Source organism: Burkholderia torrens, assembly GCF_984668525.1.
Genome location: NZ_OZ480211.1, coordinates 397,300 through 452,955 on the forward strand (window position 1 = coordinate 397,300; position 55,656 = coordinate 452,955).

Annotated in this window: 58 protein-coding genes, 1 tRNA gene and 3 pseudogenes (2 of these 62 cut by a window edge); 54 read left to right on the forward strand and 8 right to left on the reverse strand. The window is 63.0% G+C overall.

Annotation, left to right across the window (positions count from 1 at the left end; genetic code table 11):
• The 23 genes from mlaD to tatC all read left to right on the forward strand — a co-directional run.
• A protein-coding gene (mlaD, locus tag AC5LXX_RS01790) for an outer membrane lipid asymmetry maintenance protein MlaD (RefSeq protein ID WP_493410304.1) crosses the window boundary here: on the forward strand, window positions 1-92 show its 3' end. 472 nt of this gene lie to the left of the window's left edge; 92 of the gene's 564 nt are visible here — the last part of the coding sequence; its start codon lies beyond the left edge, outside the window; the stop codon is at window positions 90-92.
• A gap of 31 nt (window positions 93-123) precedes the next feature.
• Window positions 124-1,101 carry an MlaA family lipoprotein gene (locus tag AC5LXX_RS01795; protein WP_493411079.1) on the forward strand — a complete coding sequence of 326 codons (978 nt, stop codon included), beginning with the start codon at window positions 124-126 and terminating at the stop codon, window positions 1,099-1,101.
• Window positions 1,102-1,212: 111 nt separating this feature from the next.
• Window positions 1,213-1,842, forward strand: a complete 630-nt coding sequence (locus AC5LXX_RS01800; protein ID WP_059522369.1) for an MlaC/ttg2D family ABC transporter substrate-binding protein — start codon at window positions 1,213-1,215, stop codon at window positions 1,840-1,842.
• Window positions 1,839-2,114 carry an STAS domain-containing protein gene (locus AC5LXX_RS01805; protein ID WP_124453423.1) on the forward strand — a complete coding sequence of 92 codons (276 nt, stop codon included), beginning with the start codon at window positions 1,839-1,841 and terminating at the stop codon, window positions 2,112-2,114. Before AC5LXX_RS01800 ends, AC5LXX_RS01805 begins: the two co-directional genes overlap by 4 nt.
• 192 nt (window positions 2,115-2,306) lie before the next feature.
• Complete coding sequence (locus AC5LXX_RS01810; RefSeq protein ID WP_493410305.1) at window positions 2,307-3,233, forward strand: ABC transporter ATP-binding protein; 927 nt, start codon at window positions 2,307-2,309, stop codon at window positions 3,231-3,233.
• Entirely contained in the window at window positions 3,230-3,985 is a 756-nt protein-coding gene (locus tag AC5LXX_RS01815) for an ABC transporter permease (RefSeq protein WP_124453419.1), read from the forward strand. The genes AC5LXX_RS01810 and AC5LXX_RS01815 overlap by 4 nt, the downstream gene beginning before the upstream one ends.
• Before the next feature lie 56 nt (window positions 3,986-4,041).
• The gene (locus tag AC5LXX_RS01820; protein ID WP_006477131.1) at window positions 4,042-4,281 is read left to right on the forward strand and encodes a BolA family protein; all 240 of its coding nucleotides are present in this window, start codon (window positions 4,042-4,044) and stop codon (window positions 4,279-4,281) included.
• Between the two features lie 101 nt (window positions 4,282-4,382).
• The gene (gene murA, locus AC5LXX_RS01825; protein WP_264168526.1) at window positions 4,383-5,645 is read left to right on the forward strand and encodes a UDP-N-acetylglucosamine 1-carboxyvinyltransferase; all 1,263 of its coding nucleotides are present in this window, start codon (window positions 4,383-4,385) and stop codon (window positions 5,643-5,645) included.
• Window positions 5,642-6,295: an ATP phosphoribosyltransferase gene (hisG, locus tag AC5LXX_RS01830; RefSeq protein ID WP_012327780.1), complete on the forward strand. Its 654-nt coding sequence runs from the start codon at window positions 5,642-5,644 to the stop codon at window positions 6,293-6,295. Before murA ends, hisG begins: the two co-directional genes overlap by 4 nt.
• A 24-nt stretch (window positions 6,296-6,319) precedes the next feature.
• A complete protein-coding gene (gene hisD, locus AC5LXX_RS01835; protein WP_493410306.1) occupies window positions 6,320-7,636 on the forward strand; it encodes a histidinol dehydrogenase in 1,317 nt (438 codons plus the stop codon).
• 143 nt (window positions 7,637-7,779) lie between these two features.
• Window positions 7,780-8,853 (forward strand): histidinol-phosphate transaminase, encoded by a 1,074-nt coding sequence (gene hisC / locus AC5LXX_RS01840; protein ID WP_493410307.1) that lies wholly within the window; start codon window positions 7,780-7,782, stop codon window positions 8,851-8,853.
• A 65-nt stretch (window positions 8,854-8,918) separates the two neighbouring features.
• On the forward strand, window positions 8,919-9,506 hold the full coding sequence (hisB, locus tag AC5LXX_RS01845; RefSeq protein ID WP_059232569.1) for an imidazoleglycerol-phosphate dehydratase HisB: 588 nt from the start codon (window positions 8,919-8,921) through the stop codon (window positions 9,504-9,506).
• A gap of 63 nt (window positions 9,507-9,569) precedes the next feature.
• Window positions 9,570-10,190, forward strand: coding sequence for a YchE family NAAT transporter (locus AC5LXX_RS01850; RefSeq protein WP_124453411.1), 621 nt, complete (start codon window positions 9,570-9,572; stop codon window positions 10,188-10,190).
• Window positions 10,187-10,828 (forward strand): imidazole glycerol phosphate synthase subunit HisH, encoded by a 642-nt coding sequence (gene hisH / locus AC5LXX_RS01855; protein WP_124453409.1) that lies wholly within the window; start codon window positions 10,187-10,189, stop codon window positions 10,826-10,828. The genes AC5LXX_RS01850 and hisH overlap by 4 nt, the downstream gene beginning before the upstream one ends.
• Before the next feature lie 163 nt (window positions 10,829-10,991).
• Window positions 10,992-11,747 (forward strand): 1-(5-phosphoribosyl)-5-[(5-phosphoribosylamino)methylideneamino]imidazole-4-carboxamide isomerase, encoded by a 756-nt coding sequence (gene hisA, locus AC5LXX_RS01860; RefSeq protein ID WP_124453407.1) that lies wholly within the window; start codon window positions 10,992-10,994, stop codon window positions 11,745-11,747.
• Window positions 11,748-11,852: 105 nt separating this feature from the next.
• Window positions 11,853-12,626, forward strand: a complete 774-nt coding sequence (gene hisF / locus AC5LXX_RS01865; RefSeq protein ID WP_493410308.1) for an imidazole glycerol phosphate synthase subunit HisF — start codon at window positions 11,853-11,855, stop codon at window positions 12,624-12,626.
• Window positions 12,626-13,042: a phosphoribosyl-AMP cyclohydrolase gene (hisI, locus tag AC5LXX_RS01870; RefSeq protein WP_027783357.1), complete on the forward strand. Its 417-nt coding sequence runs from the start codon at window positions 12,626-12,628 to the stop codon at window positions 13,040-13,042. Before hisF ends, hisI begins: the two co-directional genes overlap by 1 nt.
• Window positions 13,039-13,404: a phosphoribosyl-ATP diphosphatase gene (locus tag AC5LXX_RS01875; protein ID WP_493410309.1), complete on the forward strand. Its 366-nt coding sequence runs from the start codon at window positions 13,039-13,041 to the stop codon at window positions 13,402-13,404. Before hisI ends, AC5LXX_RS01875 begins: the two co-directional genes overlap by 4 nt.
• 71 nt (window positions 13,405-13,475) lie before the next feature.
• On the forward strand, window positions 13,476-13,868 hold the full coding sequence (locus AC5LXX_RS01880; protein ID WP_124453405.1) for a DUF4870 family protein: 393 nt from the start codon (window positions 13,476-13,478) through the stop codon (window positions 13,866-13,868).
• Window positions 13,869-13,899: 31 nt separating this feature from the next.
• Complete coding sequence (locus AC5LXX_RS01885) at window positions 13,900-14,265, forward strand: histidine triad nucleotide-binding protein (RefSeq protein ID WP_493410310.1); 366 nt, start codon at window positions 13,900-13,902, stop codon at window positions 14,263-14,265.
• Window positions 14,266-14,358: 93 nt separating this feature from the next.
• The gene (gene tatA / locus AC5LXX_RS01890) at window positions 14,359-14,589 is read left to right on the forward strand and encodes a Sec-independent protein translocase subunit TatA (protein ID WP_059232563.1); all 231 of its coding nucleotides are present in this window, start codon (window positions 14,359-14,361) and stop codon (window positions 14,587-14,589) included.
• A gap of 26 nt (window positions 14,590-14,615) precedes the next feature.
• On the forward strand, window positions 14,616-15,146 hold the full coding sequence (tatB, locus tag AC5LXX_RS01895) for a Sec-independent protein translocase protein TatB (RefSeq protein WP_493410311.1): 531 nt from the start codon (window positions 14,616-14,618) through the stop codon (window positions 15,144-15,146).
• A 41-nt stretch (window positions 15,147-15,187) separates the two neighbouring features.
• On the forward strand, window positions 15,188-15,976 hold the full coding sequence (gene tatC / locus AC5LXX_RS01900) for a twin-arginine translocase subunit TatC (protein WP_124453399.1): 789 nt from the start codon (window positions 15,188-15,190) through the stop codon (window positions 15,974-15,976).
• A 204-nt stretch (window positions 15,977-16,180) separates the two neighbouring features.
• Here the strand turns inward: tatC and AC5LXX_RS01905 are convergent, their stop codons facing one another.
• A complete protein-coding gene (locus AC5LXX_RS01905; RefSeq protein ID WP_493410312.1) occupies window positions 16,181-17,386 on the reverse strand; it encodes a Do family serine endopeptidase in 1,206 nt (401 codons plus the stop codon).
• A 21-nt stretch (window positions 17,387-17,407) separates the two neighbouring features.
• On the opposite strand from AC5LXX_RS01905, the gene AC5LXX_RS01910 reads away from it, so the two are divergent.
• The 11 genes from AC5LXX_RS01910 to AC5LXX_RS01960 all read left to right on the forward strand — a co-directional run bounded on the left by AC5LXX_RS01910 (window position 17,408) and on the right by AC5LXX_RS01960 (window position 29,150).
• Window positions 17,408-18,154, forward strand: a complete 747-nt coding sequence (locus tag AC5LXX_RS01910) for a Nif3-like dinuclear metal center hexameric protein (protein ID WP_322083538.1) — start codon at window positions 17,408-17,410, stop codon at window positions 18,152-18,154.
• A 218-nt stretch (window positions 18,155-18,372) separates the two neighbouring features.
• Window positions 18,373-18,993: a ubiquinol-cytochrome c reductase iron-sulfur subunit gene (gene petA / locus AC5LXX_RS01915; protein WP_124522227.1), complete on the forward strand. Its 621-nt coding sequence runs from the start codon at window positions 18,373-18,375 to the stop codon at window positions 18,991-18,993.
• Complete coding sequence (locus tag AC5LXX_RS01920; protein WP_493410313.1) at window positions 18,993-20,375, forward strand: cytochrome b; 1,383 nt, start codon at window positions 18,993-18,995, stop codon at window positions 20,373-20,375. The genes petA and AC5LXX_RS01920 overlap by 1 nt, the downstream gene beginning before the upstream one ends.
• 21 nt (window positions 20,376-20,396) lie before the next feature.
• Window positions 20,397-21,155, forward strand: a complete 759-nt coding sequence (locus AC5LXX_RS01925; RefSeq protein WP_124453391.1) for a cytochrome c1 — start codon at window positions 20,397-20,399, stop codon at window positions 21,153-21,155.
• A 94-nt stretch (window positions 21,156-21,249) separates the two neighbouring features.
• Window positions 21,250-21,861: a glutathione S-transferase N-terminal domain-containing protein gene (locus tag AC5LXX_RS01930; RefSeq protein WP_006400565.1), complete on the forward strand. Its 612-nt coding sequence runs from the start codon at window positions 21,250-21,252 to the stop codon at window positions 21,859-21,861.
• A gap of 71 nt (window positions 21,862-21,932) precedes the next feature.
• Window positions 21,933-22,454, forward strand: a complete 522-nt coding sequence (locus AC5LXX_RS01935; protein ID WP_124453389.1) for a ClpXP protease specificity-enhancing factor — start codon at window positions 21,933-21,935, stop codon at window positions 22,452-22,454.
• Window positions 22,455-22,473: 19 nt separating this feature from the next.
• A tRNA-Thr gene (locus tag AC5LXX_RS01940) sits at window positions 22,474-22,549 on the forward strand.
• A 687-nt stretch (window positions 22,550-23,236) separates the two neighbouring features.
• Window positions 23,237-26,137, forward strand: coding sequence for a type VI secretion system Vgr family protein (locus tag AC5LXX_RS01945; RefSeq protein WP_493410314.1), 2,901 nt, complete (start codon window positions 23,237-23,239; stop codon window positions 26,135-26,137).
• Window positions 26,138-26,140: 3 nt separating this feature from the next.
• Window positions 26,141-26,689, forward strand: a complete 549-nt coding sequence (locus AC5LXX_RS01950; RefSeq protein ID WP_493410315.1) for a hypothetical protein — start codon at window positions 26,141-26,143, stop codon at window positions 26,687-26,689.
• A 24-nt stretch (window positions 26,690-26,713) separates the two neighbouring features.
• Window positions 26,714-28,612, forward strand: a complete 1,899-nt coding sequence (locus tag AC5LXX_RS01955; protein WP_493410316.1) for a TIGR02594 family protein — start codon at window positions 26,714-26,716, stop codon at window positions 28,610-28,612.
• The gene (locus AC5LXX_RS01960; protein ID WP_493410317.1) at window positions 28,599-29,150 is read left to right on the forward strand and encodes a hypothetical protein; all 552 of its coding nucleotides are present in this window, start codon (window positions 28,599-28,601) and stop codon (window positions 29,148-29,150) included. Before AC5LXX_RS01955 ends, AC5LXX_RS01960 begins: the two co-directional genes overlap by 14 nt.
• A 69-nt stretch (window positions 29,151-29,219) precedes the next feature.
• Here the strand turns inward: AC5LXX_RS01960 and AC5LXX_RS01965 are convergent, their stop codons facing one another.
• Window positions 29,220-29,954, reverse strand: a complete 735-nt coding sequence (locus AC5LXX_RS01965; protein WP_493410318.1) for a LytR/AlgR family response regulator transcription factor — start codon at window positions 29,952-29,954, stop codon at window positions 29,220-29,222.
• Window position 29,955: 1 nt separating this feature from the next.
• Entirely contained in the window at window positions 29,956-31,041 is a 1,086-nt protein-coding gene (locus tag AC5LXX_RS01970) for a sensor histidine kinase (RefSeq protein WP_493410319.1), read from the reverse strand.
• 330 nt (window positions 31,042-31,371) lie between these two features.
• Here AC5LXX_RS01970 and AC5LXX_RS01975 point away from each other — a divergent pair, with 330 nt between their 5' ends.
• Window positions 31,372-31,911 (forward strand): hypothetical protein, encoded by a 540-nt coding sequence (locus AC5LXX_RS01975; protein WP_493410320.1) that lies wholly within the window; start codon window positions 31,372-31,374, stop codon window positions 31,909-31,911.
• 302 nt (window positions 31,912-32,213) lie between these two features.
• The gene (locus tag AC5LXX_RS01980) at window positions 32,214-32,417 is read left to right on the forward strand and encodes a hypothetical protein (RefSeq protein WP_493410321.1); all 204 of its coding nucleotides are present in this window, start codon (window positions 32,214-32,216) and stop codon (window positions 32,415-32,417) included.
• A 59-nt stretch (window positions 32,418-32,476) separates the two neighbouring features.
• Here AC5LXX_RS01980 and AC5LXX_RS01985 read toward each other — a convergent pair whose 3' ends face one another.
• Window positions 32,477-33,277: a transporter substrate-binding domain-containing protein gene (locus AC5LXX_RS01985; RefSeq protein ID WP_493410322.1), complete on the reverse strand. Its 801-nt coding sequence runs from the start codon at window positions 33,275-33,277 to the stop codon at window positions 32,477-32,479.
• 337 nt (window positions 33,278-33,614) lie between these two features.
• Here AC5LXX_RS01985 and AC5LXX_RS01990 point away from each other — a divergent pair, with 337 nt between their 5' ends.
• The 6 genes and pseudogenes from AC5LXX_RS01990 to AC5LXX_RS02015 all read left to right on the forward strand — a co-directional run.
• Window positions 33,615-36,794 (forward strand): type VI secretion system Vgr family protein, encoded by a 3,180-nt coding sequence (locus tag AC5LXX_RS01990; protein WP_493410323.1) that lies wholly within the window; start codon window positions 33,615-33,617, stop codon window positions 36,792-36,794.
• A gap of 56 nt (window positions 36,795-36,850) precedes the next feature.
• Window positions 36,851-41,506, forward strand: coding sequence for an RHS repeat-associated core domain-containing protein (locus tag AC5LXX_RS01995; RefSeq protein WP_493410324.1), 4,656 nt, complete (start codon window positions 36,851-36,853; stop codon window positions 41,504-41,506).
• A 55-nt stretch (window positions 41,507-41,561) separates the two neighbouring features.
• Complete coding sequence (locus tag AC5LXX_RS02000) at window positions 41,562-42,092, forward strand: imm11 family protein (RefSeq protein WP_493410325.1); 531 nt, start codon at window positions 41,562-41,564, stop codon at window positions 42,090-42,092.
• A 27-nt stretch (window positions 42,093-42,119) separates the two neighbouring features.
• A pseudogene (locus tag AC5LXX_RS02005) lies at window positions 42,120-42,642 on the forward strand (RHS repeat domain-containing protein); the annotation flags it as partial.
• Window positions 42,643-42,998: 356 nt separating this feature from the next.
• Entirely contained in the window at window positions 42,999-43,223 is a 225-nt protein-coding gene (locus tag AC5LXX_RS02010) for a hypothetical protein (RefSeq protein WP_493410326.1), read from the forward strand.
• 337 nt (window positions 43,224-43,560) lie between these two features.
• Window positions 43,561-43,696: pseudogene (locus AC5LXX_RS02015) on the forward strand (RHS repeat-associated core domain-containing protein); the annotation flags it as partial.
• A gap of 23 nt (window positions 43,697-43,719) precedes the next feature.
• Here AC5LXX_RS02015 and AC5LXX_RS02020 read toward each other — a convergent pair.
• Window positions 43,720-43,865, reverse strand: a pseudogene (locus AC5LXX_RS02020) (integrase core domain-containing protein); the annotation flags it as partial.
• A 200-nt stretch (window positions 43,866-44,065) separates the two neighbouring features.
• Between AC5LXX_RS02020 and AC5LXX_RS02025 the strand changes: the two are divergent.
• The 5 genes from AC5LXX_RS02025 (at window position 44,066) to AC5LXX_RS02045 (ending at window position 46,465) form a co-directional block, all read left to right on the forward strand.
• Window positions 44,066-44,452 carry a hypothetical protein gene (locus AC5LXX_RS02025; protein ID WP_493410327.1) on the forward strand — a complete coding sequence of 129 codons (387 nt, stop codon included), beginning with the start codon at window positions 44,066-44,068 and terminating at the stop codon, window positions 44,450-44,452.
• Between the two features lie 183 nt (window positions 44,453-44,635).
• On the forward strand, window positions 44,636-44,815 hold the full coding sequence (locus AC5LXX_RS02030) for a MafI2 family immunity protein (protein WP_493411080.1): 180 nt from the start codon (window positions 44,636-44,638) through the stop codon (window positions 44,813-44,815).
• 115 nt (window positions 44,816-44,930) lie between these two features.
• On the forward strand, window positions 44,931-45,515 hold the full coding sequence (locus tag AC5LXX_RS02035; RefSeq protein WP_493410328.1) for a hypothetical protein: 585 nt from the start codon (window positions 44,931-44,933) through the stop codon (window positions 45,513-45,515).
• Window positions 45,516-45,728: 213 nt separating this feature from the next.
• Window positions 45,729-46,046 carry a DUF7716 domain-containing protein gene (locus AC5LXX_RS02040; RefSeq protein ID WP_493410329.1) on the forward strand — a complete coding sequence of 106 codons (318 nt, stop codon included), beginning with the start codon at window positions 45,729-45,731 and terminating at the stop codon, window positions 46,044-46,046.
• 14 nt (window positions 46,047-46,060) lie between these two features.
• Window positions 46,061-46,465, forward strand: a complete 405-nt coding sequence (locus AC5LXX_RS02045) for an Imm1 family immunity protein (RefSeq protein WP_493410330.1) — start codon at window positions 46,061-46,063, stop codon at window positions 46,463-46,465.
• A 148-nt stretch (window positions 46,466-46,613) separates the two neighbouring features.
• Here AC5LXX_RS02045 and icmH read toward each other — a convergent pair whose 3' ends face one another.
• From icmH to tssJ, 3 genes are all read right to left on the reverse strand, one after another.
• Window positions 46,614-47,396 (reverse strand): type IVB secretion system protein IcmH/DotU, encoded by a 783-nt coding sequence (gene icmH / locus AC5LXX_RS02050; RefSeq protein WP_493402172.1) that lies wholly within the window; start codon window positions 47,394-47,396, stop codon window positions 46,614-46,616.
• Window positions 47,393-48,739, reverse strand: coding sequence for a type VI secretion system baseplate subunit TssK (tssK, locus tag AC5LXX_RS02055; RefSeq protein WP_089466526.1), 1,347 nt, complete (start codon window positions 48,737-48,739; stop codon window positions 47,393-47,395). The genes icmH and tssK overlap by 4 nt, the downstream gene beginning before the upstream one ends.
• A 101-nt stretch (window positions 48,740-48,840) precedes the next feature.
• Entirely contained in the window at window positions 48,841-49,440 is a 600-nt protein-coding gene (gene tssJ / locus AC5LXX_RS02060; protein ID WP_493410331.1) for a type VI secretion system lipoprotein TssJ, read from the reverse strand.
• Between the two features lie 385 nt (window positions 49,441-49,825).
• Between tssJ and AC5LXX_RS02065 the strand changes: the two genes are divergently transcribed.
• The 7 genes from AC5LXX_RS02065 to tssG form a co-directional block, all read left to right on the forward strand.
• Window positions 49,826-50,455, forward strand: a complete 630-nt coding sequence (locus AC5LXX_RS02065) for a tetratricopeptide repeat protein (protein ID WP_493410332.1) — start codon at window positions 49,826-49,828, stop codon at window positions 50,453-50,455.
• Between the two features lie 46 nt (window positions 50,456-50,501).
• Window positions 50,502-51,017: a type VI secretion system contractile sheath small subunit gene (gene tssB / locus AC5LXX_RS02070; protein WP_006484395.1), complete on the forward strand. Its 516-nt coding sequence runs from the start codon at window positions 50,502-50,504 to the stop codon at window positions 51,015-51,017.
• 15 nt (window positions 51,018-51,032) lie between these two features.
• A complete protein-coding gene (gene tssC, locus AC5LXX_RS02075; RefSeq protein ID WP_124453260.1) occupies window positions 51,033-52,523 on the forward strand; it encodes a type VI secretion system contractile sheath large subunit in 1,491 nt (496 codons plus the stop codon).
• A 71-nt stretch (window positions 52,524-52,594) separates the two neighbouring features.
• Window positions 52,595-53,098 carry an Hcp family type VI secretion system effector gene (locus AC5LXX_RS02080; RefSeq protein WP_124453258.1) on the forward strand — a complete coding sequence of 168 codons (504 nt, stop codon included), beginning with the start codon at window positions 52,595-52,597 and terminating at the stop codon, window positions 53,096-53,098.
• A gap of 62 nt (window positions 53,099-53,160) precedes the next feature.
• Window positions 53,161-53,646 (forward strand): type VI secretion system baseplate subunit TssE, encoded by a 486-nt coding sequence (tssE, locus tag AC5LXX_RS02085; RefSeq protein ID WP_493410333.1) that lies wholly within the window; start codon window positions 53,161-53,163, stop codon window positions 53,644-53,646.
• A 77-nt stretch (window positions 53,647-53,723) separates the two neighbouring features.
• Complete coding sequence (gene tssF / locus AC5LXX_RS02090; RefSeq protein WP_493410334.1) at window positions 53,724-55,559, forward strand: type VI secretion system baseplate subunit TssF; 1,836 nt, start codon at window positions 53,724-53,726, stop codon at window positions 55,557-55,559.
• On the forward strand, window positions 55,523-55,656 hold the beginning of the coding sequence (gene tssG, locus AC5LXX_RS02095) for a type VI secretion system baseplate subunit TssG (protein ID WP_493410335.1). It continues 967 nt past the right edge of the window; 134 of the gene's 1,101 nt are visible here — the first part of the coding sequence; it begins with the start codon at window positions 55,523-55,525; the stop codon falls past the right edge of the window. The genes tssF and tssG overlap by 37 nt, the downstream gene beginning before the upstream one ends.

The following is a 55,656-nucleotide window of genomic DNA, read 5'->3' on the forward strand; positions in this document are numbered from 1 at the left end:
AGCCGGCATCCGGCGCATCGGCCGCTGCGCCGGCCGCGCCTGCACCGGTGGCGGTGCCGGCGTCGGCGGTGTCCGGCTCGGCAGCCCAATAACCACACGAGAGAAAACAAGAGGGTAATGACCATGCACACGATCCGCATCAGGCACGCCGCGCTGGCGCTGGCGGCAGTCGCCGCGTTGAGCGGCTGCGCGACCGTGCAGACGCCGACCAAGGGCGATCCGCTCGAAGGCTTCAACCGGACGATGTACAAGTTCAACGACACGGTCGACACGTACGCGCTGAAGCCGGTCGCGAAGGGCTACCAGTACGTGGTGCCGCAGCCGGTGCGCGACAGCGTGACGAACTTCTTCTCGAACATCGGCGACGTCTACATCGCGGCGAACAACATCGTGCAGCTGCGGATCGCGGACGGTGTCGGCGACATCATGCGTGTCGTGATCAACACGGTGTTCGGCGTCGGCGGCCTGTTCGACGTCGCGACGATCGCGAAGCTGCCGAAGCACACGGCCGACTTCGGGATCACGATGGGCCGCTACGGCATGCCGTCGGGCCCGTATCTCGTGCTGCCGCTGCTCGGCCCGAGCACGCTGCGCGACACGGCCGGCCTCGGCGTCGACTACGTCGGCAACCCGCTGACCTACGTGAAGCCGGATGGCCTGAGCTGGGGCCTGTTCGGCGTCAACCTCGTCAACACGCGTTCGAACCTGCTCGGCGCCGGCGACGTGCTCGATGCCGCGGCGCTCGACAAATATTCGTTCGTGCGCAACGCGTACCTGCAGCGCCGCCAGATGCTGATCAGCAACGCGCGCGGCGAAGCGGCCGCGACGTCGAGCAACGACGCGCTGCCGAAGTACGACCTGCCGGAAGACGGCGCGGCACCGGCGGCAGCCGGCGCGGCCGGTGCGGCGGGTGCCGCAGCGGTGGGCGGGGCCACGGCGCCCGCGCCGGCGCCGGCAGGCGCATCGGGCGCGGCGGTTGCGGCACCGGCCTCGGGCACGGTCGAATCGCCGAATCCGGCCAGCGAAACGAACGTGCCGGCCATGCAGGTGGCGCCGCCGTCGCCGGGCGGGTTCCGCTTCCCGAGCATCCGGCTGCACTGACGGATTTACATTCGTTACAGCCGGAAACGATTCAGTCGGTAGCGTATGCGAACTTGCGCGTAAGCTACCTGCTCCAACCTTTGCATCGACTCATTCATGCAGGTCACTATGATGAAAAAACTGTTCCTGATCCCTGTTTTCGCGGCGCTGTTCTCGTTCGGCAGCGCAGCTCACGCGCAAGTCGACCAGTCGAACCCGCAGGCGCTGATCAAGACTGCAACGCAGCAGGTGCTCGACGAAGTCAAGCAGCAGACGATCAAGCAAGGTGATACCAACCGCATCATCACGATCGTCAACAAGGACATCCTGCCGTACACCGATTTCCGCCGCACCACGCAGCTCGCGATGGGCCGCAACTGGCGCACGGCGACGGCCGAGCAGCAGCAGCAGGTTCAGGAGCAGTTCAAGCTGCTGCTGATCCGCACGTACTCGGGCGCGCTGGCGCAGCTGAAGCCGGACCAGCAGATCCAGTACCCGCCGTTCCGCGCCGATCCGGCCGATACCGATGTCGTGGTCAAGACGGTCGCGATGAACAACGGCCAGCCGGTCCAGATCGATTACCGCCTGTACAAGACGGCGAACGGCTGGAAGGTGTATGACCTGAACGTGCTCGGCGCGTGGCTGATCCAGACGTACCAGCAGCAGTTCAACGAGAAGATCCAGCAAAGCGGCGTCGACGGCCTGATCCAGTTCCTGACGCAGCGCAACCAGCAGCTTGCCGCCGGCAAGCAAGCGTCGTGAGCGGCTTCGAAGCCGGTTCCTCGCTGACCGTCGCGAGCGCGAAGTCCGCGCTCGCGGACGGTCTTGCGCGCATCGGCGCCGGCGCCACCGCCGTCGATTGCGCGGCGCTGACGCAGTTCGACTCGTCCGCGCTCGCCGTGCTGCTCGCATGGCAACGTGCCGCCAAGTCGCGCGGCGCGACCCTCGACATCCTCAATCTCCCTCCGAAGCTCGCCAGCCTCGCGCGCGCCTACGGCGTCGACGCGCTCATCGACGGCACCGGGCGACATTGACGCTCTCCGACCGGAGCCTGCCGCGCCAGCCGGCGCGCGCAAGCTTCAGGCCGCGCGCCTCCGGCGCCGGCTCCACCTGCCGGTTTGCCCTATAATCAAGCGTTTTGCGGGGCAGCCAATCGGCGTCCGGCCCCCATTTTCATTCGCAGCAAGCACAGAATAGGCGTCGCGGCCCTGGCGTCGCGCACAGTCATGTCAGCCATAGAAATCCGTCACGTCAAGAAGCGCTACAAGTCGCTTCAGGCGCTCAAGGGCGTCAGCCTGTCGGTCGAGGAAGGCGAGTTTTTTGGTCTGCTCGGCCCCAACGGCGCAGGCAAGACCACGCTCATCAGTATCCTCGCCGGGCTCGCCCGGGCCGACGAAGGCAGTATCTCGGTGCGCGGCCACGACGTCGTCAAGGACTTCCGTGGTGCGCGCCGTGCGCTCGGCGTCGTGCCGCAGGAACTCGTCTTTGACCCGTTCTTCACCGTGCGCGAGACGCTGCGGATCCAGTCCGGCTATTTCGGGCTGCGCCGCAACGACGACTGGATCGACGAAGTGATGGCCAATCTCGATCTCACCGAGAAGGCCGACGCGAACATGCGCGCGCTGTCGGGCGGGATGAAGCGCCGCGTGCTCGTCGCGCAGGCGCTCGTGCACCGGCCGCCCGTGATCGTGCTCGACGAGCCGACCGCCGGCGTCGACGTCGAATTGCGCCAGACGCTGTGGAAATTCATCTCGCGCCTGAACCGCGAAGGCCACACGATCGTGCTGACCACCCATTACCTCGAGGAAGCCGAGTCGCTGTGCGACCGCATTGCGATGCTGCGCCGCGGCGAAGTGGTCGCGCTCGAGCGCACCGACGCCCTGCTGCGCCGCTTCGCGGGGCTGCAGCTGTACCTGCGCTTCGCGACGGGCGCGCTGCCGGCCGAGCTGCGCGGGCTGGAGTCCGACCCGGCCGCGCGTGCGCCGGGCGAGCACCTGCTGCGCCTCGCGAGCTACGACGATGTCGAACGCATCCTCGCGCAATGCCGTGCGGCGGGCTGCACGTTCGACGAGATCGAGGTCCGCAAGGCCGACCTCGAGGATGTGTTCGTCCAGGTGATGAACGGAGCCGAGGTGATCGAGGGACTGGCATGAGCGGTTTTCAAACACTGTTCTACAAGGAACTGCTGCGTTTCTGGAAGGTGTCGTTCCAGACGGTGCTCGCACCGATCGTCACGGCGCTGCTTTACCTGACGATCTTCGGCCACGCGCTGTCGGGCCGCGTCGAGGTGTATCCGGGCGTCGAGTACGTGAGCTTTCTCGTGCCGGGCCTCGTGATGATGAGCGTGCTGCAGAACGCGTTCGCGAACAGCTCGTCGTCGCTGATCCAGTCGAAGATCACCGGCAACCTCGTGTTCATGCTGCTGCCGCCGCTGTCGTACCGCGACATCTTCGGCGCGTACGTATTCGCATCGGTCGTGCGCGGGCTCGCGGTCGGCACCGGCGTGTTCGTCGTGACGATCTGGTTTATCCCGATGCATTTCGCGGCGCCGCTGTTCATCATTGCGTTCGCGCTGCTCGGCTCGGCGATCCTCGGTACGCTCGGCCTGATCGCCGGGATCTGGGCCGAGAAGTTCGACCAGCTCGCCGCGTTCCAGAACTTCCTGATCATGCCGCTGACGTTCCTGTCCGGCGTGTTCTATTCGACGCACTCGCTGCCGCCCGTGTGGCGCGAGATCTCGCGTCTCAATCCGTTTTTCTACATGATCGACGGCTTCCGTTTCGGGTTCTTCGGCGCGTCCGACATCAACCCGCTCGCGAGCCTCGCGATCGTCACCGGTTTCTTCGTGCTGCTCGCGCTGATCGCGATGCGGCTGCTCGCGACCGGCTACAAACTGCGTCATTGATATCGACAGGCTGCGGCCGCCCCAGGGGCGGTGCGCGCCGACAGGAGCCTTACACCATGTTGCCGACTCCCGAACAGGTCAAGCAATACATCGCCGGCGGTCTCGCCTGCACGCATCTGGAAGTCGAAGGCGACGGCCAGCATTTCTTCGCGACGATCGTGTCGGCGGCCTTCGAAGGCAAGCGGCCGATCCAGCGGCACCAGCTCGTCTATGCGGCGCTCGGCGATCGCATGAAGCAGGAAATTCACGCGCTCAGCATGAAGACGCTGACGCCCGCCGAATGGCAGAACGCATAACCGGAAATCACTGAGTGCAAGTCACCGTCAACGAGCGCGACGCCGTCAAGAGCGTCGCCACGGCACACCCGGCCGCCAACGGGGAATCGCAGGGACAGGGGATGGACAAGCTCGTGATCGAAGGCGGCAAGCGCCTGTCCGGCGAGATCGTCGTGTCGGGCGCGAAGAACGCCGCACTGCCGATCCTGTGCGCGGGGCTGCTCACCGCCGACCCGGTCGACCTCGACAACGTGCCGAACCTGAAGGACGTGCGCACCACGCTGAAGGTGCTGAACCAGATGGGCGTGAAGAGCGAGACCGACGGCTGCCGCGTGCAGCTCGACGCGTCGCGCGTCGACAACCTCGTCGCGCCGTACGAGCTCGTGAAGACGATGCGTGCGTCGATCCTCGTGCTCGGGCCGCTGCTCGCGCGCTTCGGCGAGGCGAAGGTGTCGCTGCCGGGCGGCTGCGCGATCGGCGCGCGTCCGGTCGACCAGCACATCAAGGGCCTGCAGGCGATGGGCGCCGAGATCAGCATCGAGCACGGCTTCATCGAAGCGCGCGCGAAGCGCCTGAAGGGCGCGCGCATCGTGACCGACATGATTACGGTGACGGGCACGGAAAACCTGCTGATGGCCGCGACGCTGGCGGACGGCGAGACGGTGATCGAAAACGCCGCGCGTGAACCGGAAGTGAGCGATCTCGCGCACCTGCTGGTCGCGATGGGCGCGAAAATCGACGGTATCGGCACCGATCGCCTCGTGATCCAGGGCGTCGAGCGGCTGCACGGCGCGCGCCATTCGGTGATCCCCGACCGCATCGAGGCCGGCACGTTCCTGTGCGCGGTCGCGGCAGCCGGCGGCGACGTGATGCTGACGGGCGTGCGCCCGCACATCCTCGACGCGGTGATCGACAAGCTGCGCGAAGCCGGCGTGTCGATCGAGGAAGGCGACAGCTGGCTGCGCGTGAAGATGGACCGCCGGCCGTCCGCGGTGACGATCCGCACGTCGGAATACCCGGCGTTCCCGACCGACATGCAGGCGCAGTTCATGGCCCTCAATACGGTCGCGACGGGCACCGCGCAGGTCGTCGAAACCATTTTCGAGAACCGCTTCATGCACGTGCAGGAGCTGAACCGGCTCGGCGCGAACATCACGATCGACGGCAATACCGCGCTCGTGACGGGCGTCGAGAAGCTGTCGGGCGCGAACGTGATGGCGACCGACCTGCGTGCGTCCGCGAGCCTCGTGATCGCCGGGCTGCGCGCCGACGGCGAAACGCTCGTCGACCGCATCTATCACCTGGACCGCGGCTACGACCGCATGGAAGCCAAACTGACCGCCGTCGGCGCGAACGTGCGCCGCCTTTCCGGGAGCCAAGCATGACCGCGCCGCTGACCCTCGCCCTGTCGAAGGGCCGGATTTTCGAGGAAACCCTGCCGTTGCTGGCCGCGGCCGGTGTGCAGGTCACCGAGGATCCGGAAACATCGCGCAAGCTGATCCTGCCGACGACGAATCCCGACCTGCGCGTGATCATCGTGCGCGCGAGCGACGTGCCGACCTACGTCGAATACGGCGCGGCCGATTTCGGCGTGGCCGGCAAGGACGTGCTGGTCGAGCACGGCGGCTCGGGCCTGTACCAGCCGATCGATCTGAACATTGCGCGCTGCCGGATGTCGGTGGCCGTATCGGCCGGTTTCGACTATGCGAGCGCCGTGCGCCAGGGCGCGCGGCTGCGCGTCGCGACGAAGTACGTCGAAACGGCACGCGAACACTTTGCCGCGAAGGGCGTGCACGTCGATCTGATCAAGCTGTACGGTTCGATGGAGCTCGCGCCGCTGGTCGGGCTGGCCGACGCGATCGTCGACCTCGTCAGCTCGGGCGGCACGCTGAAGGCGAACAATCTGGTCGAGGTCGAGGAGATCATGGCGATCTCGTCGCGCCTCGTCGTGAACCAGGCCGCGCTGAAGTTGAAGCGCGCGGCGCTCAAGCCGATCCTCGACGCGTTCGAACGCGCGTCGCAGAATGGCGGTTGAGCGCATCACCGTAACGGAACTCCCATGTCCATCACCATCCGCAAGCTCGATTCGACGAACGAAGGCTTCGGCGCCGCGCTGCGCGCGCTGCTCGCGTTCGAGGCGAGCGAAGACGCAGCGATCGAGCAATCGGTCGCGCAGATCCTCGCCGACGTGAAGTCGCGCGGCGACGCCGCGGTGCTCGAGTACACCAACCGCTTCGACCGGCTGAGCGCGGACAGCGTCGCCGCGCTCGAACTGCCGCAGGACGCGCTGCAGACGGCGCTCGACGGTCTCGCGCCGAAGGCGCGCGCGGCGCTGGAAGCGGCCGCGGCGCGGGTCCGCGCGTACCACGAGAAGCAGAAGATCGAGTGCGGCACGCATAGCTGGCAGTACACGGAGGCGGACGGCACGGTGCTCGGCCAGAAGATCACGCCGCTCGACCGCGTCGGCCTGTACGTGCCGGGCGGCAAGGCCGCGTATCCGTCGTCGGTGCTGATGAACGCGATTCCCGCGCGGGTCGCGGGGGTCGGCGAGATCGTGATGGTCGTGCCGACGCCGGACGGCGTGAAGAACGACCTCGTGCTGGCTGCGGCCCTGCTCGGCGGCGTCGATCGCGTGTTCACGATCGGCGGCGCGCAGGCGGTCGGCGCGCTCGCGTACGGCACCGCGACGGTGCCGGCCGTCGACAAGATCTGCGGCCCGGGCAATGCGTACGTCGCATCGGCGAAACGCCGCGTGTTCGGCACGGTCGGCATCGACATGATCGCGGGCCCGTCGGAAATCCTCGTACTGTGCGACGGCACGACCGATCCGAACTGGGTCGCGATGGACCTGTTCTCGCAGGCCGAGCACGACGAGCTCGCGCAGTCGATCCTGCTGTGCCCGGACGGCGCGTTCCTCGACCGCGTCGAGAAGGCAATCGCCGAGCTGCTGCCGTCGATGCCGCGCCAGGATGTGATCCGCGCATCGCTCGAAGGGCGTGGCGCGCTGATCAAGGTGCGCGACATGGCCGAAGCGTGCCGGATCGCGAACGACATCGCGCCCGAGCACCTCGAAATCTCGGCGCTGGAACCCCAGCAATGGGGCCAGCAGATCCGCCACGCAGGCGCGATCTTCCTCGGTCGCTACACGAGCGAAAGCCTCGGCGACTACTGCGCGGGCCCGAACCACGTGCTGCCGACGTCGCGCACCGCGCGCTTCTCGTCGCCGCTCGGCGTGTACGACTTCATCAAGCGTTCGAGCCTGATCGAAGTCAGCGCGGAAGGTGCACAGACGCTCGGCGAGATCGCGTCCGAGCTCGCATACGGCGAAGGGCTGCAGGCGCATGCGAAGAGCGCCGAGTTCCGGATGAAGGGCTGACCATGCACTGCGCGGGGCCGGGCGGGCGCGGATGCGCCGCGCCGTCCAATACCGCGAACCGGGGCTGGAGACGAGTGCAGGGCGGCAGCCGCCGCCTTGCCGACCTATTTTGATGCCGGCGCGACGCACGCCGGCTTGAGACCATGACGACGCCACAAGACATCATCCGCCGCGACGTGCTCGCGATGACGAGCTATCCGGTGCCCGACGCGAGCGGGTTCGTGAAGCTCGACGCGATGGAGAATCCGTACCCGCTGCCCGAACCGCTCGCCGCGGCGCTGGGCGAGCGTCTCGCGCAGGTCGCGCTGAACCGCTATCCGGCGCCGCGCCCGGCCACGCTGCTCGACAAGCTGCGCCACGCGATGGGCGTGCCGGCCGGTTGCGACGTGCTGCTCGGCAACGGCTCCGACGAAATCATCAGCATGATCTCGGTCGCGTGCGCGCAGCCGGGCGCGAAGGTGCTCGCGCCGGTGCCGGGCTTCGTGATGTACGAGCTGTCGGCGAAGCTCGCGCAGCTCGAATTCGTCGGCGTGCCGCTGCGGGCCGACCTGACGCTCGACGTCGACGCGATGCTCGCGGCGATCGCCGAGCACCGGCCCGCGATCGTCTATCTCGCGTACCCGAACAACCCGACCGGCACGCTGTACGACGATGCCGACGTCGAACGGATCATTGCCGCCGCGCGGCACAGCCTGATCGTGATCGACGAGGCGTACCAGCCGTTCGCCGAGCGTTCGTGGCTGCCGCGCGCCGCCGAGTTCGACAACGTCGTCGTGATGCGTACGGTGTCGAAGCTCGGCCTTGCCGGCATCCGCCTCGGCTATCTCGTCGGACGGCACGCGTGGCTGACCGAATTCGACAAGGTGCGCCCGCCGTACAACATCAACGTGCTGACCCAGGCGACCGCCGATTTCCTGCTCGACCACCTCGACGTGCTCGATGGGCAGGCGGCCGAACTGCGCGCGGAACGCGCGCGCCTCGCGCAGGCCGTGGCCGCGCTGCCGGGCGCGACGGTGTTCCCGAGCGCCGGCAATTTCCTGCTGGTGCGCGTGCCGGACGCGGCTGCCGTGTTCGATGCGCTGCTCACCGAGCGGGTGCTGGTCAAAAACGTGAGTAAAATGCATCCATTACTGGCCGAATGCGTGCGGCTGACCGTCGGTTCTCCCGACGAAAACGCCCGCCTGCTGGCCGCCTTGAAACTCGCGCTGCCCGGTTGAGCCCAGGGCGCGGCGGCGCGCGACGATCAATCCCCATTTACTACAGACTCAATCAAGGAATTGCCATGCGTGTGGCGGAAGTCGTTCGCAATACCAGCGAAACGCAGATCCGTGTGAAGCTCGATCTCGACGGCACCGGCCAGCAGAAGCTGGCCACCGGCGTGCCGTTTCTCGACCATATGCTCGACCAGATCGCGCGGCACGGTCTGTTCGATCTCGAGGTCGAAGCGCACGGCGACACGCATATCGACGACCACCACACGGTCGAGGATGTCGGCATCACGCTCGGTCAAGCCGTCGCGAAGGCGATCGGCGACCGCAAGGGCATCCGCCGCTACGGCCATTCGTACGTGCCGCTCGACGAGGCGCTGTCGCGCGTCGTGATCGATTTCTCGGGCCGGCCGGGCCTCGAATTCCACGTGCCGTTCACGCGTGCGCGGATCGGCACGTTCGACGTCGACCTGTCGATCGAGTTCTTCCGCGGTTTCGTGAACCACGCGGGCGTCACGCTGCACATCGACAACCTGCGCGGGATCAACGCGCACCATCAGCTCGAAACCGTGTTCAAGGCCTTCGGCCGTGCGCTGCGCGCGGCCGTGGAGCTCGACGAGCGGGCGGCGGGGCAGATTCCGTCGACGAAAGGCAGCCTCTGATCGTCCGGATGGACGGACGCCAAGGACAAACCTCACGGCTTCGGCGCGCGGCGCCGGCTTGCGATGGATCTGCTCAAATCGTTCATTTCGCTGCTGGCGCTGATCAATCCGGTCGGCGCGGTGCCGTTCTTCCTGAGCCTGACGGCGCAGCAGACGGACGACGAGCGGCGTCGCACGATCCGGATCGCATCGGTGTCGGTGTTCTGCGTGATGACGGTGACCGCGCTGCTCGGGCAGCAGATCATCAACTTCTTCGGCATTTCGGTTGGGTCGCTCGAAGTGGGCGGCGGGATCATCATGCTGCTGATGGCGATCAACATGCTGAACGCGCAGATCGGCAACACGCGATCGACGCCGGAGGAGCGCCACGAGGCCGAGCTGAAGGACAACATCGCGGTCGTGCCGCTGGCGATTCCGCTGCTCACGGGCCCCGGCTCGATCAGCACGGTGATCATCTACGCGGCGAACGCGCATCACTGGTATGAACGGGTCGGGCTGGTCGCGATCGGCGCGGCCCTGGCTTTTCTGTGTTTCGTCGCGATGCGGCTCGCCGAGCCGATCGCGAACTGGATCGGCCGCACGGGCATCAACATCGCCACGCGGCTGATGGGTCTGATGCTGTCGGCGCTGGCGGTGGAATTCATCGTCAATGGACTGAGGGCGCTACTGCCTGCACTGAGATGAAAACTTCGATTGCGATTGTGGATTATGGGATGGGCAACCTGCGCTCGGTCGCGCAGGCGCTCAAGAAGGCCGAACCGGCCGCCGACGTGGCGATCGTCGACACGCCGGCCGCGATTCGCGCGGCCGACCGCGTCGTGCTGCCCGGCCAGGGCGCGATGCCCGACTGCATGCGCTGCCTCGGCGAATCGGGCCTGCAGGAGGCCGTGATCGAGGCGTCGCGCACGAAGCCGCTGCTCGGCGTATGCGTCGGCGAGCAGATGCTGTTCGACTGGAGCGCGGAAGGCGACACGAAGGGCCTCGGCCTGTTGCCGGGCAAGGTCGTGCGTTTCGAGCTCGGCGGCCGCGTGCAGGACGACGGCTCGCGCTTCAAGGTGCCGCAGATGGGCTGGAACCGCGTGCGCCAGTCGCAGCCGCACCCGCTGTGGGACGGCGTGCCCGACGACGCGTATTTCTACTTCGTGCACAGCTATTACGTGACGCCGGACAACCCGGCGCATACGGTTGGCGAAACGGCATACGGCGCGCCGTTTACGTCCGCGGTCGCGCGGGATAATCTCTTCGCGACCCAATTCCACCCCGAGAAAAGCGCGGAAGTCGGGTTGCGTCTGTATCGCAACTTCGTACACTGGAAACCGTGAACGTCGCGTGCGAGCCACAGTCGGTGGGCCGGAGAGGCCCGTCTTACGGGGCTTGCAAGCGAAAGCGCCGAAAGAGTTGTACTAAACTAGCGAGACGGCGCGGTACCGGATTGGCCGGTACGCGCCGGATTCTTTTCTTTTTCCACGACGACACCCGATTGCTATGTTGCTGATTCCGGCCATCGACCTCAAAGACGGTCAGTGTGTGCGCCTCAAACAGGGCGATATGGACCAGGCCACGATTTTTTCCGAGGACCCGGCGGCGATGGCCCGCAAGTGGGTCGATCTCGGCGCCCGGCGGCTCCATCTCGTCGACCTGAACGGCGCATTCGCCGGCAAGCCGAAGAATCTCGAGGCGATCGAAGCGATCCTCGACGAAGTCGGCGATGAAATCCCTGTCCAGCTCGGCGGCGGCATCCGCAGCCTCGAGACGATCGAGAAGTATCTCGACGCCGGCCTGTCCTACGTGATCATCGGCACCGCCGCCGTGAAGAACCCGGGCTTCCTGCAGGACGCGTGCACCGCGTTCGCCGGCAGCATCATCGTCGGCCTCGACGCGAAGGACGGCAAGGTCGCGACCGACGGCTGGAGCAAGCTGACCGGCCACGAAGTGATCGATCTCGCGAAGAAGTTCGAGGACTACGGCGTCGAATCGATCGTCTACACCGATATCGGCCGCGACGGGATGCTGCAGGGCATCAACATCGAGGCGACCGTGAAGCTCGCGCAGGCGGTCGGCATCCCGGTGATCGCCAGCGGCGGCCTGTCGAACCTCACGGACATCGAGAACCTGTGCGAAGCGGAAGAGCACGGCGTCGAAGGCGTGATCTGCGGCCGTGCGATCTACTCCGGCGATCTCGATTTCGCGGCCGCGCAAAAGCGCGCGGACGAACTGAACGGCGAACTCGACAACGCGTAACGCGCCTGTCCCGTTCGCCGGGGCTGCCCGCAGGCGGCCCCGACCGGAAGCCTCGCGCGAGGCTTCCGCAACCGGCCGTCCCAGCGCGGCATTTGGCGCAACATCATGGCTCTAGCTAAACGCATCATCCCCTGCCTGGACGTAACTGCCGGGCGTGTCGTCAAGGGCGTCAACTTCGTCGAGCTGCGCGACGCCGGCGATCCCGTCGAAATCGCCCGCCGCTACGACGACCAGGGCGCCGACGAACTGACGTTCCTCGACATCACCGCGACGTCCGACCAGCGCGACCTGATCCTGCCGATCATCGAAGCCGTCGCGTCGCAGGTGTTCATTCCGCTGACCGTCGGCGGCGGCGTGCGTGCCGTCGAGGACGTGCGGCGCCTGCTGAACGCGGGCGCGGACAAGGTCAGCATGAATTCGTCGGCGGTCGCGAACCCGCAGCTCGTGCGCGACGCGGCCGACAAGTACGGCTCGCAATGCATCGTGGTCGCGATCGACGCGAAGCGCGTGTCGGCCGACGGCGAGACGCCGCGCTGGGAAGTCTTCACGCACGGCGGCCGCAAGAACACGGGCCTCGATGCGATCGAATGGGCGCGCAAGATGGCCGAGTTCGGCGCGGGCGAGATCCTGCTCACGAGCATGGACCGCGACGGCACGAAGTCGGGCTTTGACCTCGCGCTCACGCGCGGCGTGTCGGACGCGGTGCCGGTGCCGGTGATCGCATCGGGCGGCGTCGGTTCGCTGCAGCATCTGGCGGACGGCATCAAGGACGGCCGCGCCGACGCGGTGCTGGCCGCGAGCATCTTCCACTACGGCGAGCATACGGTCGGCGAGGCGAAGCGCTTCATGGCCGACCAGGGCATCCCGGTGAGGCTGTGATGAATACGGAAACGAAATCCCTGCCCGCGTGGCTCGACAAGGTCCGCTGGGACGACAACGGCCTCGTGCCGGTGATCGCGCAGGAAGCGTCGACGAACGACGTGCTGATGTTCGCGTGGATGAACCGCGAGGCGCTGGCGAAGACGATCGAGACGCAGCGCGCGGTCTACTATTCGCGCTCGCGCAAGCGCCTGTGGTTCAAGGGCGAGGAGTCGGGCCACGTGCAGCACGTGCACGAGGTGCGGCTCGACTGCGACGAGGACGTCGTGCTGCTGAAGGTCGAGCAGGTGTCGGGCATCGCGTGCCACACCGGCCGGCATTCGTGCTTCTTCCAGAAATTCGAAGGTACGGTGGACAGCGGCGACTGGGTCGCCGTCGAACCGGTGCTGAAAGATCCCGAACACATCTACAAATGACGCAATCGACCGAAGACACGCTGCTGCGCCTCGCGGCCGTGATCGATAGCCGCAAGGGCGGCGATCCCGATCAATCGTACGTATCGCGCCTGTTCCACAAGGGCGACGACGCGGTGCTGAAGAAGATCGGCGAAGAGGCGACGGAAGTCGTGCTGGCCGCGAAGGACGTGCGCCAGGGCGGCGCGCCGACCGCACTCGTCGGCGAAGTGGCCGACCTGTGGTTCCACTGCCTCGTGATGCTGTCGCATTTCGACCTGAGCCCGGCCGACGTGATCGCCGAACTCGAGCGCCGCGAAGGACTGTCGGGCATCGAGGAAAAGGCGCTGCGCAAGCGTCGCGAGCGCGACGAAAACGGCGGCTGACGCGCATCGTCCCGCCGCGGTGGCAGCAGTGCGGTAAGCTGTAAGAATTGTCATCTGACGGGGGTAGCATCATGAACGATACGCCGAACCAGTTTCCGACGCCTGCAGTGCCGGGGGCAGCGGATGCTGAACGCCTGAACGGGTTGCGCACGCTGACTCACGTGCTCTACGGCCTTTATGCATTTCACTGGCTGACGGGCGGCGTCACGGGCATCATCGCGATCATCATCAACTACGTGAAGCGCGGCGACGTGGCCGGCACGCCGTACGCCGATCACTTCGAGTGGCAGATCCGCACGTTCTGGCGCGCGCTGATCGCGTACGTGATCGGGTTCGCGCTGGCATTCGTCGTGATCGGATTCGCAGTGATGTTTGTCACATGGATCTGGACGCTGTACCGTATCATCAAGGGCTGGCTGTACCTGAACGACAACAAGACGCTCGATCCGCAGGCGTGGTTCTGACCGGCCGCGCGCGGGCGTTTGCAGGAGCAACATGAGTCACGATCCGAATTGCCTGTTCTGCAAGATCGCGGCAGGCGAGATCCCGAGCACGAAGGTGCACGAGGACGATGAATTCGTCGCGTTCCGCGACATCCGCCCGGCGGCCGAGACGCACGTGCTCGTGATTCCGCGTCAGCACCTGCCGACGCTGTCGGCGGCGAGTGCGGCCGATGCGCCGATGCTCGGCCGGCTGATGCTGCTTGTCGCGCGCCTTGCCGACCAGCTCGGCGTCGCGTACTCGGGCGGCGAAACCGGTTTCCGCACGGTGATCAATACGGGCCCGGGCGGCGGGCAGGAGGTCTACCACCTGCACGCGCATATCCTGGCCGGTCCGCGCCCCTGGCAGCGGATGGGTTGACGGCGCGGGGCGTTTCCCCGCATCGATAGTCGAAGCCGGCGCGTCGCCGGCGATTTGCGCCGCACGGCGGCGTGGTTGAGGAGAGGTTTCATCATGGGTGGATTGAGCATTTGGCACTGGCTGATCGTGCTGCTGATCGTCGCGCTGGTTTTCGGTACGAAGAAACTGCGCAACATCGGTAACGATCTCGGCAGCGCCGTGAAGGGTTTCAAGGACGGCATGAAGGAAGGCGAAACGCCGGCCGACGCGCAGCAACTGCCGCGCACGGGCTCGGTCGACGTCAACGCGAAGGAAACGACGCGTTCCGATTCGAACAAGGCGTAACGCCGGCACGCTGACAGGCATTCGCGATGCTGGATCTCGGTCTTTCCAAGATGGCGCTGATCGGCGTCGTCGCGCTCGTGGTGCTCGGCCCCGAGCGCCTGCCGCGCGTTGCGCGTACGGCAGGCGCGCTGTTCGGCCGTGCGCAGCGGTACATCAACGACGTGAAGGCCGAGGTCTCGCGCGAAATCGAACTCGACGCGTTGCGGACGATGAAAACCGATTTCGAATCGGCCGCACGCAACGTCGAGACGACAATTCACGACAACCTGCGCGAGCACGAGAAGGACCTGAACGACACGTGGCATTCCGCGGTCGTCGGTCTTGACGGCGCTTCCGGTGATGCCGGTTCGTACGGTTCCGATGCGCCCGCGGCGCCGTCGTGGCACGGCAGTTCGGCCGCGCTTGCGCCGAAGCGCCGCAACTGGCGCGTGAAGCAGGCGGCGACGCCTGTCTGGTACAAGCGCGCGACCACCCGTCGCACGCACGTGCAGTCGGGCGCCGCGCGTGTCGCGCGCCACCAGCCGGCCAGCCTGCGCCGGCCGACGCGCTTCTTCTGAGCCGAGCGCATGCTCGCTCGTCAATCCTACCGAGGGCCGGTGTGAGCGACCCCCAGCAGAACCCGGGCGACGCCCCGGAAGAAACCTTCATTTCCCATCTCGTCGAGCTTCGCGATCGCATCATTCGCGCGGGCCTGGCCGTGATCGTCGTGTTCCTCGGGCTCGTCTACTGGGCGCCCGACATTTTCCGGCTGCTCGCGCGGCCGCTGATGGAGAACCTGCCGAAGGACGGCAAGATGATCGTCACCGACGTCACCGGCTCGTTCTTCGTGCCGATGAAGGTCACGATGCTCGTCGCGCTCGTGATCGCGCTGCCGATCGTGCTGTACCAGATCTGGGCGTTCGTCGCGCCGGGGCTGTACCAGCACGAGAAGAAGCTCGTCACGCCGCTCGTCGGCAGCAGCTACGTGCTGTTCCTGTGCGGGATGGCATTCGCATACTTCCTCGTGTTCCCGACGATCTTCCGCGTGATGGCGCACTACAACGCGCCGCTCGGGGCCGAGATGACGACCGACATCGACAACTACCTGAGCTTCGTGCTCGGGATGTTCATCGCATTCGGGGTGACGTTCGAGGTGCCGATCGTCGTTGTGCTGCTCGTGCGGATGGGCGTGCTGTCCCTGAAGAAGCTGAAGGAGATGCGGCCCTACGTGATCGTCGGCGCATTCGTGGTCGCGGCGGTCGTCACGCCGCCGGACGTGTTCTCGCAACTGATGCTCGCGCTGCCGCTGATCGTGCTGTTCGAGATCGGGCTGCTGGCCGCGCGATTCTTCGTGCCGAAGAAGCCGGCCGAAGAGAACGAAGCGGGGAACGGCGAAGCCGCGAGCTGACGGCGGCGCGCCGGGTGACGGGCCGACCTTCCGGCCAGGCCTTGGGCAGCCCGGTGGCGCAGCTGTCCGGCACGCGTGCGGTGAGGCCACCATCCCGGCAAGACGGATCGATCGAAGCAAAGCAAAAGGGCAGCCGACCGGCTGCCCTTTATCGTTTCCGCCGGCGGCGCAGCGCGTGGTGTCGCGCCGCCGGCCCGCCGAACCTCATTCGGTATCGCCGTCCTGCTCGTCGAGCGCCTGCTTCGGCGGCGGCGGGCGCTTGCCGATCACGACGTTCAAGTCGAACTCCTTGCCCTTGCGCACGACGTGCACCTTGGTCGACGTGCCCGGCTTGATCTGCGCGACGACGTTCAGCAGCTTCGTCGTGTCGGTGATGTCCTCGCCGTTGACCGTGACCAGGATATCGCCCGGCTTGATGCCGGCCTTGTCGGCCGGGCCGCCCTGCAGCACGCCCGCGACGATCGCGCCCGATTTCTGCTGGAGCCCGAACGATTCGGCGATCTCCGGCGTGACGTCCTGCGGCTCGACGCCGATCCAGCCGCGCGTGACCGAGCCCGTCGTGATGATGCTTTCGAGCACCGTGCGCGCGGTCGACACGGGAATCGCGAAGCCGATGCCGAGCGAGCCGCCCGAGCGCGAGTAGATCGCCGTGTTGATGCCGAGCAGGTTGCCGTTCACGTCGACCAGTGCGCCGCCCGAGTTGCCGGGGTTGATCGGTGCGTCGGTCTGGATGAAGTTCTCGAACGTGTTGATGCCGAGGTGATTGCGGCCGAGCGCGCTGATGATCCCCATCGTGACCGTCTGGCCGACGCCGAACGGGTTGCCGATCGCGAGCACGACGTCGCCGACCCGCGACTGGTCGGAGCGGCCGAGCGTGATCGTCGGCAAGTTCGTCATGTTGATCTTCAGCACGGCCAGGTCGGTCTCGGGATCGCTGCCGATCACCTTTGCGGTGGCCGTGCGGCCGTCGGCGAGCGCGACTTCGATCTGGTCGGCGCCGTCCACGACGTGCTGGTTCGTTAGAATGTAACCTTCAGGGCTCACGATAACGCCCGAGCCAAGGTTGGCTGCCGGTTCGTCCTGCTGCTTGCGGGCGTTGCGGTCGCCGAAGAAGTAGCGGAACAGCGGATCTTTCGCGCGCGGGTCGGGCGGCAGCGAGCCGTCCTTGCTGGAGAACACGTTGACGACGGCCGGCATCGCCTTCTGCGCGGCTTCGGCGTACGACGTGGTCGCCGGTGCGCCGCCGATGCCGGGCGCGACTTCCCGCAGCGCAACGATCGGCGTGGCGAGCTGCTTGCCGAGCTGTCCTTGCCGTTGCAGCCATTGCGGCTTGAGCGTCACGACGATGAACATCAGCGCGAGCAGCACGGTAACCGCCTGCGCGAAGAACAGCCAGAAGCGTCTAAGCATCTGAATGGATTAGAGGTTTATATGGATCGGATCGAACTTGAATTGTACTTGAACAATACCCTTGAAACCGCGCGCTTCAAGGACTATTGCCCGAACGGCCTCCAGGTCGAGGGGCGCCGCAAGATCGAGAAGATCGCCACCGGTGTGACGGCGTCGGTCGCGTTCCTCGAAGCCGCGCTCGAATGGGGGGCAGATGCCGTGCTCGTTCATCACGGCTATTTCTGGCGCAACGAGGCGCCGCAGATCACGGGCCGCAAGTACCAGCGCCTGAAGCTGCTGCTCGCGAACGACCTGAACCTGTTCGCGTTCCACCTGCCGCTCGACGCGCATCCCGAATTCGGCAACAACGCGCAGCTCGGTGAGAAGCTCGGGCTCATCGGCGAACAGCGCTTCGGCGAAGGCGACCTCGGCTGGATGGCGACGCTGCCGATGCCCGTCACGCTCGAACACTTCGTCGCGAAGGTCGAGCGCACGCTCGGCCGTACGCCGCTCGTACTCGGTGAGCCGGAGATGCAGCTGCGCCGCATCGCGTGGTGCACGGGCGCCGCGCAGAGCTATTTCGACGCGGCGATCGATGCCGGCGCGGACGTGTTCCTCACCGGCGAGGTGTCCGAGTCGACCACGCACACGGCGGCCGAGAGCGGCGTCGCGTTCGTTGCGGCGGGGCACCATGCGACCGAGCGCTACGGAATCCAGGCACTTGGACGCCACTTGTCCGAAGAATTCGATATCGAACACCTTTTTATCGATATTCATAATCCGGTCTGACGCGCGGATTTGCGGCGGCGCATCGAAATTTCGCAATGTAGCGAACGCTTAAAAGAGGAATGATTTAATCGCTCCGATAGTGGGGGATAACCCTTAACTATCAATCACTTCGAAGGGATTTTCATCTCCGGGCCTTGTAAATGGCGACTCCATTCGAGCAAACTAGCGGCGGAATGGAAAGTCGTGACGGAAAATCCAACTCAGAAGTGGGGCGTGTGATGCGAGACAAGGAAGAGAAACGCGTCGACAGCGGCCGCCGTACCTGGCTGATTGCGACATCCGTAGCAGGTGGCGTGGGAGGCGTAGCCACCGTCATACCTTTCGCGGCGTCGCTGGCGCCGTCCGCGAAAGCGAAAGCGGCCGGTGCACCGGTCGAGGTCGATATCAGCAGCCTGAAGCCTGGCGAAATGGTCACCGTGCCGTGGCGCGGCAAGCCTGTCTGGATCCTGAATCGCACCGATTCGATGCTGGCCGACGTGGTCAAGGCCGACAAGGAAGTGGCCGATCCGACCTCGAAATCGCCGTATTCGATGCCGTTGCCCGCGTATTGCGCCAACGAATATCGCTCGCGGGCCGACCGCAAGAACATTCTCGTCGTGATGGCCGTATGTACGCACCTCGGCTGCACGCCAAGCCAACGCTTCACGCCGGGTCCGCAGCCGAACCTGCCGGATGACTGGCCGGGTGGTTTCCTGTGCCCGTGTCACGGTTCGACCTACGACCTCGCCGGCCGCGTGTTCAAGAACAAGCCGGCGCCTCAGAATCTCGACATCCCGCCCTACATGTTCACGTCGGCGACGACCCTCGTGATCGGCAAGGACGAGAAAGGAGAAGCGTGATGGCCGCCGACAACAAAGAAGTCTCCACGACAGGTCTCACCGGCTGGATCGACCAGCGCTTCCCGCTCACGTCCACCTGGAAGAAACACGTATCCGAGTACTACGCGCCGAAGAACTTCAACTTCTGGTACTTCTTCGGCTCCCTCGCGCTGCTGGTGCTGGTCAACCAGATCGTCACGGGCATCTTCCTGACGATGAACTACAAGCCCGACTCGATGCTTGCGTTCGCGTCGGTCGAGTACATCATGCGCGAGGTGCCATGGGGCTGGCTGATCCGTTACATGCACTCGACCGGTGCATCAATGTTCTTCGTGGTCGTGTATCTCCACATGTTCCGCGGGCTGCTGTACGGGTCGTACCGCAAGCCGCGCGAGCTCGTGTGGATCTTCGGCTGCGCGATCTTCCTGTGCCTGATGGCCGAGGCGTTCTTCGGCTACCTGCTGCCGTGGGGCCAGATGTCGTTCTGGGGCGCGCAGGTGATCGTGAACCTGTTCTCGGCGATTCCGTTCGTCGGCCCGGACCTGTCGCTGTGGATTCGCGGCGACTACGTCGTGTCCGACGTCACGCTGAACCGTTTCTTCGCGTTCCACGTGATCGCGATTCCGCTCGTGCTGGTCGGCCTCGTCGTCGCGCACCTCGTCGCGCTGCACGAAGTGGGGTCAAATAACCCGGACGGTATCGAGATCAAGGCGAAGAAGGACGAGAACGGCATCCCGCTCGACGGCATCCCGTTCCACCCGTACTACTCGGTGCACGATTTCCTCGGCGTGTGCGTGTTCCTGATGGTGTTCGCGCTGATCGTGTTCTTCTCGCCGGAGATGGGCGGCTACTTCCTCGAGGCGAACAACTTCGTCCCGGCGAACCCGCTGCAGACGCCGCCCGAGATCGCGCCGGTCTGGTACTTCACCGCGTTCTACGCGATGCTGCGCGCGACCACCGACCCGTTCAAGATCGTGCTGATGATCGTGATCGCGCTGCTCGGCGTGCTCGCGCTGATCCGTGCGCGCGGCAAGTGGAAGGCCGGGCTGCCGGTGCTGGCCGCGGCGATCGTCGTGTTCATGTACCTGACGGAGTCGAAGTTCTGGGGTGTCGTCGTGATGGGTTCGGCGGTGATCACGCTGTTCTTCCTGCCGTGGCTCGACCGCAGCCCGGTGAAGTCGATCCGCTATCGGCCGCTGTTCCACAAGGTGTTTCTCGGGATATTCGTCGCGGCGTTCCTGACCCTCGCGTTCCTCGGCACGCGGCCGCCATCGCCGGCGGCGACGCTGATCGCGCAGGCCTGCGCGCTGATCTACTTCGCGTTCTTCCTCGGCATGCCCGTCTGGACGCCGCTTGGCACGTTCAAGCAGCCGCCGGAGCGGGTGCGCTTCAAGCCCCATTAATGTGAGCGAGGAGAGAACGACATGAAGAAACTGCTTTCGACACTCGCGCTGATCGGGGCGACCGCCTGTGCGCTGCTGGCGGCGCCGGCCGTGCGGGCGGAAGGTAATTTTCCGCTCGACCGGGCGCCCGATAACACGGAAAATCTCGTTTCGCTTCAGCACGGCGCGCAATTGTTTGTAAACTATTGCCTGAACTGCCACAGCGCGAACCTGATGCGCTACAACCGTCTGACGGATCTGGGCATATCCCAGAAGGAGATCGAAACGAATCTCCTGTTCACGACCGACAAGGTCGGGAACACGATGTCCGTCGCGATGCGGCCCGAAGACGCGAAGAACTGGCTCGGCACCACGCCGCCCGACCTGTCGGTGGAAGAGCGCGCGCGCGGCCGCGACTGGCTGTATACGTACCTGCGGAGTTTCTACCGCGACGATACGCGGCCGACCGGCTGGAACAACGCGGTGTTCGAGAACGTCGGCATGCCCCATGTGTTGTGGCAGCTGCAGGGGCAGCGCATTGCCAAATTCGAAGACAAGACGGACGAGGAGACGGGCGAGAAGGTCCACACGCTCGTCGGCTTCCAGCAGGTCACGCCGGGCACGTTGTCGTCGCCCGACTATGATGCTGCGGTTGCCGACCTGGTGGCCTATATGACATGGATGTCCGAGCCGGCCCAGCAGACCCGCAAACGCCTCGGCGTGTGGGTGCTGATCTTTCTCGGTGTCCTGACTTTCCTGGCCTGGCGGCTCAATGCCGCGTACTGGAAAGATATCAAGTAAACACGCCTGACCGGCGTGGGGCCGGCGCAAGGAGGAACCCGTGAAAGGGGTTCCGCCGCGTGCCGGCCCTCGGCTTTTTTGAGGAAACGCAAATATGATGGTTCTGTATTCCGGCACAACTTGCCCGTTCTCCCAGCGTTGCCGGCTGGTGCTGTTCGAGAAGGGCATGGACTTCGAAATCCGCGACGTCGACCTGTTCAACAAGCCGGAAGACATTTCGGTGATGAACCCGTACGGTCAGGTGCCGATCCTGGTCGAGCGCGATCTGATCCTGTACGAATCGAACATCATCAACGAGTACATCGACGAGCGCTTCCCGCATCCGCAGCTGATGCCGGCCGACCCGGTGCAACGCGCACGTGCGCGCCTGTTCCTGCTCAACTTCGAGAAGGAGCTGTTCGTCCACGTCAGCACGCTCGAGAACGAGAAGGGCAAGGCAGCGGAAAAGAATCACGAGAAGGCACGCCTCGCGATCCGCGATCGCCTGACGCAGCTCGCGCCGATCTTCGTGAAGAACAAGTACATGCTCGGCGAAGAGTTCTCGATGCTCGACGTCGCGATCGCTCCGCTGCTGTGGCGCCTGGATCACTACGGCATCGAGCTGTCGAAGAACGCCGCGCCGCTGATGAAGTACGCCGAACGGATCTTCAGCCGCCCGGCCTACATCGAAGCACTGACGCCGTCCGAAAAGGTCATGCGTCGTTAATGTCGCAATGAAGGCATGACGGAGCGGGTGGTGCGGCGTGCCGCACGCCTGCTCCGGGTTCGAGGATTGTGATGCAAGAGATTTCAACGAAGCCTTATCTGCTGCGCGCGTTGTACGAGTGGTGCACCGATAACGGTTACACGCCGCATATCGCGGTGAGGGTCGACAACTCGACGCGTGTGCCGCGTCAGTTCGTGCGTGACGGCGAGATCGTGCTCAACATCAGCTTCGAGGCGACGAGCCAGTTGCAGATGGGCAACGAGTGGATCGAGTTCACGGCCCGGTTCTCCGGGAAGGCGCACAAGATCGAGATTCCGGTGGCCAACGTGCTCGCGATCTACGCGCGCGAGAACGGGCAGGGCATGGCGTTCCAGGTCGATGCGGTCGCAGGCGAAGGCACGGATTCGGGTGCGTTCGACGATGACGCTGCGCAAGCGGAAGACGTGCAGCGCGACGAGCCTTCGACGACGTTGACGCCGGTCGCCGACAGCGGCGCGAACGAGGAACCGTCCGAAGGTGCCGACGAACCGCCGAAAACCGACGGCGATGGCACGAAAGGCGGCAGCAGACCTCGCCTCAAGATCGTGAAATGAGGTAGAATCTCGCGCTTACGCCGGCTTAGCTCATCTGGTAGAGCAGTTGATTTGTAATCATCAGGTGGCGGGTTCGAGTCCTGCAGCCGGCACCATATTGAATGAAGGGCCGGGAGATTCTGTCTCCCGGCCCTTTGTTTTTTCTGCGTCGAGTTACCGTTCGAGTGAACTGCCGTTTGGCCCGGTCGTTACGTACGGTCCTTGTTTCGATGGCGGCCAAAACACGGCCGGCAAATTTCCATAGCGGCAACGCGCAGGCGCTGACCGTCTGCGATTTCCCTTCAGGTGCGACCGTCGCTCATCGTCGCTACCTGACATACTTGCGTCCCACGCTGAGCCGCGTCACGTGCTTAGCACGCAAGCACCTCGCTCGACATCTCCCCATTGTCGCACCGCATTTCTTCGCGAGACTGGTGAGGTCGACGCTCATACTGCCGCAAGCGTGACAGGCTGGTTTTCGGACGACTTACAGAATCGGTGGCAAAGCGCTTGGCGCCACGTAAGAGTGTCTGTCAGATGGTTGTGAGCGCATCGGTTTATCCAACAAATCAGCAGTCTGGAGCACGGCGAGTTGGTAAAAGCTGCGCAAAATATTTCTATATGCCTTCGTATTTCTTTCGTTTCAGGTGCGAATTGTAAGCTTGTGGGGGCAGCTATTTAAATTGCCATTTTTGACACAAATCGGTGGACGAAAACCGGTAGAATCGCCGGCGATTCGAGAGCGGGGTTAACTCCATGAGAGAGGAGAGCGGCCCACATAACAAGAGCGACACGGATAAATCATGACTATGACCGAACTGGTCCAGGCCATTCGCGGTGGCCTGATTCAGCAGGATCGCCTGCTCAAGACGGAGATTCCGTCGCTGCCGCCGAATGCAATCGTGCCGCGTCGCGCAGTGACCTGTTCCGAGCTGGGGCGCGACTTTAGCGTGACGCTCGACATGGTTTCGGCGTCCGGCAATATCGAACTCAAGACACTGATTGCACAGCCGATGACGCTGTGGGTCCAGCAGGCGGATAAATCTTATCTGCCCGTCAACGGCTACATTCATACCGCGAGACGTCTTGGTGCAGATGGAGGCCTTACGACCTATCAACTGACGTACGGGTCGTGGATGCATTTCCTCAAATTCCGCAGCGATATGCGGTATTGGCAGGACCAGCCGGCGGATCAGATCATTACCGATGTGTTCAACCAGCATCCGCAGGCGCAAGGTCATTTCCAGTTTGCGTTGTCGCGACCGCTCCGGTCGCGGTCGTACTGTCGCCAAAGCGAAACCGACTGGAATTTCGTCCACCGACTGATGGAGGACGAGGGCCTGTTTGGCTTCTGGCAGCATGGCAAGGACGGCAAGTCCCATACGCTCGTCATCACGGATGATGTGCATTCGCTCGATGAAGCATCGTCGCGCCACGCGAAGTTCTATCGCTCCGGAGCGCGCAGCGAAACCGATGCATTGACGCAGTGGTCCGGTTCGCGAACGCTTCAAAGCGCGATGCACACGACGCGTACGTTCGACTACAAGTCGCCGTCGACGCCCTTCAACCCCAACGGGACGGCGTTGCCTACGCGTAGCGATCAGGGGAGCCTTCCGGAGCAGATGGAAGTCTACGAATATACGGGTGCCTACACCTATCAGGACCAGAATCACGGCGAGCAACTGTCGAAAGTTCGTCTCGAGGAATGGGAGTCGCGCGCAAAACGTTTCTTCGGTGTCGGCGGGCGGCGCGGTGTCGACGCGGGCCAGCGTTTCGTACTGGACAATCATCCCGAGCACGATCGCGACCCGGAAGGCGAGCGCGAATTCGCGGCGATCAAGGTCTGGCGATACATCGAAAACAATCTTCCGGTGTCGGCCCACGAAGCCGGATTTCCGCACGGATTGCGCAACCGACTGGCACAGGTGAAAGCTGCGTACGCCGACACCGGTGCATTCGCGGTGTCGCACGCCGACGGCTCGGCGGGGTTCCATCTCGTCGAGATCGAGGCGCAGCGGACCACCGTGCCGTACCGTAGCCCGCTCGAGCACAAGAAGCCGCAGATGGAGCTTGAGACGGCGATCGTCGTCGGTCCGAAGGGCGAAGAGGTGCATACGGACGAACTGAACCGGGTCAAGGTCAGGTTCGTCTGGGATCGGCAGAATCAGGGCGACGAGCGCGCCTCTTGCTGGGTTCGCGTCGCGCAGTCGGACACGGGGAGCGGCTACGGAAGCGTGCATGTTCCGCGTGTCGGCGAAGAAGTGCTAGTCGGCTATGTCGGCGGCGATTGCGACCGACCGATGATTCTTCACCGCGTCTATAACGGCGCCGTCAGGCCGCAATGGCACAGCAACGGCATCATGTCCGGCTACCGGTCGAAAGAGTATGCGGGCGCCGGCTACAACGAGATGGTTCTCGACGATGCAACCGGGCAGAACCGCATGCGCCTCTACAGCAGCAGTGCCAATTCGCTGCTGCATCTCGGATACCTGATCGATCACACCGGCAACGCGCGCGGGTCATACCTCGGTACCGGCTTTGACCTGAAGACCGATTCGCACGGCGCTGTGCGCGCGTCGCAGGGGCTTTACGTCACGACGCACCCGAAACAGGCGAACAGCCAACCGCTCGATGTCCGTGAAACGCAACAGCAGCTCGTCAATGCGGAAAGCGTCGTCGAAGCGCTATCGGACGTCAGCGAGCAGCATCGGGCCGAGACGCTCAAGTCAGGCTACGACGCACTGAAGAAATTCGTCGATGCGACGCAGGAAAACACCGCCGGCGTCACGGCCGGCGGACGGACCGCGGGAGGCGGGACCGGTAACGCCAATGCGTTCAACGAATCGGTCATGCTGTTCGGCAGCCCGGCAGGCATCGCCCTGTCCACGCAGCAGAACACGCATCTGTCGGCCGACCAGCACGTCAATCTGGTCAGTGGCCAGAATACGCACATCGCGGCCGGCAAATCGCTGATTGCGAGCGTGGCCGACAAGCTGAGCCTGTTTGTGCAGAACGCGGGAATGAAGCTGTTCTCGGGCAAGGGCAAGGTGGAAATCCAGGCGCATTCCGACAACATCGAGCTGACGGCGCAGCGCGACGTCAAGGTGCTTTCGTCGACGGCGACGGTCGAGGTTGCCGCGGACAAGGGGCTGGTGCTGACGTCGGGCGGCGCGTATATCCGCATCCAGGGCGGCAACATCGAGATTCACGCACCGGGAAAGGTCGACGTGAAGGGGGCTCAGCACCTGTTCAGCGGGCCGGCCAGCATGTCGTATCCGCTGCCGCCGTTGCCGACTGGCGAATTGATCGCCAAGCACAGTCTGCGCTTTGCCGCGTTTGGTGCAGACCAGCTGGCGGACAATTTCGGCTGGATCGGCAAGCCGTTCCAGATCGTCGATAGCGCCGGCAAGGTGCTTCACGCTGGGCAAGTTGCCGAAGACGGCAGGCTACCGCGTGCGATTCTCGACCAGCCCGACATGCTGACGCTGAGGATAGGTTCGGACACGTGGCAGCCGCATCCGGTAACGATCGAACCGCGGTCGCACGACGAACACGATGAATCGGAATCCGAACCGATGTCCCCAGACGACGATCCATTCCATCTCGGCATTGCGGATCGTGCCGGGCAGTTTGTCGATATCGACCATATCGCGACAGTGATTCCGTCGACCGTCATGACCCGCATTTTCGAAGGTGAAGAGTAATCCATGAAATCACTCAGTTTCCTGCGCTGCGTGACGCTGGCTGCTGCCACGTTTGTTGTCGCAGCGCTGCCGCTCCGCAGTGCGCATGCCGAACAGTACGAGAGCGGCGCCGTTCGCTGGAACGTGAAGGACGGCGTGCTGATGCTGACGGCCGGCGTGTTGTCCGACAATGCTCGGCTGCGCTACCTGAATTACACGTTCTACATGGAGGCCGACGATCACACGCTGTATCAGATCCCGATCGTCAATGACAAGAAGAAGCTCAACGACTACCAGCTGTCGTTCAGCACATTCAATGGCGGTGACGACATCATCACTGACGCGATGGTGTCGGTGAAAGGCGGGAACGTCTACTTGGTTACAGCGCACAAGGATGTTACACACGGTTATAACCGGCCCGGTGCCGTGAAGACCAGAACCTACCGACTGTTTGCCGGCGGCGAAGTTGAGTGGGCTTATTATTTTGCTCCGGTTTCGGAGGGGCAGTATTCCGAGAAGCAGAACTATACGGTCGAGCGAGCGCTGTCGGAGACAGCGAAGGCGTTGCATTGACTTCGGTTTCCTGAGCATTCCGACATGACGAAATTCATTTCCGCGACACACGACAAGGCGACGCTGACCGTCCAGTACGTTGCCGACAACGGGGATATCTTGCTGCGCAGCGGCGGGGCGATCGCATGGCGATTCAACAACCCTGGCAACATCCGCCCGCCGCGCGATTACAAGAAGCACCCGAACGACGGGATCATCAAGACGCACATCGGTGTCGGTAACTCAAAGAGCGGCGAGTTCCTGATCTTTCCCGATTACGAGACCGGCCTGAAGGAAAAGAGGGCGATGCTGCGCCGGAAATACAATCTGATGTCGATCTCCGGTGCGATGTATGTCTATGCGCCGCCGCTAGAGAACAATACGGAAAAGTACATCGCGTTCATTTGCGATAAAACCGGATTCGATCGCACGCGCAGGATCGATTCGATGAGCGATGCCGAGCTCGATTCGATGATGAAGGCGATGGAGAAGTACGAAGGGTTCTATGCGTTTATGAAGTCGCGGCACGAGCAGTGGATCCGCACGGCAACGGTGACGCTCTCGGATGGCACGAAGCCGATTCCCGACCAGAAAGTCGTCGTGCAGAGCAAAGGCAAGAACCTGGTGACGAAGACGGACCGGACGGGGCAGCTTCCGCTCTTGCCGTTCGAAGCGGCGGGTGAGCAGTTCAAGCTGTTCATCGAGCGATCCGAAGGGCTGAAGGAAATCGGCACGATCGTAACGCAGGCGAAATCGTCGGCCTATGTATTCTTCCACGATCTGCTTGAGGTTTCGGCCCCGACCGGCGCGCACTTTGCGAAAGATCCCGTCCGTCGCGACAAGCCGACGGGGTTCCGTTACAAGATCGTGTCCCACGACACCCTTGGCAAGATTGCCGCGAAATTCAAGGTGAGCGTCGAGCAACTGCAAAAGGAAAATCACCTGCATTCGACACGAATCTTCGCCGGTGATTATCTGTATATCAACATGACGAAGCCGGTTGACGAGCACGCACCGCGTTCGCCCGGCCATTCGAAGCCGGACGCCGCGCCGGCGCACGTTGAGGGTCGCCAACGCGGCTCGGGCGAACCGGCCGGCGACGAAGGCGGTCAGAAGGTCGATCTGAGCCAAATCGCGAAACCTGCTCCGGGGACGGCGGCACCGGCTGGCGCGACGCATCATCCGGAGGCGAGCGCGCCCGCTGCAGCGAGTACCGGAGCTGGTGCTGCGCACGCGGAGCCGGCCGGTGCTGCGGCACCCGTTACGGGTTCGGATGCGGATGCCGCGGCGTCCGCGCCAGCGACTGCAAACAAGCCGAGCAAGCCCGACGCCACGCTCGATCGCAGCAAGCAGGGGCAGGGGCATCCGATTGCGACAATGAACACGGATTCAGGCGAAGCGCCGTGGATGACGTATGCAATCGCACAGGCCAAGTTGTGGCACGGGCAGAAAGAGGACGTGATTACGCAGACGATCAACTATCATGAGGAAGTCGGCGTCAATCTCAAGACGCTGGTCGGCAACAGCAATCCATGGTGTGCATCATTTGTAAACTGGTGCCTGCATCAGGCCGGGTATGCGATGACGTCCGCACCGGCAGATTCGCAATCGTTCCGACACAGCAAGAATTTCGTGAAGATCGACAAACCCGTGTTTGGCGCAGTTGCCATATACAAGCATCCGAAGGGCGGGCACGCGGCTTTCGTTTATGCGCAGACGAGCGCGGGAGCTCCGATTCTGCTTGGCGGAAACCAGAGTGACGCGATCAACTTCGGTATGCAGAAGGCCTCAGAACTGAAGGGTTTCTTCGTGCCGGCCAGTTATCTGAAGTTTGCCCAGGATCGCCTGGCCAAGGGCATCGAGCTCGAAAAGAGCACGCCGAAAGACCTCAACAATGAGTTTCACATTACCTTTGCTCAGAAAAAGAAAAATGCAGATCGTTAAGACGTGGTGTGTCGCCGTCCTGGTTTCGATGCTGGCCGGCGGCAGTACCGCCGCATTTTCCCGGCCGCTCGCACAAGACTGCCTGACGCCAACCGAGGTCAAGCAGATGGACCGCGACTTCTGGGCGACATTTCCGTCGCCGGACGGTTTCGCCGCCTATGCCTCGCCGAAGTTCTCGCTGGGTACCAACATCACCGAGCTGTCGCAGTCGCTTGCAACGACAGCGGGCGGTCCAGCGCGGGCGCGTGCCGTTGCCGCGTTCCTCGCCCAGCATCCGGACGTATTCGGGTCGTTCAAGGCCGCGCATGACTCGGCATACCTGTACTATCCCGGGCATGACCACAGTCCGGATGCGGTGCGTACGTCGTCGACGTTTCCGGTCGGGCAGTGTGTTTCCGAGTTCAATTATTCGATCGACCTGAGCCGTGCCCAGTGCGTCTCCGGGCAGCGAATCCGCGCATACAGTCTGTCGTTCATCAAGGACAAGGGACGTGTAATGTTGCGAACGGGCGTGCTCGGACTCGACTCCTGCAATTGAGCTACACGCAGCCGCACGGAATCGCGCCATGTCGCATCTGTCGGGTCAGCGGCATGGCAGCAGATAGCATCACATCTGCCTGAACAACCCCGCATACGCACGACTGACGGGCAGCATCTCCCGCTGCCCGTGCACGCGAATCCGCAACCTGCCCAGCAAGTCACGCTCGATCCGCTCGATCGCTGCGTACGCAACGATCACGCCGCGGTGCACCTGCGCGAACCGCTCCGGATCGAGCTGCTGCATCAACTCCTTCAACGGTGTGCGAATCACGAGCCGTTCGCCGGCCGTGACGATTTCCGTGTACTTCTCCGACGCCTGGAAATACAGCACGTCGTCGACCGACACGAGCCGCGTCGCATCCTTCACGCCGACGGTCAACCAGCGGATCGGCGTGGCATCTCGCGAAGGCGCCGCCTGCGCGAGCGCATCCGCATGCGCGACGCCCGGGCCGCCGCGCTGAAGCTTCGCGATACAGCGTAGCAACCGCTCGTCCGTCACCGGCTTCAGCAAGTAATCGACCGCCGCGCGATCGAACGCATCGACCGCATATTCGTCGTAAGCGGTGACGAACACGACATGCACGTCGGGCACCAGCGCGGCCAGCTTCAACCCGTCGATGCCGGGCATCCGGATGTCGAGAAATGCGATGTCCGGCCGCGGCGATGCGTTCAGCGCGGCCAGCGCCTCAACGCCGTTGCGCGGCATCGAGACGATCTCCAGTTCGGGCCAGAGCTGCCGCAGCCGCTGCGCGAGCGAGGCGGACAGGTTCGGTTCGTCGTCGGCGATGAGGGCGGTCGGCATGTCAGTCGATCGGAATCAGCAGGGTCGCGGTTACGCCATGCGCGGCATTCGCGTTCGTTTCGATGGTGACGCGGCCGCGCTCGCCGTGCAGCGTCCGGATGCGCGCCGCGACGTTGGCGAGCCCGACGCCGCCATGCAGATGTGTGTCGCCTTTGCCGAGGCCGACGCCCGTGTCGATCACGTTCAGTTCGACCTTGTCGCCGCGCATTCTGCCGCGCACGACAATCACGCCGCCGTCGATCGACGGCTCGATCCCGTGCAGCAGCGCGTTCTCGACGAGCGGTTGCAGCAGCAGCGGCGAGAACGGCAGCGCGTGCAGATCCTCCGGCACATCGATCGTATACGACAGCCGCTCGCCGAGCCGGATCGACGCGATCTTCAGCAGCGCCTCGACGAGCTCGAGTTCCTCGCCGAGCGTCGACGTCGCGTTGCGTGTGCGCCGCAGGCTCGCGCGCAGGTAGCGGTTCGGGCTGTCGAGCATCGTCGTCGCGCGAGCCGGATCACGCTCGATCAGGCTCTGCACGTTCGCGAGCGTATTGAACAGGAAGTGCGGCTCGATCTGCGCCTGCAGCAGCGCGAGACGCGCGGCCGTCTCGGCCTGGCGCGCTTCGGCGGCTTCGCGTCGCTCGGTTTCGAGCGTCGCGCGCATGCGCAGCGACTGCAGGAACAGCGACACGCACACGAACAGCACGGCCGACACGAGGAACGACGGTCCGTAGTTGTCCCATGTCCCGACGCGGGCTTGCCCGAACACGTGCGGTACGTTTCCGCGGACGATGGTCGCGGCGATCTCGAACCCCGCGCACACGCTGACCGGCGCGATCACGATGGCTTTCAGCACGAGCCCCGGCTTGCGCGGCAGCAGCCGGTCGGCGGCGTGGCTGAGCAGCAGTGCGCAGAAGCCGATCGTGTTGGCGACGACGAGGTAGGGCAACAGAGGTTCGCCGACGTGGACGACCCAGAAGCCCAGGCCGACGACCGAGTTGAAGCACGCGAACGCGAGCAGCGCGGCCGGATCCCGCAGCAGCCGCGGCGCGGCGCCGGCAGGTGGCTGCGGGACCGGTGAAGGATCGGACGTGGCTCGCATGGTGTCGGGTGAGGCTGGGTGTGCGATGCGTATGGCGCGACCTTAGCGCTGGCCAGGCCGGTTGCGCGTACGGTGCGACGAACGGCGCGCAGCTTCGACGAAGCGCTTCGGCCGCCGACGGCTGGCCGGCTTCCGTCACGAGTGTAGTGGAAGGTCGGACGGAAGCACACTGGCTGGTGCGGGCTTCGCTCCGTGCGGGATGCACCCGTCGGCCATCGCCGCGACGTGCAACTCGTCCGCGAATTCCGGCCGCCCGTCGCACGCCGCATCGCGTATCGGGGCTGCGCAGTACGGTGTCGGCGTGTCCACTCCGATGCGGCGATTTCGACCATGTCCACGCTCCTTCATCTGAAGCCTTACGTGTACGTGATGTTCTGCGTGCTGCTCTACATCGGCATCAAGCGCTGTTTTCCGCGCGAGGTGCCGGCGGCGCGACCGCTGGTTTCGCCCGTCGCGTTCGGGATGCTCGGCATCGTCAGCCTGAACGGACTGTTTCCGCACGCGGGTGTCGATACGAACGCGATTGCGCTGGCGGCCGTGCTGGGCGGCGCGTCGCTGGGCTGGCTGCATGCGAGCCGGTGGCGGCTCGAGTACCGCGCGGTGCCGTCCGGCCTGCGCGTGCGCTTGCCTGGCGACGCGAGCCTCCTCGTCACGCTGATGGTGACCTTCGTTGCCGAAACCGCCATGCATTACGCCGTTGCCGCGCGCCTGCCATGGGCGGCGACGAGCGGCTTCGCGATGCTGTCGTTCGCGGGATGGGGCGTGCTCGTCGGGATGACGCTCGGGCGTGCGCTGAACGTGGTCGTGCGCTGCATGCGCCATGCGAGCGGATCGAGTCGCGGCGGGGTCCCGTATTCGGTCGATTCGTGAAGCCGTTCGCCGTCGCCAACCTGATCTGCATCGACCTCAAACGGCACGTAACGCGTGCAGTTTTGCCCCCGTTTTGCTGTCACGGCCGCGTCACGGCGCGCACATAAGGTTGCACGTTCCCGTCGCGGAGGCATCGCCGACGGAGCCGTGCGCAACCTGCCCGTGACGACGTGCCCGCGTCGCGGGCCGGCAACCGGGATCTCGCTCCCGGCCGCGCAGCGGTCATGCATCGCGCCATTTCATTCGAAAACACGATCGACGCCGGTTCGAACCGGATCGCGGACGATCAGGAGACAAGGACCATGCTGAGTCCGCATGAATTCTCGTTGCTGTTGCGCATTGCGCGTGCGCCGGACAGCGTCGATCCATCGAATCCGGCCTTCGCCGTGCTGGTCGAGAAGCGTCTGGTCGACGATACGCAGGCGCGCATGAGCGCTGTGGCGGCGCGTCCGGCGCTGACGCCGATCGGCCAGATGCTGCTGGCGCGCTTCGACGAAGCGGCTTGAGGAGGCGCGTCACGCGTTCATCGAAATGAACGGCGTGACGCGTTGAAACGCCGGGCCGCTTATTGCGCGACCGGCACCGTCACGTCGCTGCCGAACCAGTGCATCGAGATCTTCTTCAACGTGCCGTCCTTGTGCAGCGAATCGAGCGCGTCGTTGATCGCCTTCTCGAACTTCGGATTGCCCTTGCGGAACGGGATCGCCATTTCCTGCTTGCCGCCGTTCAGCACCGCACCTGCGCGCAGCGGCAGGCTCGACGTCTTGATCATGTACGGCAGCATCAGGCGGTCGTCGAGCGTCGCCTCGATCCGGCCCGCGGCGAGGTCGCGCAGCTTCTCCGGTGCGCCCGGATAGGTCTGCACCTCGATGCCCGGCACGGTGCGCGCCATCTGGTCGTAGTTCGTGCCGAGCGTCACGCCGAGCTTCTTGCCCTTGAAGTCCTCGAGCGACTTGAAGTTGCGCGTGTCGTCCTTGCGCTGGATCAGCTGCGCGGCCGAGTACGTGTACGGCTCGCTGAAGTCGAGCACTTCCTTGCGCTGCGGCGTGATCGTGACCTGGTTGACGATCACGTCGAACTTGCCGGCCTGCAGGCCGGCGATGATGCCGCTCCATTCGGTCGGGATGAACTGCGTCTTCACGCCGAGCTTGCCGGCAACCGCGTTCGCCACGTCGACGTCGAAACCCTCGAGCTGGCCCGACGTGCCGCGCGAGTTGAACGGCGGATACGTGCCTTCGAGGCCGACGCGCAGCACGCCGGCTTTCTTCACGGAATCGAGCAGGTCTTCCGCGTGCGCGGCGACGGCCGTGAAGCCGAGGGCCGACGCGAGCAGCAGGCCTGACAGCAGGAACTTCGAACGTTTCATCGCAGATCTCCAGTGTTCAGTGTCGTGTGGTGAGCGCCGGGTATCGGTCGGACCCGAGTGAGGCCGGAATACGGGCACGTAGACACTACTCGCAACCGCGCTGCGCCGGAAGTCGAATTGGCCCTGATTGCAATCGATTTCGTCGGGCGGCGAGGGCTCGTTACGGCGAGCGGTCGGTCGTCGAGGTCGATGCATGAGGCGTCCGGCGCGTTCAAAAATGTGCTTTTGAATCAGGCTGCTTTTTGGGTTCGTGCAAAGTTTTGTCTGTAAAATCGCGCAAGCTGAATTTAATGCAGCGCCATCCGAGGGCGCGTCAAAAGAAGAAAAGGCCGTAGCCATGAACATGCAGAACACGATCGCCGCATTGCGCGGCGGGTTGCTTCAGCAGGACCGGTTGCTGAAGCTCGATACGCCCTTGGGGGCCAACGTCCTGACCGTGCAGCGGGCAGTCGGCCGCTCGCGGATCGGGCGCGCGTACGAATTCACGCTCGACGTGCTGTCGACCGATAGCGATCTGGAACTCAAAAAGCTGATCGCGCAGCCCGTCACGTTGTGGATCGAGCAGGGCGACCGCAGCTATCGGCCGATCAACGGATACGTGCATACCGCGCGCCGGTTGGGCGCCGACGGCGGGCTCACGACCTATCAGCTCACCTTCGCCGATTTCACCCATTTCCTGAAGTTCCGTCGCGACCAGCGTCTCTGGAACGACACGACCGTCGACCAGATCATCAGCGACGTGCTGAGCCAGCATCCGCAGGCGCAGGGCCATTTCCGCTTCGCGCTGTCGAAGCCGCTGCCGAACCGCTCGTACACGCGCCAGCACGACACCGACTGGCATTTCGTGCATCGGCTGATGGAGCACGAAGGGCTCTACTGTGCGTGGCAACAGGCCGACGACGGCAAGTCGCACACGCTCGTGATCACCGACAATCTGCAGGCGTTCGCGCCGCTGTCGCCGGAGACGGTGAGTTTCTATCGTGGCGGTGCGACGAGCGCGGCCGACGCGTTCACGCAGTGGTCGGGTACGCGCACGCTGCAGAGCGTCACGCGATCGACGCGCACGTTCGACTACAAGAATCCGTCGCAACCATCGAACCCGAAGGGCACGTCGCTGCCGACGATGGCCGGCCAGGGTGAGCTGCCCGATCAGCTCGAGGTGTACGAGTACACGGGCGCCTATACGTATCTCGACCAGTCGCGCGGCGACCATCTGACGAAGGTCAAGATGGAGGAATGGGAGTCGCAGGCAAAGCGCTTTCATGGCGCGGGCGGTGTGCGTGCGATCGATGCCGGCCGGCGCTTCACGCTGGCCGACCACCCCGAGCACGATCGCGATTCCGCCGATCAGCGCGAGTTTGCGGCGATCGAGGTGGCGTGGTGGATCGAGAACAACCTGCCGGTCGCGAGCGACAGCGCGGATTTTCCGTACAGCCTGCGCGAGGCATTGATACAGGCACAGGACGGTTACGGCGCCGATCCCGCGTTTCGCGTGGCGCACCAAGATGGCTCGACCGGCTTCTATCTCGTCGAAGTCGAGGCGCAGCGCGTGAGCGTGCCGTATCGCAGCCCGTTCGAGCACAAGAAGCCGGAGATGCATCTCGAGACGGCGATCGTCGTCGGGCCGCAGGGCGAAGAGGTCTATACGGACGAACTGAACCGGATCCGCGTGCAGTTCGTGTGGGACCGTTTGAACCCGGGTAACGAGAATGCGTCGTGCTGGGTGCGCGTCGTGCAGTCCGATACCGGCGGCGGCTACGGCGGCGTGCACGTGCCGCGTATCGGCGAGGAAGTGCTGATCGATTATGTGGGTGGCGATTGCGATCGGCCGCTGGCGGTCGGGCGCGTGTACAACGGCGCAAACCAGCCGCAATGGCATAGCGACGGAATCCTGTCCGGCTACCGGTCGAAGGAGTATTCGGGCGGCGGCTACAACCAGCTCGTGATGGACGACGCGACTGGGCAGAACCGCGTGCAGCTGATGAGCAGCAGTGCGAACAGCCTGCTGCACCTCGGCTACATCATCGACCAGAACGGCAATTCGCGCGGGTCGTATCTCGGCAGCGGGTTCGACCTGCGATCCGATGCGTATGGCGCGGTGCGCGCGAGCCAGGGCCTGTACGTGACGACACACCCGAAGGCGGCGAACAGCCAGCCGCTCGACGTGAAGGAAGCGCAGCAGCAACTCGTGACGGGCGAGAGCCTGGTCGAGGCGATGTCGGGCGTGAGCGAGCAGCATCAGGCGGAAAGCCTGAAGGACGCGCAGGACACGATGCGCGCGTTCACGGACGCGACGCAGGACAGCAAGTCGGGCAGCGCGTCGGGCGGGCGCACGGCAGGCGGCGGCACGGGTAACGCGAACGCGTTCAAGGAACCGGTGATGCTGTTCGGCAGCCCGTCGGGGATCGGGATGTCGACGCAGCAGTCGGTGCACGTGGTCGCGAACGATCACGTGAACGTGGCGAGCGGGCAGAGCGTGCACGTGGCCGCGGGCAAGTCGCTGATCGGGAGCATCGGGCAGAAGCTGAGCCTGTTCGTACAGAACGCGGGGATGAAGCTGTTCGCGGGCAAGGGCAAGGTGGAGATCCAGGCGCAGTCGGACAACATCGAGGTGACCGCGCAGAAGGCGGTGAAGGTGGTGTCGGCGACGGACCGCATCGAGATCGCGGCCGACCAGGGGATCCTGCTGACGAGCGGTGGCGGGTACATCCGCATTCAAGGCGGGAACATCGAGATTCATACGCCGGGTGCGGTCGATGTGAAGGGCGCGTCGCATACGTTCGCGGGGCCGGCGAGCATGGGGTATCCGTTGCCCAGTCCAAGGCCGGATCAGCCGGGGCAGCTGGAGTTGTTTCACAAGTACGTGAACGGCGAGGCGGTGAAGGGCGGGCTGTTCACGGTGAAAGACGTGAACGGTGCGGTGCTGAAGAAGGGGGCACTCGACAACAGCGGCTACACGGTCGTGAGCGGGCTACCGCCGGGTGCGGTACGTGTCGAGTTCGGGAAGGATCCGCGCGAGTCGGATCAACCGGCAAATTACTTCAAGCAGGCGCAGTGGCCGGTCGAGCCCGTTGAGCCGTCGCCGCAGGCGGCGCAGGCCGCAGCGACGGAGCAGCTTGCCAGCCAGTTGAAGGGGATGGCGCCCGCGGCCGCGACAGCTGCGATGGGGCTTGCGAGCGGAGGTACGGCCGGTGCTGCGTTGGGCGGACTGGCGAGCTCCGTGTTGCCGGCTGCGGCAGGGGCGTTGGGCGGGGCGGGCGCTGTTTCTGCGCTGCAGACGGCCTCGAGTTTGGGCAGTGCTGCGAAGCAGGTGGCCGGGATGGTGCAGGCGGCGCGCCAGGGTGGGCTTGCAGCGCTGGCCGCGCCGGCTGCGAATGCGGCGTCCGGCGCGCTGCAAGGCGTGCTACCAAGTGTCGCCGGAATTGCCGGCAAGGGCGCTACGACGGTGGCGTCCGCTGCCGGTGCAACCGGCATGAAGCTCCCGACGAGCGGATTCGGTGGACCGCTGAAATCCTGAGAGGGCGGCGCATCAGCCGTCTAGAACAACAAATCGCGATTTGAACGAAGAACGACATGGCACAACAACTTCCACCGGGCGCAGAAAACGAACAGGCGGTTTCCTGGCTCAGCGATATTTCGCCGAAAGATGTGGCAGCGGGCGGCGACCGTTTCAACAAGTGGTTGCTCAAGATCAGCGGCAATCACATTTCGTTCGAGGATCTCAAAACGGTCGCAAGCGCGGTGCCGATCATCGGCAACCTGATGGCGTTTTACGACGCGGTTTGCGACATCGTGATGATCGTCGAGAAGCGCCACGCCGATCTGCTCGATTACCTTGGGCTCGCGATCAACCTGATCGGGGTCATTCCTGTTCCGCCTCCGCTCGCATCGTTCCGGTTGTCGGCGCGACCGCTGTTGGCGCTCGTGCGCAATCAGTTGCTAGTGTCTCGCGGCAACCTCGGCGCGGCGATCATTTCGGTGCTCGTCACGCATGTCAACGCCGCGGCCGCGACCGAAATCGAAAACTTCTTGAAGACTCTGCAGGACGTTCTTGTCGAACTGCTGAACGACTGCGCGCATAAGGCGCAGGAATTGATGGTCGGTATTGCTGCCGGGCTGGAGCTCGCCCTCAAAGGGCAAATATTCGACAGCAGTACGAACGTGCGACGTACTGCGAAGATCGCTCAGAAGATGGACAAGCGGTCCTGGTACAACCCGATGCTGGTTGTCGACGCGTTCGAGTACGGTTACGAAGGTTCGATCGCGTTGGGGAAGGAAGCCGGGAACGCGACGATCGGGACTGCTGCGAAGCTTGCTCCGGATTCGTGGCTGCAACCGTTTCGCGATATCGTCGCGTTCCTGAAGACCGAGGCGCCGAAAGTCGCGACGGCGATCCGCGATCTGAATGGCAGCGAGGAGGGCAAGATGCTGTGGTTGATCGCGCAAGCGATCGAGGCCGTGGCAAGGGTGCGCGCGCGCGGGAAACTTCATGAAAAGACCGCCGATGTGCCGCCTGGCGGCAAGGGGCGAGCGCAACATGATCGTCCTCAGGAGCCAGCGGGTGCGACCGGACAGCAGGCGCATGCGGAGGGTGCTGGCCAGAGTCCTTGCAAAGGTTGTCAGATCGGTGCATCGACTGGGTCGATCGATTTTTCTTTTGGCGATGAGACCTTCGCGCATACGGACTTCGAACTGCCCGGCGCGTTACCGCTTGTCTGGACGCGTACGTATCGGTCACGTCTTTCCGCATACGACAACGGTGAAGTTGGCGCGCGGTGGCTCACGCCGTACACGACGCGCATCGACGTCGAAGGTGATACCTGGTTCTACCGCGACGCCAGTGGGCGCAGTATTGAATATCGGGCCCTCGCAGCAGGAGGTGTGCATGATGATCTTTCGGAAAACCTGACGCTGTCGCGACTCGACGAAACGTGGACCACGATTGCATACGGCCATGACGAGTTGCACGTGTACGAACGGCGCGGCAATGCGTTCCGGTTGGCGATGCAGAAGGATCGCGCAGGTAACACGATCACGCTCGACTATGACGCGCTCGATCGCCTGGCACGCTTGATCGACGCGAGCGGCAACGTGCTGTCGTTCGAGCATGACAAGCAAGGGCGGATCGTGCTGGTCGAGCAGGTGCTGGAGGACGGTAAGCGGCGCACGCTAGCGAGTTACACCTATGACGAAGCTGGCGATCTCGTGCGCGCAGCCGATCGGTACGGCAACGCATGGAGCTATCAGTACCACCGTCATCTCGTGACGCGTTATACCGATCGAACTGGCCGCGGGATGACGCTCGAATGGGATGGCGCGGATGCCGATAACAACGCGAACGCGAAATGCGTGCGCGAGTATGCGGACGACGGCAGTCTCGATATTCGCCTTGCGTGGCATCCGAACATTCGACTTACGTACGTGACCGATGCGCTCGGTCAGATGACGCGCTATTACTTCAACATCAAGGGGTACGCTTATCGAATCGCGTATCCGGACGGAAGCGAGGAGTGGTTCAAGCGTGACGAGCACAACAATCTGACGCTGCACATTCTGCAGGATGGCAGCATTGAGCAGATGCGTTATGACGCACGGGGGAACCGGACGTGGCATGAGCGTGCCGACGGCAGCATCGTCGAGATGGCATACGATGATAAGGATCGAATGATCCGACTCGTCGATCCGAATGGGCATGTTTGGCAGCGCAAGTACGACGGTTCGGGCAACCTCATCGAAGAAATCGATCCGCTCGAGCATGCGACGAAGTACGAATACAGCGACAAGGGCTTGCCGACGCAAATCATCGATGCGAAGGGCGGCTCGAAGACGCTCGAGTACAACGACGCAGCGCAGCTCACAAGCTATACGGACTGCTCCGGAAAGAAGACGGAGTGGCGCTACGACGATATCGGGCGTGTAATCGAGACAAAGGACGCGGCCGGTGGCGTAGTTGTCTATCGGTACGGCCCGAACGGGCAACCGACCGAAGTTCGCTCGCCTGCTGGCGTCGAGCAGGTCCAATACGATGCTGAAGGCCGCTTGCTCCGTCACACGGATCAGCTCAATCGTTCGACGCGATATGGCTACGACGCGGTCGGCCGCATTGCCAGCCGCGCCGATGCGCTCGGGCAGACGGTTGCGTATCGCTATGACCGCCTCGGGCGCTTGACCGCGCTGACCGATGCGAACCTTGCAACGTACCAGTTTCATTACGATCCGGCGGGAAGGCTGATCGAGGAGGTCAGCTTCGACGGCAAGTCGACGCGCTATCAATACGACAAGGAAAGTGGCAGCCTCGTTTCGGTCGACGAAGCGGGTTGCGTGACGTCGATTGACGTCGACGCAAACGGCCGTCTGATGAGGCGTGTCGCGGGGAAAAGCGAGGAACGGTTTGCCTACGACCGGAGCGGCAGGCTGATCGATGCGGTGAACCGATACAGCCGCGTACAGTTCTTCTTCGATCCGGTTGGTAATCTAGTGCGCGAACATCACGCCTACGATCTGTTCGGCGAAAGACGTAGCTACGTGTGGCATCACGAATACGACGAGCTCGGCAACAGACGGCGTACCGTGCGGCCGGACGGGCATGTGGTTGATTGGTTGATGTACGGTTCGGGTTATGTGCACGGGATGCTGCTTGATGGCGAGGAGCGTGTGCAATTTGAGCGCGATGACCTTCATCGTGAGACGGTACGTGTGCTGTCGAGCAAGGTCGGGCAGCGCACGCACTATGACCCGGCAGGACGCGTCCTGCGGCAGACGATTCAGCGATCGACGTCGCCCGCGCCGCTTGCCGAGCGGCGGTATCGCTATGACGCGGCAGGGCAGTTGTCGCGAATCGAGGACAGCCGCAAGGGCGGGACCGACTATCGATACGATCCTGTCGGACGGTTGATCGAGTCAATCAGTCCGATCGCGAGGGAACGATTTGCGTTCGATCCGGCGAGCAACATCATCGATCCGGTGCGGACTGCGGAGACGCCTGCATCACGTCCGAGCCCGGTACGGCCGGAAAGCACGTTGCCGGTTGAGGTGCCGAAGGTGCTCGGTAACCTGCTGAAGGCGTATGCGGGAATGCATTTCGAGTACGACGCACGCGGGAATCTGGTGCGCAAGCGTACGCCGGCGGGTGAGCAGGAATACGAGTGGGATGAGTTCAACCGCATGCTGTCCGCGCGGGTCGCCGAGACGTCGCGGCAGAGTCAGGCGCGATATTTCTATGACGCGTTCGGTCGACGGATCGCTAAGGAAGTGAACGGTGAGCGGACGGTGTTCGGGTGGGATGGTGATACGCTGGCGTATGAGAGTGATGGCAAGCGCGGCACGCACTATCTGTACGAGCCGAGAACATTTGTGCCGTTGGCGCAATACGTCGCAGAACCGGTCTCGGGCATCGAGACGCCGGAATGGAAGAGCACAGACCGCTACGCACCGGAAGACGATCCGCTGCAGAAGGTGCCGGAGCGACGGGGCGATGGTGCGCTGTTCTATTACCACTGCGACCAGATCGGCACGCCGCAACTTCTTACCGACGACGATGGCGACGTGGTGTGGGAAGCATCGTACCGAGCTTGGGGTGAAGCGCGGGAGGTGATCGCGCGGGCGTCGAAGGCGGCGGGGATCGTAGCGAAGAACCCGTTGCGATTCCAGGGGCAGCAGGCGGATGAGGAGACCGGGCTCCACTATAACTGGCACCGGTACTATGATTCGAGTAGCGGACGGTTCGTATCGAACGACCCGATCGGGCTCGCTGGCGGGATCAACGTCTATCAATACGCATCGAACCCGGTCGAATGGGTCGATCCGTTGGGGTTGGCGCCCCGCCGTCCGGCTCATGAGGCCAGCATTCGGCGAAAAGTCGACTGCCTCAAGTCGCAGGGGTTCCAAGAGCACCACATTATCAGCGACAAGAATTCGCAGACGAAGAACCACCCTCTAATTGCGCTTGCAGGCTTTGACCTTCAATCTCAAGCCAACAAAATCTATCTTCCAGATGACGAAAGCCTTCATCCAACTCGCTCGATCCACAACGGGCGTCATCCGAACATTGTCAGCACAAACTTGTCCAGACAAATGAATGACGCTGTGGCAATAGGAAAGCAGCAGGGCTGGGGCCAGAAGCAGTATGACGAGGCTCTGCGCGGAATCATCGCGCGAGAGCGGGTCGAACTGAAGGCAGGGAGCCGGATGCTCAACAAGAACCATCGACCATGGGCGTGTCCAAACTAAGCGAGGAAATATGACGAAAATCTGGACCACGGAGGCGGACTATCCGGAAAGTCGGATGGCACTCTACGATGAGGCAGCAAATGGGGTGGATCGCTTCGAGTTGCAGGCGGCAAAGCGCCTTGTAAGATCAGATCCATTGGTATTTGAGCTTCCCAAAAAAGGGCTGTCAAAAATTCAAGACTATGGCGTCATCTGGTCGGACATCTTGATTCCGCTCGTAAGTGAAGCGGTGCGTGCTGCGATTGAAGGTCTGGCGGATGACAATGACGTCCAGTTCATCCCGGTAGCTATTAGATCGAACGGAGAGGCTATTGATGGCTCGTACTTTCTTCTCAATCCGATAAGGAAAGTTGACGTGGTTGATCACGATGCTTCTGAGCCGATAGTGGTGAAAGTATCGGGATTTCCTGATGCCAAGGTCGGCTTCAAAAAAATGGTTTTACGCCCCGATTTCTCTGGAAATGGCATTGGTCGGCAATTCGACTCCCCGACATACATTGTCGTAGGGGATCGACTTGCCGACGCTGTATTGTTCGCCACGAAGAAGGGAGTCAGATTCATTACCGGTATCCCGCCGGTCGGTTGATTTCGCCTGGCAGGCGGCATCAACCTTACGTTAGCGGACGAGAGCAGTGAGCGAGGCAGCTCGTACTACGTTTACGAAGCGGGTTCATTCGTGCCGATGGTTCGATACCTCAGCGGTAAGCGGGTTCGAGACGCCGTCGCGTGGCGAATCCGATCGTTACGTACCGGAAGACGATCCGTTGCAACGCTTGCTGGAGCGGGTTGGTGATGCGCACGCTTTCTATTACCACTGTGACCAGATCGGTACGCCGCAATTTTTGACGGACGACGACGGAGACGTCGTATGGGAGGCGTCGTACAAGGTGTGGGGTGAAGCACAGGAGGTAATTGCGCGGGCGTCGAAGGCGGCCGGGGTCGTGCCGAAGAATCCGTTGCGGTTCCAGGGGCAACAAGTTGATGCAGAAACGAGCTTGTACTATGTCCGGAATCGATACTACGATCAGAGAATCGGGCGATTCATATCTCAAGATCCGATAGAGTTGGCAGGTGGTGGGAATTTACAGATTTATGCCCCCACTCCGATTGAGTGGATTGACGCGCTCGGAATCAAATACGTATCCGGTAGTCGGGCCGGCGATCTGCTCGGAAAGGATAAGTCGAATAAGTCGACTCTAAATTTTTTCAAATGGCGGCGCATCATTTGCAGGGGCGGGCTAAAGGAGAAGCGAACGAAATTTTTAGGTGATGATTTTTTGAAAGTTGGCCCTGGAAAATGGCGGAGTTTGGATGGAAAGCGTTAGGTGCGCGTGATCCCCTCAGACTATAGCGGCGGCCATGGAATGGGTATCCCCACCGTGCCGGATATTCCCCATGTCCACTTTGAGTTCCTGCGGCCGATGGGTAATGGAAATCATGTCGTTACAAAGAACGTGTATGTTCCGCTTGATATTGGGAATAAGGATTGTCAATGATGCTGGAGGTGTTGAGAGAATTTGGTGGAATCTCATTCATCTTGGATTTGAAGGAGGGTGAGGTGTTTCTAGGTGCTATCGGTGATCTTAAGGATGGTGAAAAACTTGAAATGGTCGCCAGTGATAGGTCGACCGGCGGGGTCGTTCACTATACGTTTGTAGAGGGGGCAGGCGATGGGTTTAAAAATAAAAACATGAGGCGGAGATTATTCTGTCGGTAGATTCGTGTGAGTACGCTGGGCATAAATTGGAAGAATTGAGGTCGAGAGGGGGATTTTCGACTCCCGAATTCGTGCAGCTCAGTAACCTGAAATCGGCGGGAAAAGTCGTAGATACCTTCCTTGTCCTGAGAAAGTAGATTTGCAAGCACGCGCTGTGGAGTAAGCCAGACTGTGCAGTAAATGGTGCCTATTGACATACTTGCTTAGCAAAAGCGCGGTTTCGATATATTAGGACTCGCGTCGAAGCTCGCGTGTCCGATATGCGGTGATGGCTCACACGGAAGATCGAACAAGCAGGAATGGCTGAAAGCGCTGGCGGACGATCCACGGCAGCCCAGTTGCCGAGACGTCGCGGCAGAGTCAGGCGCGGCATTTCTATGACGCGTTCGGTCGACGTATTGCGAAGGAGTTGAACGGCGAGCGGACGATGTTCGGGTGGGGGGAGCACGCTGGCGTACGAGAGCGACGGTGACCTGCCTGATTTCTTCGGACCGTTTTAATCTTGTCGAACGACCTCGATTGCCTTAGTTGAACAGTATCGCTGCTTAAACTTGTTGGGCGTCAGGTAGGCCAGACTCGAATGCGCCGAATCTGCCGCCATTGCTCAATGACGACCTTGGCTTCGACTCGTGTACGAAACCAGCGTCAGAGAGGTGTCGGCTGTACATATGCAGCGGAGCGTCGGGTTTCATACCGGGCGCTACGCCGAGCTGGTTTTTCTGCAGATGAAACTCGCTGCCATGTAATGCGGGTTGACAATTATTTCTCCAGTATGGGCGTTACGGCTGATATGCCGACTCGTGTGCCAGGGAATAGAAGTAGTTCAACTAGGAGGTGGTGGTGTGAGCAAATGGATTGCAGAGGATATGATCTTTGAGATATCCAAGATATGTGAGTGCTTTTCGAAAAATAATTTCGAAAAATTGATTTCGGATGGGAATTTTGATGCCAAAGAGTCGGAGGGGATTAAGAGGAATATTTTGGAATATCTGTGCGGGGATATTCTGGATGAGGGTGCGCTAAAAAGGATTGGAGTTCCTGATCGAGGCTACATCGTTGGTCACGTGAAGTTGTATGAAATTGATCCGGGGGCGCCATCGGAATCCAGTAAGAGGCTGCAGCTCGATATAATAATAGATGGCGTTGAAAGTGATCTTACTCTTATTATGCATGCATATAAGAAGGGTAAGGGGGATGGGATTTTTATTTACGATGCTCTAGCTTTGTAGGACCGACTTGCTATCGAATAAAAATGGAGGCTTTGCGTTTCCGGATTGTTATCATTCGATAGGGCGCGCAATCGCTCAGTCGAAGTGATGAGGATACTTGTCGATTGGCGTGAATTGTATGCTGGCGAGTAAAAATTTCTGATATTGGCGTAAAGTGGGTCATCTTCGCTATTTTTATTGAATTTGGTTCGTGAGAGGCTGGCGATTGCGTGCGACTTCGATTCGGATCTGATCACCATATGTGTTTATTGGGCTAGGGAACCTGATGAGGAGGATGGTGAGGTCATAGATGTGGTGATCACGGAAGTCGTAGTATCTTGCCCGCAGTTCAATTGGCAAAAAGTAGAGATTTCAAAAAAGTAGTGAGCCGATTGGGAAATTGAGGTTGTATAAGGGATGGATTTTTTCTCGATATGGGGGATGGCTGATGTATATGTGGGATGCAGGTTTCAAGTGGTGCTCAGGAAGAGCGCGCTCCATGCGAACCATTCTCGTGTCTTTCCTTCTTCTCTCGCTCGCGACGACGTCATATGCCGACGACTTCCGACCAAGAGCCGCCGCAGCCCCTGATCTGGCTCGTCCAAAGCTCTTCAAATCCAACGGTTTGAGCTTCCAGCTCCCGAGGGACTGGAGCGTTACGGCGAACGATCCGCTCCAGGACAGCGACGGCCGAGGAGTCAGTATCCAAGCCGACAAATCGGCATTCGAAGTACTGAATCTGGACGTGGTTGTTCAGGTGTTGCGAACGAAGGTCGCACCTTCGTTCGAAGGTACTGCGCAGTACCTGTACCAGAGCCAGGTGGACGACAAGCCCACCCAGTACACGAAGCCGGACTTCATGCCGTTCATGTTGAGCGGTAAATATCCGGCACTTGCTTCACGCTATACGCACACGATCTTCAATCAAGACGAGCTCTACGCGCACCGTCTCGATCTCGTCACCAGCAAGGTCTGCGGCAAGGGCTGGACCTGCGTAGTCCTCTCGTCCGGATTGGCTGCGAACGAGGGCGCCGCCAAGCAGGGCATGGCCAAGATCTATGAAACGATCCGCTACCAACCCTGAAGGGCAATCCGACGCGGGAAATTAGACTCGATCTCGAATGGTGGTATCGCGTCCGTTCACTGACCGACAGGAACCACCGAGTCCACTATGCGCATACGGAATTGGCATAATCACGGCTCGCTGATACGAGCGCCGCGACGCAGGCACTTTCGTGCACCTGCCACATCGCCGCTCCTGCGCATTGACTCCAGTCCAGTTACTACCGCAATACCCATGTCGACCACCACCACGACCGAAGTGTCGCTACAACACATTCTCGAACACCCCGGAGATTTCTCCGGATGGCTCTGCCTGCCGCCGACGCCGTGGACGCTCGATACAGAGGGGGCATTCACCGAAGACGCTGACGACCCCGAGACCGACACGGCACCCGCCTCTGTGCCGCACCCCGGCTGGCGCGTCACGCTCGACAGTGCGACGATCGAGGACATCGTGATCAACGCGCACGATCAGGTCGACGAACCGAGCGTCGCACAATTGCTCGACGCGTTTGTCTTCTACGTCGAGAACGACGCATTTATCCTGTTCTGAAGAGACGCTGGCGAATGCGAACGACGACAGTGATCGAGGAAACAACCGTCGGCAACCGTTCGTACGTGACGGAAGCGCTGTGCGACGACCCCACGCAGGCAATCGCGGCCGTCGAACGACTGAACGGCCGCGATCGCTCGACCGTCGCCTTCGACGCGAACAACGCAACGGTGATGACGATTGGCGGCGGCCACGACGGCCGATACGTCGTCTTCATCGTATCGGAGATCGATGCCGCGTCGCTGAACCTGACGACGCTCGAAGCACCCGCAGACGAAACGATCGAACTCGTGGCAGGCGGCCAGCGAGGCAGCTATCCGGCGCGGCAGTGCGTCGACCGTGCAACGGCGACGCAGGCGGCAGCCTATTTCGTATCGACCGGCGGCGCCGATCCGCGGTTATGCTGGCAACCCGGCTGACTCGCTGCACGACAGCCAGGAAATAAACGTGGCCGAAAATCGGACAGCGTTGCGCGCGCAACAGGAAGCGATTTGCGCACGCTAAAACAAAAAAGGACCGCCCGGCGGTCCTTTTTCCATGAAGCGGCATTCGAAAAACACGCGCCCCTCAAGGCAACGAAATCGTCAAATTAGCCGACTCCGGGCCCACCTTGATGACTTGCGAATAAGGCGCCAACGCCTGCAGCGTCTTGTCCTTGAGATACGTATTGAGCCCGAGATACCCGAGCAGCGCGACAAGCGCAAAAACCGCCCCGATCGCCCAAACCGGAACCTCACGCTTCAACCGATGCGCGATCTGATCCGGCAGCGGCCAATGCGGCGCGAACGGCGCCCGCTTGCCTTTCATATGCGCGATTTCATCGCCCAGCCGTGCGGTGAGGTACGCGAGCTTCTCCGGCCCCTCGAGCAGATACTTGCCCTGGAACCCGAGCAGCAGGCACATATGGAACACCTCGAGCGACTGCAGCCGCGCCGCGCCCTGCGCGCGGCACTCCTCGAGATACTGATAGAACTTCTCGCCCGCGAGCTGCTCGCCGAACAGCACGAGCTGCAGCGGCCGGCGTTCCCAGTCCGCGCGGATCTTGAACTGCGACGACAGCACCATTTCGTCGATGGCCGCGCAGAACGCGAACTTCGCACCGTACACATCCTCGGCGGCGATATTCAGCTTCTTCGCGCCGCGCTCGAAATCCGACAGGAATTCCTGGATCCGCGTGCTGAACTCGCCGGCGCTGTCCGGTTCCCGCTTGTTCTTGAGCAGGAACAGCATGAAGAAGCCGTCGTACAACAGGTCGAGCAGCGAACGCGCCTGGAACGCGGAGTCCGTCGACGCCGGGGTATGCATGGGTGCCGGCGCGTTGTCGCCGAACAGGGAAGGCGCGTAGCTCATGATGTGACCGCGATCAGTTCGAATTTCAGGTCATTGATGCCAGTCGGCGCATAGATCATCGCGGACTGGGCCTGCAGCATGCGCTCGTACAGCGGGCTGCGCGAATCGAGCGCGAAGTAGCACGCGCCGGGTCGCACAGGAATCGCGGGCGGCACCTGCGGCGTGTACGACAGCCGCACGCCGGGCATCGCCGACAGCACGAGCTTGTCGACGTCGTCGGGCGCACCGACCTTGAAGCGGGCCGGCACGGCATCGACGAGCTCGACGCTCGGCATGTCCGCGGACACGGCCAGGTAGAACTCGGTCTTGTCGTCGATCTTGCCCGAATCGAGGCGGCCGAGGTGGAACGACGGACGCACCTCGTCGAGCGTGATCGCGAAGTAGCGCGTCGAGATCACGGTATCGAGCAGCTCGCGCAGCATCAGGTCGAGACGCGCAAAACTCGGTCCAGGATCGTCGTGGCGGTAGACGGGCAGGTCGGCGAGCGTATAGCCCTTCGAGAACGTCATCAGCTGGCCCGCGAGGCGCAGCAGTTCCTGGAACAGCCGCTCCGGATGCAGCGCCGCGTGCTGGTGCAGGTGCGCGAGCGTCGCGAAAGCGGCGTTCGCGGTATGCAGCAGCCAGAACGACGCGATGTCGCCGGAACGGAATTCGATGATGTTCTTCGACGGCTCGCGGTGGAAACCGTACAGCGCGTTCACCTTCGCCTGCAGCGCATCGACGAGCTGGCGCAGCCGCTGGTGCAGGATCGGCGACGCGTCGATCGCGAGGCACGGCGGCACGAAGCTGTCGTCGATCTCGAAACCGGACGTCGCGGTGCGGCGCACGCGGACGAGCGGCACTGACAGCAACTGGTCGCGCGGTTCGCTGTGCGCGATCAGCTTGACCTGCGTCTTCAGGAACGTGATGTCGGCTTCCGCCGCATCGGTGAAGTTGTCGGCGACGCTCGTCTGCTCGCTGACGAAGCGCGTCATGAAGCCGGCGGCCGGATCGTCGCTGTAATTCGTGCCGTTCTCGCGCAGCGGGTGCAGCGCGAGATAGAACACGAATTCGTTGATGCCGTCGGGCAGCGTATCCAGCGCGATCGGCGGCGGCAAGTCGTCGGCCTGCGGCGCGGCATACAGCGCGCCGTCGGGGAACACGAGCGCGAGTTCCGCCACCCGCAGCACGTTGCTGCCGAGCGCGTCGCGGTCGATGCGCACCGAGCGCACGCCCCAGTTGTAAGGCTGGATCGCCTGGATGGACTCGAACAGGCGCGCCTCGTGGTACGCGTCCTGTCGCTGAAAGTGTTGAGGCCGGAGGAACAGCCCTTCCCCCCACAGCACCTTGGCCGAATAACTCATGTCAAATCCGGTTAATGTGGCGTTGCGATGTCATCGATTGGTCGTGCCCGAATAAAATCGCCAATTGTTAACTCTTGTTAATTGACATTCGTGCGACATGTTTAACCGCAGGACACCGAAGAAAGCATATTCAGCGGTTGTGAAGGCGCACCCTGCTGCGGTGCAATGACAGTGCCATCGGTGACCGTCATCGCGCAATTATGCAGGCCGATGATTATGCCGGATTTCTCCGACTTCGCCGGATCGAACGTCAGTTTCCATCGCTGGAGTGCGGGATCACGGAACAGCGCGACGATGCCGAACGCCTGCGCTTCGCGTGAAACCTTCTCGGTCGCCGTATAGCGCTGGCCCGGAATCAGCGTGATTTCACGCACGTTCAACAGGTCGGCGCCGAGTGCGGCTTTTTCCTTGGTCGGATCGGTAAAGGCGTCGAACGGCGCTTGCTGGAACGACGTCGGGTCCTTCAGCGCGTAGAGCCGGACGACGAGCGCGAGCGGCTTGTGGTCGGTCGCGGCATTCAGGTTCGGCGCGGCGGCCAGCGTCAGTCCGATATTGCGCGGCGGCTTCTGCGCGTCCGGCACCTCGGGCTTGCCGATACCGGCCGCGGACATCACGGCGCTCGCGGCTGAGCCGAGCAGCGGAGCGGCCGCGCATCCGGCCAGGAGGGTGCACACAACCAGCGGCAGCGCGTAGCGAATCATGGACGATCTCATCGTGTTTCCGGCGTGCCGCCTTTATCCCTGTCAATTCTGCCGGGTATTTCCGCGTTCGCTGCGTATCCCCGGCGTTGCATTGTTCAACTATTAAGCGCGCCTGCGTCTCGGCAGACGTTCGGAAATTTTTTCCGCCACCCCGGCGGTGCGTCGTGCGGCCAGTAAAACTTGCGCGTCCCGGCCGAAAGGAAAACCGCCGCGAACCCGCAGCGATAGGCCATTCGAGGGGGTAGCGCCCGGTTTTAAAAGGAATTACTCTTCACACGACGATTGAATTATGAAAAATTGATCGGTACTATACCCGCGCGCTTCTTGCAAAGCAAAAGAACCAGATTCTCAACGATTTAAAACTCACGCGCCGGTGGATATAACGATGAAAGACCGTCTCTTCGCAAAACTGTCTGGGGTAGTAGTGGCTTGCGGCGTGATCGCCGGTTGTGCGAGCCAGCCGTCCGCGCCGCCGACCGCCGAGGTGTTCAACAAGTCGCTGGCCGATGCAGACGCCGTTGCGAAGGCAGGGGACCAGGACAAGGCGCTCGGCCTCTACCAGCAGCTCGCGAAGTCGGATCCGACGCGCGAGGAGCCGTGGTCGCGCATCGCGCAGATCCAGTTCGCGCAGAACCACTACGGCCAGGCGATCGTCGCCGCCCAGGAAGCGCTGCAGCGCGACGCGACCGACCGCCAGGCGAAGAGCGTGCTGGCCGTCGCCGGCCTGCGGATCGCGACGCAATCGCTCGGCGAACTGCGCCAGGATTCGTCGCTCGCGGGCGACGCGAAGTCCGATGCGCAGGCGCTGGCGAAGCAGCTGCGCGACACGCTGGGCGAATCGGCGCTGTTCCCGCCGGAAACGAAGGCCGTGAAGCCGCGCCCGCCGCGCCGCGTCGTCCATCGTCCGAAGGGCGGTGCCGCAGCGGCCACCGAAGCGACGGCGGCCACCACGCCGACGCCGCCCACCACGCCGCAAAAGGGCGGCGCCGATCCGTTCGGCGCACTGCGCAACTGAAACCGCAACTGACGCGATAACCACAACTAACCTGGGAGCCGTCGAGATGGCCAAGAAAGAAAGCATTCAGAAAAGCTTGCAGAAAATACGGCCGCCGCGCGTCCAGCTCACCTACGAGGTCGAGAAGGGCGATGCGATCGAGGTGAAGGAACTGCCGTTCGTCGTCGGGGTCGTCGGCGATCTGGCGGGCCAGTCCGAAATCGAACAGCCGAAGCTGCGCGATCGTAAATTCGTCAACATCGACCGCGACAATTTCGACGACGTGATGAAGGCGATCGAGCCGCGCGCCGCGTTCCAGGTGGAAAACCGCCTGAGCCCGGAAGGCGGCAAGTTCGCGGTCGACCTGAAGTTCCGCTCGCTGTCGGATTTCAGCCCGGACGAAGTCGTCGAACAGGTCGAGCCGCTGCGCCGCCTGCTCGAGGCGCGCTCGAAGCTCGCCGACCTGCGCAACAAGCTCGCCGGCAACGACAAGCTCGAGGATCTGCTGTCCGAGGTGCTGAAGAACACGCAGCAGCTGCAGGAGCTCGCGAAGGGCACCGGCGGCGACAAAGACGGCGAATGACGACGGAGTGTTGAGATGAACCAGCAAACGGCTGCGGCCCAAGCGAGCGGCGCGGAATACGCCGCCGGGACTTCGCTGCTCGACGACATCGTCGAGAAGAGCAAGGTCGCGAAATCCGATTCCGAGCACGCACGCGCGAAGGACCTGATCGGCGAACTCGTGCACCAGGTGCTCGACGGCACGGTGATCGTGTCGGACAACCTGTCGGCCACGATCGACGCGCGCGTCGCGGAGCTCGACCGCCTGATCTCCACGCAGCTTTCCGCGGTGATGCATGCGCCGGAATTCCAGCGCCTCGAGAGCACGTGGCGCGGGATGGACTACCTGGTCAAGGAAAGCAACACGGGCCAGACGATCAAGATCAAGGCGCTGCACGCACCGAAGCGCGACCTCGTGCGCGACTTCAAGGGCGCGAGCGAGTTCGACCAGAGCGCGCTGTTCAAGAAGGTCTACGAAGAAGAATTCGGCACGTTCGGCGGCTCGCCGTTCGGCGCGCTGGTCGGTGATTACGAGATCTCGCGCCAGCCGGAAGACCTGTACTTCATCGAGCAGATGTCGCGCGTCGCGGCAGCCGCCCATGCGCCGTTCATCGCATCGGCGTCGCCGGAGCTGCTGGGCCTCGAGTCGTTCGCCGACCTCGGCAAGCCGCGCGATCTCGCGAAGGTGTTCGACACGGTCGAATATGCGAAGTGGAAGTCGTTCCGCGATTCGGAAGATTCGCGCTACGTCGGCCTGACGCTGCCGCGCTTCCTCGGCCGCCTGCCGTTCAATCCGAAGGACGGCCAGACCGCCGAACGCTTCAACTTCGTCGAGGACGTCGACGGCACCGACCACGACAAATACCTGTGGTGCAACGCGTCGTGGGCCTTCGCAGCCCGCCTGACGGCCGCGTTCGACGACTTCGGCTGGTGCGCGGCGATCCGCGGCGTCGAAGGCGGCGGCCTCGTCGAGGACCTGCCGACCCACACGTTCAAGACCGACGACGGCGAAGTCGCGCTGAAGTGCCCGACCGAGATCGCGATCACCGATCGCCGCGAGAAGGAGCTGAGCGACCTCGGCTTCATCCCGCTCGTCCATTGCAAGAATTCCGATTACGCCGCGTTCTTCGCCGCGCAGTCGGTGCAGAAAGCGAAGAAATACAGCACCGACAGCGCCAACGCGAACGCCGTTCTGTCCGCGCAGCTTCAATACATCTTCTCGGTATCGCGCGTCGCGCACTACCTGAAGGCGATGATGCGCGACAAGATCGGCAGCTTCGCATCGGCGCAGAACGTGGAGACATTCCTCAACCGGTGGATTTCGCAGTACGTCCTGCTCGACGACAACGCGTCGCAGGAGCAAAAGGCGCAATTCCCGCTGCGCGAGGCTTCCATACAAGTGTCGGAGATTCCGGGGAAGCCGGGCTCGTATCGTTCGGTCGCGTTCCTGCGCCCGCACTTTCAGCTCGACGAACTCTCGATTTCTCTGCGACTTGTCGCTGATCTGCCCAAATCGGCAAATTCATAAGCGAGCAAAATCGCCCGGGCGGGCCGCCTGGGTAGGACGTTAAAACCACCTCTTTGGGGAGTAGAAGGGCCATGTTACACATTCACTTGCAATTTGGTAGCCCGGCAGTCAAGGGCGAGTCGGCTGACAAGGATCACCAAGGCTGGCTCGAGCTGAAGTCGTGGGATCACTCGATCCTGCAGCCGCGTTCGGCAACGGCGTCGTCGGCCGGCGGCCTGACGCAAACGCGTTGCGAACACGGCGACATGGTGTTCTCGAAGGAAATCGATTCTTCGAGCCCGCTGCTGTACCAGCACGCGTCGGGCGGCACGACGTTCGACGAAGTGACGATCCATTTCTCGCGCGCTGACGGTGAAGGCAAGCGCGTGCAGTATCTGGAAGTCAAGCTGAAGTACGTGATCATCTCGAGCATCGCGCCGAGCGTCCGCGAGGAAGGTCTGCCGATCGAGACGTTCTCGCTGAAGTACGCAGCCGTGCAGTGGAAGCAGACCCAGCAGAAGATCGGCGGCAACCAGGGCGGCAACACGCAGGGCGCCTGGAGCCTGACGAAGAACGACAAGACCTACGCGGTCTAAGGTCGGTTGCGGCAACGGGGCGCACGGCGTCCCGTTGCCGTTTTCGCTGTGCATGCCGGCCGATGAAACGATTCGAACCCAGTTTTCTCGACAAGCTGTTCGACGACGAACCGCACCTGCCGGCCTCGGCAGCGATGCGGCAATTGTCGCTGGACGAGCTCAAGAACACGGTCGCCCGCGACGTCGAGGCGATCCTCAACACGCGCATCGCGCACACCGAGAGCGAGCTGGCGACGCTACCCGAATGCCAGAAATCGGTGCTGACCTATGGGCTGAACGATTTTGCGGGGCTGAGCCTCGCGAGCCACTACGATCGCGCATTCATCTGCAAGTCGATCCAGCAGGCCATCGCGCGCCATGAGCCGCGCCTGCAGCAGGTGCAGGTGACGTTCGAGCTGAACGAGCAGGCCACCAACGCGCTCTACTTCGCGATCCAGGCGCTGCTCGTCGTGCATCCGGCCGAGGAGCCGGTGAATTTCGACGCGATGCTGCAACCGTCGACGCTGCAGTATTCGGTCACGCGCGCACGCGCTGCAAGAATGCAGTAAATCATGCCGCCGAGCGGGCCGGACCGCCCGGTGGTGGATCAGGGTCCGGCAGGAAATATTGAGGTTCGGGGTCGTCGATGGAAGAATTGCTGCCGTATTACGAGCGCGAATTATCGTTTTTGCGGCGCTATTCGCGAGATTTCGCCGAACGCTATCCGAAGATCGCGGCGCGGCTCGCGCTGTCCGGCGAGCATTGCGAGGATCCGCACGTCGAGCGGATGATCGAGTCGTTCGCGCTGCTCGGCGCGCGCATCAACAAGAAACTCGACGACGACTACCCCGAATTCACCGAGGCGCTGCTGGAAGTGCTGTATCCGCACTACCTGCGGCCGTTTCCGTCGTGTTCGATCGCGCAGTTCACGCCGGCTTCGCCCGGCCAGCAGACCGAACCGGTCGTGATCGATCGCGGCACCGAACTGAAGAGCCGCCCGATCCGCGGCGTGCAGTGCCGGTTCCGCACCGCCTACGACGTGACGCTCGCGCCGATCCGCATTTCGGAAGCCCGTTATACGCCGGTCGCGCTCGCGCCGAGCGCGACGGTGCTGCCGTCGAACGCGACGGGCGTGATCTCGATCACGTTCGAATCGCTCGCCGCGCAGCTCGATCTCGGCGCGCTGAAGCTGTCGACGCTGCGCGCGCACCTGCACGGCGAGCAGTCGTTCGTCGCCGCGCTCACCGACTGCCTGTTCGTCAACGTGCTCGGCGCGTATGTCGAGCCCGAACGCAACGGCCGCTGGACCGCGCTGCGCAAGCTGCCGATCGCGCAAGCCGGCTTCGACGAAGACGACGCGCTGATCGACTATCCGGCGAAATCGCATCCCGCGTATCGCCTGCTCACCGAATATTTCGCGTTCCCCGACAAGTTCGATTTCGTCGATTTCGATCTCGCGGCGATCACGCGCGCGTCGGGCCGCTGCCAGCGCGCGACGCTGCATCTCGTGCTGCAGGACGTGCGCAGCGATTCGCACGTCGCGCGGCTGCTCGAGCTGCTGACACCGAGCCATTTCCGGCTGTTCTGCACACCGATCGTCAACCTGTTCCGCCAGCACGGCGAACCGATCCGCATTACGCACCGGGCGGTGTCATACCCGGTGATCGCCGAGGCGCGGCGCGCGTTCGCGTACGAGGTGTACTCGATCGACTCGGTGAAGCTCGTCCGGCAGCAGGCGCATGAAGAGTCGGTGATCGAGTTCCGGCCGTTCTACTCGCTGCATCACGGCGAATCGGCGCGGATCGGCCACTACTGGTTCGCGCGCCGCAACGACTGGGTCGCGCAGAAGAGCCCCGGCTACGAAACCGAGATCTCGATCGTCGACATCGACTTCGAGCCGACGTCGCCGCAAACCGACACGCTGAGCCTCGACCTCACCTGCACGAACCGCGACCTGCCGGCGATGCTCGCGTTCGGCCTCGAGGGCGGCGACCTGTTCCAGGAAGGCGGTGCGCAGACGAGCGGCATCTCGCTGCTGCGCCGCCCGACGCAGAGCGTGCGCTTCGAGCGCGGCCGCGCCGCGCACTGGCGGCTCGTGTCGCATCTCGCGCTCAATCACGTGTCGCTGGTCGCGCACGGCCTCGCGCCGCTGAAGGAAATGCTGACGCTGTACGACCTGCGGCGCACGGCCGTGTCGATGCGCCAGATCGACGGGCTGGCCGGCGTCGAGCAGCGCGGCGCCGTGCAGTGGCTGCCCGGCAAGCCGTTCGCGACCTTCGTGCGCGGCATCGAGATCCGGCTGACGATCGACGAGGAGCACTTCGTCGGCGCGAGCCTCGCGTCGTTCGTGCGCGTGCTCGACAGCTTCTTCGGGCTGTACGTCCACCTCAACAGTTTCGTTCAATTGGTCGTCGTGTCGAAGCGCACCGGCGAGGAGATCATCCGATGCAAGCCCCGAACCGGCGAATCGATCCTGGCGTAGTCGACGCGCTGCTCGACGAGCCGCACCGCTTCGAGTTCTTCCAGGCGGTGCGCGTGCTCGAAGGGCTGTTCGCGCGGCAGGCTTCGGATGCGCCCGG

Coding starts and splice junctions, on each gene's coding strand:
- AC5LXX_RS01820 (WP_006477131.1), top strand. CDS start 4,042: ATGTTGCCGACTCCCGAACAGGTCAAGCAATACATCGCCGGCGGTCTC.
- AC5LXX_RS02065 (WP_493410332.1), top strand. CDS start 49,826: ATGAAAGACCGTCTCTTCGCAAAACTGTCTGGGGTAGTAGTGGCTTGC.
- AC5LXX_RS01955 (WP_493410316.1), top strand. CDS start 26,714: ATGACGAAATTCATTTCCGCGACACACGACAAGGCGACGCTGACCGTC.
- hisI (WP_027783357.1), top strand. CDS start 12,626: ATGAATACGGAAACGAAATCCCTGCCCGCGTGGCTCGACAAGGTCCGC.
- AC5LXX_RS02045 (WP_493410330.1), top strand. CDS start 46,061: ATGCGAACGACGACAGTGATCGAGGAAACAACCGTCGGCAACCGTTCG.
- AC5LXX_RS01960 (WP_493410317.1), top strand. CDS start 28,599: ATGCAGATCGTTAAGACGTGGTGTGTCGCCGTCCTGGTTTCGATGCTG.
- hisF (WP_493410308.1), top strand. CDS start 11,853: ATGGCTCTAGCTAAACGCATCATCCCCTGCCTGGACGTAACTGCCGGG.
- tatA (WP_059232563.1), top strand. CDS start 14,359: ATGGGTGGATTGAGCATTTGGCACTGGCTGATCGTGCTGCTGATCGTC.
- AC5LXX_RS01945 (WP_493410314.1), top strand. CDS start 23,237: ATGACTATGACCGAACTGGTCCAGGCCATTCGCGGTGGCCTGATTCAG.
- AC5LXX_RS01850 (WP_124453411.1), top strand. CDS start 9,570: ATGGATCTGCTCAAATCGTTCATTTCGCTGCTGGCGCTGATCAATCCG.
- AC5LXX_RS01995 (WP_493410324.1), top strand. CDS start 36,851: ATGGCACAACAACTTCCACCGGGCGCAGAAAACGAACAGGCGGTTTCC.
- AC5LXX_RS02000 (WP_493410325.1), top strand. CDS start 41,562: ATGGCACTCTACGATGAGGCAGCAAATGGGGTGGATCGCTTCGAGTTG.
- AC5LXX_RS01885 (WP_493410310.1), top strand. CDS start 13,900: ATGAGTCACGATCCGAATTGCCTGTTCTGCAAGATCGCGGCAGGCGAG.
- hisC (WP_493410307.1), top strand. CDS start 7,780: ATGACGACGCCACAAGACATCATCCGCCGCGACGTGCTCGCGATGACG.
- AC5LXX_RS02010 (WP_493410326.1), top strand. CDS start 42,999: ATGATGCTGGAGGTGTTGAGAGAATTTGGTGGAATCTCATTCATCTTG.
- hisA (WP_124453407.1), top strand. CDS start 10,992: ATGTTGCTGATTCCGGCCATCGACCTCAAAGACGGTCAGTGTGTGCGC.
- AC5LXX_RS01965 (WP_493410318.1), bottom strand. CDS start 29,954: ATGCCGACCGCCCTCATCGCCGACGACGAACCGAACCTGTCCGCCTCG.
- tssB (WP_006484395.1), top strand. CDS start 50,502: ATGGCCAAGAAAGAAAGCATTCAGAAAAGCTTGCAGAAAATACGGCCG.
- AC5LXX_RS01920 (WP_493410313.1), top strand. CDS start 18,993: ATGGCCGCCGACAACAAAGAAGTCTCCACGACAGGTCTCACCGGCTGG.
- AC5LXX_RS02080 (WP_124453258.1), top strand. CDS start 52,595: ATGTTACACATTCACTTGCAATTTGGTAGCCCGGCAGTCAAGGGCGAG.
- AC5LXX_RS01815 (WP_124453419.1), top strand. CDS start 3,230: ATGAGCGGTTTTCAAACACTGTTCTACAAGGAACTGCTGCGTTTCTGG.
- AC5LXX_RS01905 (WP_493410312.1), bottom strand. CDS start 17,386: ATGCTTAGACGCTTCTGGCTGTTCTTCGCGCAGGCGGTTACCGTGCTG.
- tssC (WP_124453260.1), top strand. CDS start 51,033: ATGAACCAGCAAACGGCTGCGGCCCAAGCGAGCGGCGCGGAATACGCC.
- tssE (WP_493410333.1), top strand. CDS start 53,161: ATGAAACGATTCGAACCCAGTTTTCTCGACAAGCTGTTCGACGACGAA.
- AC5LXX_RS01930 (WP_006400565.1), top strand. CDS start 21,250: ATGATGGTTCTGTATTCCGGCACAACTTGCCCGTTCTCCCAGCGTTGC.
- AC5LXX_RS01810 (WP_493410305.1), top strand. CDS start 2,307: ATGTCAGCCATAGAAATCCGTCACGTCAAGAAGCGCTACAAGTCGCTT.
- AC5LXX_RS01875 (WP_493410309.1), top strand. CDS start 13,039: ATGACGCAATCGACCGAAGACACGCTGCTGCGCCTCGCGGCCGTGATC.
- tssK (WP_089466526.1), bottom strand. CDS start 48,739: ATGAGTTATTCGGCCAAGGTGCTGTGGGGGGAAGGGCTGTTCCTCCGG.
- AC5LXX_RS01980 (WP_493410321.1), top strand. CDS start 32,214: ATGCTGAGTCCGCATGAATTCTCGTTGCTGTTGCGCATTGCGCGTGCG.
- hisG (WP_012327780.1), top strand. CDS start 5,642: ATGACCGCGCCGCTGACCCTCGCCCTGTCGAAGGGCCGGATTTTCGAG.
- AC5LXX_RS01990 (WP_493410323.1), top strand. CDS start 33,615: ATGAACATGCAGAACACGATCGCCGCATTGCGCGGCGGGTTGCTTCAG.
- AC5LXX_RS01970 (WP_493410319.1), bottom strand. CDS start 31,041: ATGCGAGCCACGTCCGATCCTTCACCGGTCCCGCAGCCACCTGCCGGC.
- AC5LXX_RS01800 (WP_059522369.1), top strand. CDS start 1,213: ATGAAAAAACTGTTCCTGATCCCTGTTTTCGCGGCGCTGTTCTCGTTC.
- tssF (WP_493410334.1), top strand. CDS start 53,724: ATGGAAGAATTGCTGCCGTATTACGAGCGCGAATTATCGTTTTTGCGG.
- AC5LXX_RS01795 (WP_493411079.1), top strand. CDS start 124: ATGCACACGATCCGCATCAGGCACGCCGCGCTGGCGCTGGCGGCAGTC.
- AC5LXX_RS02035 (WP_493410328.1), top strand. CDS start 44,931: ATGCGAACCATTCTCGTGTCTTTCCTTCTTCTCTCGCTCGCGACGACG.
- hisD (WP_493410306.1), top strand. CDS start 6,320: ATGTCCATCACCATCCGCAAGCTCGATTCGACGAACGAAGGCTTCGGC.
- AC5LXX_RS01880 (WP_124453405.1), top strand. CDS start 13,476: ATGAACGATACGCCGAACCAGTTTCCGACGCCTGCAGTGCCGGGGGCA.
- hisB (WP_059232569.1), top strand. CDS start 8,919: ATGCGTGTGGCGGAAGTCGTTCGCAATACCAGCGAAACGCAGATCCGT.
- petA (WP_124522227.1), top strand. CDS start 18,373: ATGCGAGACAAGGAAGAGAAACGCGTCGACAGCGGCCGCCGTACCTGG.
- AC5LXX_RS01975 (WP_493410320.1), top strand. CDS start 31,372: ATGTCCACGCTCCTTCATCTGAAGCCTTACGTGTACGTGATGTTCTGC.
- tatB (WP_493410311.1), top strand. CDS start 14,616: ATGCTGGATCTCGGTCTTTCCAAGATGGCGCTGATCGGCGTCGTCGCG.
- AC5LXX_RS01935 (WP_124453389.1), top strand. CDS start 21,933: ATGCAAGAGATTTCAACGAAGCCTTATCTGCTGCGCGCGTTGTACGAG.
- icmH (WP_493402172.1), bottom strand. CDS start 47,396: ATGAGCTACGCGCCTTCCCTGTTCGGCGACAACGCGCCGGCACCCATG.
- AC5LXX_RS01950 (WP_493410315.1), top strand. CDS start 26,141: ATGAAATCACTCAGTTTCCTGCGCTGCGTGACGCTGGCTGCTGCCACG.
- tssJ (WP_493410331.1), bottom strand. CDS start 49,440: ATGATTCGCTACGCGCTGCCGCTGGTTGTGTGCACCCTCCTGGCCGGA.
- AC5LXX_RS01985 (WP_493410322.1), bottom strand. CDS start 33,277: ATGAAACGTTCGAAGTTCCTGCTGTCAGGCCTGCTGCTCGCGTCGGCC.
- AC5LXX_RS01925 (WP_124453391.1), top strand. CDS start 20,397: ATGAAGAAACTGCTTTCGACACTCGCGCTGATCGGGGCGACCGCCTGT.
- hisH (WP_124453409.1), top strand. CDS start 10,187: ATGAAAACTTCGATTGCGATTGTGGATTATGGGATGGGCAACCTGCGC.
- murA (WP_264168526.1), top strand. CDS start 4,383: ATGGACAAGCTCGTGATCGAAGGCGGCAAGCGCCTGTCCGGCGAGATC.
- AC5LXX_RS01910 (WP_322083538.1), top strand. CDS start 17,408: ATGGATCGGATCGAACTTGAATTGTACTTGAACAATACCCTTGAAACC.
- AC5LXX_RS02040 (WP_493410329.1), top strand. CDS start 45,729: ATGTCGACCACCACCACGACCGAAGTGTCGCTACAACACATTCTCGAA.